This window comes from Nocardia sp. NPDC059229, assembly GCF_042754165.1.
In the GTDB taxonomy this organism is placed as follows: Bacteria; Actinomycetota; Actinomycetes; order Mycobacteriales; family Mycobacteriaceae; genus Nocardia.
Genome location: NZ_JBHZAK010000010.1, coordinates 56,834 through 112,602 on the forward strand (window position 1 = coordinate 56,834; position 55,769 = coordinate 112,602).

Below are 55,769 nucleotides of genomic sequence, written 5' to 3' on the forward strand. Positions count from 1 at the left end.
CATCGGGGTCGCGGGTGCGCCGAGCGGTGATCAGGACGAGAAGTTCGCGCAGGCGGGCGTCGCCGCGCTCGGTAACTGACCGGCGATCGCGGACCCGGAATCGGTCACCGGGGGGCCGGATCGGGCGCGCCGACACTCGGCACGATTCCGAACCGGTCGGGAGGGAGTACTAACCTTCTCCCGGTGACCGAGTCCGCTGACGGATTGCTGCCCGACCCGAGGGGGGTCGGGTCTGAGGAGATTCCAAGCGCGGAGCGGCGGAGCGACGCCGACCGGCTGCGTCTGTTCTCCTTCGCCACCGCCGAGAAACGGGCCGATTACCTGTGGGTGTTGCGGGCCTTCGACACCGCCCGCGCCGCCTACGTGGTGCTGTTGCACGCCTCCGACGTCGCCGACTCGCTCGATCGTTGCCCGGGCGCGCCCGCGCTGACCGCCACCGAGGTGGGTCCGCTGCTGGAGCAGTTGCACCAGTGGGGTGTGCTGGAACGCAGTTACGACGGGACCCGGGCGGCGACGCTGGCCGAGTATCGGAACCGGCATTTCGTCTATCAGTTCTCACAGGCGGGTTATCAGGCATATCGGGCGGTTTCGGATGTGCTGGAGGCACGGCTCGACGAGGCCGCGCTCTCGCGGCTGGTGCTGCCGGAGCTGCTGGCGGATCTGCACACCCTCGCCGAGGCCAACAAGAGCGCGGACGCGCCGCGCGTCTACCGGGTACTGAACCGGCTGGACCGGGCGCTGTCGGATCTGGCCGAGCGAGCGGCGCACTTCTATCTCACGCTCGGCGATCTGGTGCGGACCACCGAGGCCACCCCCGAAGCCTTCCTCGCGCACAAGGACGCGCTGCTGGCGCACATGCGCGAATTCTCCATGGACCTGGCACGTTTCGCACCGCGGCTGGCCGCCGCCATTCGCGAGGTGGAGCACACCGGGGTCGAGGATCTCATCGAACGCGCGGCCCGCTGCGACGAGCGGGTGCTGCTGAATACCGCTGAGCGCCAAGCGGATTGGCGGGCGCGCTGGCAGGGGCTGCGGGCCTGGTTCATCAGTGACGACGAGGGCGGGCTCACCGAATGCGAGCGGCTGCGCGAAGCGACCATGAGCGCCATCGCGGCGGTGCTCTCGCTGCTGCGACGAGTCACCGAGACCCGCAAGGGCGGAGTCAGCCGGGAATCGGCGCTGCGACACCTCGCCGGGTGGTTCACCGCCGCCCCGACCGCCGAGGCCGCGCACGCGCTGTACGACGCCGTCTTCGGATTGGGCCGTCCCCGCCATCTGGCCATGCAGCACCCGGACGCCGATGTGATTCCGGCCATCCGATCCTGGTGGGACGCACCACCTTTGGAGATCGCCCGCACCCTCGCCGAGACCGGGCGGCCGCCGACGCCGGGTGCGCCCGCCCGGCTGCAGCGCAATGACGCGGGGATTCGCCGCCTGCGCCAGGTACAGCTCGATGCCCAGCGCGCCCGCGCCGAGGCCGCACGCTCACTGGCCGCCGCCGACCTCTACGACCGGGAGCTCGACGAGGGCGAGACCGAGGTGCTGCTCAAGCTGCTCGACGCCGCGTCCACCGCGTGGGTGCCGGTGAGCGGGCGGGTACCGGGCACCTCCGGTTCCGACAACGGCGTGACACTCACCGTGTCCGAGCACGAGGGGTCCACGCTCGTCCGTACGTCCAAGGGCGTGCTGCACCTCAACAACCGGCGACTCGAGGTTCGCGAGACCGCTGCCCTGCGCGGTCGCAAATCCCCTGCTGCGCAGTCGAATCGGCCGGATCCGTCGGTCACGCCCGCAGGCGGGGCGGTCGGCGGCGGGGAGGTGGGCTGATGCACGCGCGAAGTATCGATTCGCTCGCGCTGGACAGTTATCAGCGTGCGGCGCGGGTGATTCTGGCCAATCACCTGGTGACCCGCACGTATCCGGATCGCATTGCGCTGCCGCTGCTGCGGCGGTGGGCGACGGAGCTGCGGGAGGATCTGGCCGAGCTGTTCGGGTATCGGCTGGAGGTCACCGAGACCACGGCGCGGCTGTTCCCGGTGCTGGATCGGCTCGACGCCGGGCGGCCCGCGCGGACTACCGGTGACCGGCTGTTCGATCGCCGCCGCTACGCCTATCTCGCCTTGGCCCTGGCCGCGCTGGGCCGGGCCGGGGATCAGATCACGTTGTCGGAGTTGGCCGATCAAGTGGCCGCCTACACCGAACGGGTGGAGGGCCTCGAGCTCGCGCCGGATCGGGCCGCGGATCGGGATGCGTTCGTCGACGCGGTCGGCTGGCTGGCGGCGCGCGGCGCGGTCACCCTGGCCGACGGCGATGCCGGGGGCTGGGCCAGCGACCCGGAGGCCGGTGAGGCGCTCTACGACATCGACCGATCGGTGGTCTTCGCGCTGTTCCGGCCGCCGCGGGCGCTGCAGCATCTCCAGAGCGTCACCGGACTGCTCGGCGAGGAGGCGGGCGGATCCGATACCCGTTCCCCCGCACTGGCGTTGGCGGCACGCGAGGTCCGGCGGGCCCTGGTCGAGCAGCCGGTGGTCTACGCCGACGAGCTCGACGAGCCGCAGCGCTCGCTGCTGGGGCAGGAGAAGCTGGTCGGCGAGGTCGAGTACCTCACCGGGCTGCGGGCCGAGCGGCGCGCGGAAGGCGTTGCGCTGATCGACAGTTCGGGGCGGCTGTCGGATGTGCGGTTCCCGGGCACGGGCACGCTCGCGCAGGTGGCGCTGCTGCTGGCGGGTGAGATCGCGGATCTGGTGCTGGACATCGACAATCCGGTCGAACGCCGGCCGCGGCCGGACCGTCCGCTGCTGGATCTGATGGAGCAACTCGACACCGCCATTCCGTCGAATACCGTGTTCGCACCGCTCGCGGATCCGATCGATGTCTTCGGGCCGCACGAGGATTCGGACGTGGAAGCGGCCGAGCCCGAGGTCCCCGAGTTCCCGTTCCTCGAGTCGTCGTGGATCCGTGACACCGTGCAGATGCTGACCGACCGGTACGGCAACACCTTCGCCGCGCAGTGGCAGGCCGATGTACCGGGCCTGACCGCCGAGGCGGTCTCGCTGCTGGAGCGGCTGCGGCTGGTGGAGCTGGTCGACGGCGGCCTGCTCATCCGGCCCGCGCTGGCCCGGTACCGGGGCGCGATCGTCACCGTCCGCACCCGCGCGGAGACCGAATTGTTCATCTCCCCCACACAACTCGGCGCGAATGCCGTGCCTGCGGTTAGCTCGACAGCGCCCGCGGACAGCTCGACAGAGAAGGGATCCGGGAACTGATGGCCGACCACATTCACGGTGGAGTGCGCTTCGTCCCCACCCGGGCGGGCATCATCAACCTGTGGGACTACCGCGACCAGGAGTTCTGCTTCGCCGACGGGCGGCTGGTGCTGCGCGGGCCCAACGGCTCGGGCAAGACCAAGGCCCTCGAGGTGCTGTTCCCGTTCGTGCTGGACGGGCGGATCGAGCCACGGCGGCTCAATCCGTTCGCGGGTGAAGAGCGCACCATGAAGTCGAACCTGCTGTACCGCAAGCAGGAATCGGCCTACTCGTACGTGTGGATGGAGTTCGCGCGCGGCAGCTGGACCGGGCCGGAGACCGTCACCATCGGCATCGGCATGCGCGCCACCCGCTCCAACGACAAGGTGACCCGCTGGTACTTCGTCGCCGACGGCCGGGTGGGCGTGGACTTCTCGCTGCTGGGCCCCGACGACCGGCCGCTGACCCGCAAGCAGCTGGCCGAGCAGATCGGCTCCGACGCCATCGTGGACCGGCCGGTCGAGTACCGGGCGGCCATCGACGCCCGCATGTTCGGGCTCGGGCAGCAGCGCTACGACCAGCTCATCAATCTGATCCTGACGCTGCGCCGCCCGCAGCTCGCCAAGAACCTGGACCCGCGCGGCCTCTCGCAGGCGCTCACCGATGGTCTGCGTCCGCTGGACGAGCAGCTGATCCTGGACGCCGCCCGCTCCTTCAGCGATATGGAGGAGGTCGGGCGCACCCTCGAGGGCCTGGTCCAGGCCGACACCGCGACCCGCGATTTCGTCAACGTCTACCGCAAATACCTTGCCGTGCAGGCGAAGACGGACATCGACCAGGTGCGGGTGCGCCTGGACGCGGTCACCCACTCCAGCACCGCCCTGCACGCGGCCGCCGCCCTGCGCAAGCGCCGCGACACCGAGCGCGCGGCCGCCGAGACCCGCGCCGAGGACGCCGACCGCGCCTACGAGCAGGCCCTCGCCGACCGGGAAACCCTCCAGCGTTCCAGCGCTTACGAGGGCAAGCAGCAGCTCGACGATCTCGCCGGCGCCGTCCGCCGGCTGGAAACCTCCGCCGCCGTGCACAGCGACAAGGCCCTCAAGTCCCGTCAGACCGTGGACCAGCGGCTGGAGGAATCCGAACGCGCCCAGGCCGCCGTCACCAACGCCGCCTCCGCACTGTTCCGCGGTGAGGACGAACTCCGCACCGCCGCAGAGGAAGCCGGCATCGGCTGGTCGGCCCTGCCCGAATCGGCCCGCGCCGAGCACCTCACCACCACCGTCCGCTCCCATGCCGAGGAGCGCGACGCCGACGTCCGCGCCGTCCGCCGCGCGCTGACCCTGGTCGACCAGGCCGTCACCGAACGCACCCGGGCCGAACGCGCCGCACAGCGCGCGGTCGAGCTGCGCGAATCCGCCGCCGCCGAGCTGGCCGAGGCCGAAGCCGGAGTGGCCCTGGCCCGGTCGAACACCGCTGTGTCCCTGCGCGACTGGTGGGACACGCACCGCGACGTCTACGCGCCGATTCGCACGGGACTGTTCGAGGCACTGGACCACGCGCTCGGACAGGTCGGCACCGAGCACGCCCCGCGCCCGGCCAGCGGCGGCAAGAAGGCCGCGATGCGGGCCGGGTCTCGCACCGGCGGCGACTCGGCGGCCCAGGACGGGACCGGAAAGGCGGGCGGAAAGCGCTCGGCGACAGGACCGGATGGCGGCGCAGCCGTCGACACGGCTGCGACCGGCCGGGGACCGGTCGACGTGTTCGACGACGGCTCGGTTCCGGCCACACCGGCCGAAGTGCTCGCCGAACGCACCGAGCCGCTGACCGAGGAGATCCGGGCGCGGCGGCAGGAGGCGCGGGCGCGGGCGGCCCAGGCGACCGCACGGGCGGGCGAACTGCGCGCCGAGCGGGAGCGGGTCGCGGCCGAACGCGAGGACGCGCCACCGGCTTTCGCCGCGCGCACCGATGCGCGACCCGATCGGGCCGGCGCGCCGCTGTGGCGATTGGTGCGTTTCGCCGACGGCGTCGGTGCGCACGAGGCAGCTGGGATCGAGGCTGCGCTACAGGCCGCCAACCTGCTCGACGCCTGGGTGTGCGCGGATGCCGAACTGCCGGACCATGCTTCGGACCAGTTCCTCACGCCGCTGCCGCAGCAGTTGCGCCCCACCGGCCGCACGCTCGCCGATGTGCTTGTCGTCGAGGATGATTCGGACACGCTGACCGTGCCGCGCCAGATCGTCTCCGGCATTCTGGCGTCCATCGCACTGCACGAGGTCGCCGGGTCGGTCACGGCCGCCGGCGCGAATGGCAAGGGGCGCACTGTCACCGGGGCCGAGGCACAGCCGGTCGGCGCGGAGGGGCAGCTCACCATCGCCACCGACGGCCGGTTCCGGCAGGGGGTGCAGGTCGGCCGGCACGTCAAGGCCGACGCCGAGTTCATCGGCACCACCGCCCGCGCGCGCCGGCGCGAGTTGCGGCTGGCTGAGCTGGCCGCTGCCATCGAAACGGCTGTGGGCGAGGCCGATACCGCCGAAGCCGACGAACAGGCCGCCACCGCGGAACTGGGGCGGATTTCGGCGGCAGCCAAGGCGCTGCCGCGGACCACGGCGGTCACCGCCGCGCTGCGGAGCGTCGCCGAGGCGGCGGGCATGCTGCGCTCACGCTCGGAGGCGGCGGGCCAGGCCGAGCGGGATCTGGATCAGGCCGTGGCGGAATACACCAACGCGGACAAGAAGGTTCGGGCCATCGCGGCCGATCATCGCGCGCCGCGCGATCCTGCCGAGCTGGATGCGCTGGCGGCCGCTGTCCGCCATTTCGAGAACGCCGGGACGGCGCTGCTGCGCTTGCGCGGCGATCATCAGCGCGAGCACGAGCGGGCCCGGGAGGCCGGGGACCGGCTCGAGGAAGCCAAGGACCTGGCCGAGGCATTCGCGGAAGAGGCCGAGGCCGCACGGGCCGGGTACGAGGAGCAGCTGCGCAAACTGGAGACCCTGCGTGAGGCGCTCGGCGCCGGCGCCGCGGATATCGATCGCGAGCTGGACGCGGCACGGGAGAAGATCGAGGCGGCGCGCGCGGAGCAGAAGGCCGCCCGCAAGGCCGCGGCCGACGCCATCGAGGCCGTGGGCACCGCCGAGGGCGCGCATCGCGCCGCCCACGACACACTGGGCACCGCGCTCACCGAATTGCTCGCCGACGTCCGTCATCTGGCCCCGTACGCGCGCCCGGATCTGCTGAGCCTGCTGGGCGCGCCCGCCGACAGCCGCTGGCCCAGCAGCGATGCCGCGTGGTCGACGCCGGAACAGCTGCTGTACCGGATCGAGAACGGCGATCCGGAGCAGGAGCCCACGGTGCTGCCCGCCGAGGTGTCCGCCCTGTTCGAGAACCTCACCTCCGCAACCGCTTCGGTGCGCGCGGGCGAGGCGGCCCGCAAGTCGACCCGCAGCGCGGTCACCACCGCCCTGCAGGAGTTCGACGCCGCGCTGACCGCGGCCCGCCAGGACTACCGCCTGCACTGGGACGCCGCCGACGGCCTCACCGTGGTGCAGGTGCACGACGACCACGGCCTGTCCGCGCTGGCCGATTTCGCCGAGCGCATCGGCGCGGCCCGCCGCGATCAGGAGCTGCTGCTCACCGACGCCGAGCGCCGCATCCTGGAGGACGCGCTGCTGACCGGGCTGGCCCAGCAGATCCACGAACGCACCTGCGACGCCCGCGATCTCATCTCCCGCATGGGCGCGGAGATGAGGCAGCGCCGGATGTCCTCCGGCAACACCATCGGCGTGCACTGGGTGCTGGCGGACAATCTCGCCGAGCCGGCCCGCGCGGTCTGCAAGCTCCTGGACCGCGACTCCGCCGAGCTCACCCCCGAGGACCTGTCCACCATCCGCGCCTATTTCGCCGCGGAGATCCGCACCGCGCGCGCCGCCCACCCGGAGCGCTCGTTCCCCGAGATCCTCGCGGCCACCCTCGATTACCGCACCTGGCGCGTCTTCTCGTTCACCATCGTCACCGCCGACGGCGCCGAGGACCGCCTCACGGTCGCCCGGCACAGCGCCCTCTCCGGCGGCGAACAGTCGGTGTCCCTGCACCTTCCGCTCTTCGCCGCCGCCCACGTCATGCTCGATTCGGCCGACCCCCAGGCCCCCCGCCTGCTGGCCCTGGACGAGGCCTTCGCCGGTGTCGACGACAACGGCCGCAGCGAACTCCTCGGCCTGTCCGTCCAATTCGACCTCGACCTCTTCATGACCGGCTACGACCTCTGGATCACCTACCCCCACGTCCCCGCCTGCGCCCACTACGATCTGGCCCACTCCGCCGCCGAGAACACCGTCAGCGCAACCCTGCTGGTCTGGGACTCCGACGATCTCCTGGCCGAACACGACGGCACCGACCTCACCACCGCCCTCGGCTCCCCCAACCGCCGCCGCCTCCCCCACGGCCCGGAGGGCGCGATCCCGATGGACGAGGAACTCGAGACGATCAGCTGACCCCCGAGCTTCGCGCCGAATCTCCCACCGTCCGCCCGTCTTTCGATCCTTCGCCCACGCAGCTTCGCCCATACGGGTCGCCGTTCCTGCGCGATGCCACCGGGTCCTATATGGTGATGCCCGAACTCCGGTCGGCAACCCCTCTGGACAGCCGATCGGACGACGTCTTCGTACTGCCCTGACTCCCACTCAATTCCGCGTGTCGCAGCGCGGCGCGCCGTAAGGATTGGACCATCGGCAAATCAACAGTTTCGCGGTTGGGCGTGTATCGACTAGAAATGTTCTCCGTGCCTACCGGAATCACCTGTCATCCATCGGGACTCCCTGGACGGGGGACCAATTGACGATCGAACATCCGCGCGAGGACGAGGTCACCCAGCTGGCGCAACGGGTCGAGAAGGCCCGGGGACGGCTGGCATACCAATACGATCCCGCTCTCACCGATGCGCTGTCGGAGACCGAGCTCGTCGCCGAGCGCGACCTGGCCGAGCGCATCCGCGAGCAGGAGCGGGCGCAGCGCTGGAAACAGGCCGAGGCCGCGGCATCAGCGGCCGATCGGGCCCGACAGACCACCATTGAGATTGAGAAGGCCGACATTCGCGACTTGCTGCTGGCGCGCAAGGCGATCGCTGCTCAGCGGCGGGAATCGAGCCCGCACGCCAAACTGGCGTCCCTGTACAAGCATCGGGCGTGGAGTCAGCGCGCGCTAGCCGGTGTGGTCGCGGCCGGCATGCTCTGGTCCGCGGTCAACGTGCAGCACAACATCGCCCCGGGCGGGGCGAGCGATCCGCTGTACTGGTTCAGCTACCTGCTCGAAGGCATGATCAGCGTCTGCCTCGTGATCATCATGATCGGCACCAACAAGGTGGCCGAGTGGGGTGTGATCGACAGCCGCCGGCAGGTCGTGGTGGCCGAGTTCGCGCTGCTGGGCCTGACCGTCATGCTCAACACCTACCCGTATCTGAAGAACGGCAGCTGGTATGAAGTGGCCGTGCACGCCATCGCACCGGTGATGATCGGTGTGGCGCTGCTGATCCACAATGCCGCGGCCGGTCGGTACGGTCTGGCCATCGTGCGTGCCACGGACCAGATCCGGGATCTGCCGGACCCGGGCGAACAAATCCGCCGCTCCATGCCCACCGTCGTCTCCTGGCCCGGCCGCCCTTCCCCCTCGGCGGTGCCGACTCCCACCCCGGCCCTTCCCGCGGCTCCCGCTGAGCCCGAGAAGACCGTCGATGCCGAAGCCCAGGTGGTCGAGCCCCGACCTGCCCGGGCCGAAAGCCAGTCGGACACCGCGAAACCCGCCGACAAGGAGCGCCGCTCCGCCACCGGCAAGAGCCGCAAGACCGAAGAAGAGGACGACCGTTCCCCGCTCGCCGATCTCACCGATCCGGTCCCGCCGCTGAATGTCTATGACACCGGCCAGTTCCGGATCGCCGAGACCCTCGAACAGGAACTCGCCGAACTGCAGGCCGCCCGCCGCCGCGCCCGCGCCGCGTCGCGCTCCCGCAACGGCAGCTCCCTCGACGACTGACCCTCCGCGCCGAATCGGCCGCCGCTGCACCAGCTTCGGCCGATCCGCCCGCCAGCACCCCGGTGACCCGCAGCCAGCGGCACCGGGGTGGCGTCATTTTCCCGCCGGTGACGCGACGCGCGCGGTGATCGTGCCGTCGCTGGTATCGGCGTCCGGGCTGGTGAACACGACCCGGACGCTCAGTGGCGCAATCGGTCTCGCGGTTGATCGCCGGGCGCGAGCGACCGGTCGGATCGCCGGGTCTGGTACCGAACCGACTCAGTGAGCGCCCGGGCGGGCGGTATCGGCGGGTACCACTACGGCAGAGCGCGGCTGGGCCGGGGTGCCTGCGTGCTGGAGGTAGCCGAGCCAGCCGGTGCCGACGAAGACGGCCAGCAGTACCGCGGTGGGCAGTTCGAAAATCAGCCAGCTGGTAGCGAATACGACATCTGGGGCAGGTTGGGCGGGGCGCCGGGTGACGCGAACGGGTGGGCGCTGGTGCTGGAGTGTGCCGTGATTCGTACGGTACTGCCCGCCCTGCCTGCCCACCATGCCTCCGTTGCTAGAAAAGTACCGAACCCAGGATGCCGAACCCGCGGCACGCGCACAGCGGTGAACGAAGGGACATCGCGATATCCGATCGGGCCTGGGTAGGTCATCCAGGTGGGGTGGCGCGCACTCGCATCAGGCAGTATGCCGAACAGCACGGGAATTGTGGGCGTATTGACCGGACCTACCGGTGCGTCAACCGGTGTGTTGCTGGTCAACTCGCCGAGGGCTCCGCGCACACGCCGGAGAAATCACGCCGGACGACATGATTGCGATCGACAAAACTGCCCAGTGCGTGATCGGGGTGCATGCCCAGGTACTGGCTGCGGGTGCGCGTGCTCCAGCGTCGCGCCGCCTCGGACCGGGTCTTGCAGAAGTTCACCATGTAGCCGCCCTCGTAGACCCGCACCAGGGTGTACCCGCCCGGATACTCCTTGACCGCACCCACCTCGAGGAATTCCACCCCGATCCCGGAATCGGGGCGGCTCAGCCGATTCCGGTGCGTGTGGCCGCTGTGGTGCAGGAACACCCCGGGCGCGGTGGCGTAGAGGGCGTGCAGCGCGGCCGCGTTGAACCTATCCAGCACGAAGCCGGGCCCGCCCGGATTGCTCACCGCCGCATGCCTGGTCACCGGGTGGTGACCGAAGATCAGTGTCGGCCGGTCGGGTTCGCCGCGCAGCAGTTCGCGCAGGTGGTCCAGCTGTGCCGGGTCGAGGGTGCCGCCGGCGCCGCGCGCCCGGGTGGTGTCGAGCCCGATGAGCCGCAGGCCGCCCACGAAGTATTCGACGAGCCGGTCCCGGGCATGGAACACCTGACCCCAGTGGTCGGTCTCCTCCGGTGGCCGGACATCGTGATTTCCCCTGCACACGAAGTAATCCCGGCCCAGATGGCCCCACTGGTCCAGACTGTCCCGGACTCCACGCGACTGCTCGGCCGTTCCCGAATCGGTCAGATCGCCCGCGACCACCAGATGGTCCGCCCCGCGATCCGGCAGGCGCAGATCCTCCAGCATGGCCTGCAGCATGAACTCCGGATACTCGTCGGTGCTGTGCCGCAGTCCTTCGAAGAATCCCGCGAACAGCCCACTGGCCGGTTCGCCGTAGTGCAGGTCGTTGGCCAGGGCGAGGGTCCGCAGCAGTCGCCCCGGCGGCGGCGTCAAGGTGGTGAAAATGCCGGTGGATTCAGGTGTTCCCGACCGTCGCGTCACCAGCGTCCGGGCGGGCACCGCGCGCTGCCCGTCGGAGTACGCCTCGAATCGATAGGCGCGCCCCGGTTCCAGATCCCGGACCTCGGCATAGTGGTACGCCGTTCGCATACCCTCGAAGACCAGGACACGGGGTACACCGCGCCCGTCGGCGGGAGCGATGCGCAGCTCGGTGTCGGCGGGCGCGGGCCGCAGCCGCCCCGCCCGGTTCCGCGTCCGGGTCGTCCAGGTGATGACGGCCGAATGATCGGTCACCGTCACGACTTCCAGATCCGAGGCCACCACGGCCTCGCGCTGCGCCCGCCGCGCCTGGGCGGCGAACACCGGGCGCGGCGTGCGCACGGCGACAGCCGCCGCCCCGCTCGCCGCATTGGCCAGCCACATGGTCCGAAGTCGCGGTTCCAGCATCACATCTCCGTCCGCCGTGATCCCTCAGCCGCGACGGTACGGTCGCCAGTTGAACCGCCAGGTGCCCGGACATGACCGATCAGCTTCCGGCTCCGGACATTCAGGTCATCTCCGGGCGGCCGGGCCTCAGAACGGCTTGGTCGGCAGGTACTTTCCGTCCAGCGTGATGACCGCGCGCTCGCCGCCCTCCGGATCGGCGACCTTCTTGACGTCGAGCTTGAAGTTGATGGCGGAGATGATGCCGTCCCCGAACTGCTCGTGCACCAGGGCCTTCAGCGTGGTGCCGTAGACCTGCAGCATCTCGTAGAAGCGGTAGATGGTCGGATCGGTCGGCACGCCACCGGGAATCGAGCCGCGCAGCGGGATGGTCTGCAGCAGCCGGGCGGCATCGTCGTCGAGCTCGAGCAGTTCGGCCACCGCGAGCGCGGACTTCTCCGGCAGCGGGTGCTGGCCCAGCACCGCGGCGGTGACGAAGGCGACCGACAGTCCGGCCGCGTCGGCGATCTGCTGCCAGGTCAGGTCCTTGGCGATCTTGGCGGCGACGGCGGCATCGGCCAGCGCCTCGCGGGCCGTCGGATCGAACTGTGCGTGCACCATGGCGGTGCCTCCTTTCGGGAAACCGTTTCGCGGACGCGAAATCGGAGGTCGGATTTCGGAGAGAACGGGGAATCAGGCGGCGAGAGTGCTGAACTCGCCCCCGGCACCGAGCGCCTCGACGCGGCCGGTGCCGATGTCGTACACCCAGCCGTGCAGGGTGAGGGTCCGCCGGGACAGTGCCCGGGCCACCGCGGGATGGGTGGCGAGGTTGGCCAGCTGTGCCACCACATTGTGGCGAACCAGCGCGGATACCGCTGCGGCACCGGTGATGTCGGGGTCGACCAGCGCCCGGGCGGCGTCGGCGTGCCCCAGCCACCCCGCGACCGCGGGCAGCGTCGACAGGTCCTGCCCCTCGGACAGCGCGGCCATGGCGCCGCAGGCGGAGTGCCCGCACACCACGATGTCGGTGACGCCGAGGACACCCACCGCGTACTCGATGCTCGCCACCACACCATCCGCCGCACCCGGGGTATGCGGCGGCACCAGATTGCCGGCGGTGCGGATGACGAAGAGTTCCCCGGCCTCGGCGGAGGTGATCAGTTCGGGCACCACGCGAGCATCGGAGCACCCGACGAACAGCGCGCCCGGCCGGTGATCACCGGCGAGGCGGGCGAACAGCCCGGCCTTGGCGGGGAAGACATCGCGCTGGAACCGCCCGAGACCGGCTGCGAGATTCGGCATGGGAACTCCTCTCCGAGGGTCGACGACCCCTGTGGGCCGACCTGATCCACCTTGCCTGAGCTGTAGCTATAGTGTCCAAGACTTGATATCGATGTGAATGATTACCACAATCTATAGCTACCGGGTGACGCCCGATCCACATCCATGCCGCCGTCCCCGCGAATTCCAGAGAAGAAAACCCGAGGGCACAACGAAGTTGGTTGTCGCACAGTCGAAAGCTGGCGGGAGGGCATCGATCTCACCCGTCGGCGACAGCGCGCCCACGACCCGTGGGACGAGGGATCAGCGGTCGCTGGCGTCGGGAAGGCGGGGCGGGCAGGCGAAGCCCGGGAGGGTGGCCAGTTCGAAGTGCCACCATTCGTTGTCGTACATGCGGCACAGACCCCAGCGGTTGCCGTTCGCCTCGAGCCAGGCTGCGCCCTCACGCGGTCCGACGTCGATGGCCTGGCCCGTGACGTGGGTGGATTCGCTGGGCGGCAGCACCCAGCGGCGCGCGGCGTCGGGGCTGCCGTAGGTGCGAATTCCGTCCTCCCACAGGGCTTCCTGCTCGGCGGGGGTGCGGTAGCCGGAGACGATCCACAGCGGCACGCCCTGACCCTGCGCCTCGGCGAGCGCGAATTTGTAGGCCAGCGCCAGCCACGGGTCCAGGCCATCGGTTTCGCTCGCGACCGGGGTGGCGAGCGGGCCGCTGCTCACGGCGGGCGCGGGTGCCGCGTGCGCGAGGGGCAGTGCGCCGCAGAGCATTCCGGCCCCGGCGACCAGCGCGAGGACCGCGTAGCGGCCGCCGCGACGCCGGGCGGAAGGCACCGGATCGGGATGGTACCGAGTTTCGATCCGGTGAGCCCTGCGCATTCGCATGCCTCCTGGCGTCAGACGCGTTCCTTGGACCGCTCGCGCACGCGCAGGGCGATCGGCTTCGAGGTCTCGGCGAAGAAGTCGTTGCCCTTGTCGTCGACGACGATGAAGGCGGGGAAGTCCTCGACCTCGATCTTCCACACGGCTTCCATGCCGAGCTCAGGGTATTCGAGGACCTCCACGGACTTGATGCAGTCCAGCGCGAGTCGCGCGGCGGGACCGCCGATCGACCCGAGGTAGAAGCCGCCGTGCTCCTTGCACGCCTTGGTGACCTGCGCGGAGCGGTTGCCCTTGGCCAGCATCACGTGCGAGCCGCCCGCCGCCTGGAACTGGTCGACATAGGAGTCCATGCGACCGGCGGTGGTGGGACCGAAGGAACCCGAGGCGTAGCCGTCGGGGGTCTTGGCGGGACCGGCGTAGTAGACGGCCATGTCGCGCATGTACTGCGGCATCGGCTCGCCCGCGTCGAGGCGCTCCTTGATCTTGGCGTGCGCGATGTCGCGCGCCACCACCAGCGGGCCGGTCAGCGAGAGCCGGGTCTTCACCGGGTACTTCGACAGCTCGTTACGGATCTCCGACATCGGCCGGTTCAGATCGATCTTGACGACATCGCCGCCGAGGATGGCGTCGGTCTGCTCCGGAAGGTACTGCGCCGGTTCACGTTCCAGCTGCTCGAGGAACACGCCCTCGGGGGTGATCTTGGCCAGCGCCTGGCGGTCGGCCGAGCAGGACACCGCGATGGCGACCGGGCAGGAGGCGCCGTGGCGCGGCAGGCGGATCACGCGCACGTCGTGGCAGAAGTACTTGCCGCCGAACTGCGCACCGATACCGAAGGACTGGGTCAGCTTGAAGACCTGTTCCTCCAGCTCGAGGTCGCGGAAGCCGTGCGCGGCCATCGAACCCTCGGTCGGCATGTTGTCCAGGTAGTGCGCCGAGGCGTACTTGGCCGTCTTCAGGGCGAATTCGGCGGAGGTGCCGCCGATCACGACCGCCAGGTGGTACGGCGGGCAGGCCGCGGTCCCCAGCGAGCGGATCTTCTCGTCCAGGAACTCCAGCATGCGATCCGGGTTCAGGATCGCCTTCGTCTCCTGGTAGAGGAACGACTTGTTGGCCGAGCCACCGCCCTTGGCCATGTACAGGAACTTGTAGGACGGGTGCGCGGGATCGCCTGCCTGCGAGTACAACTCGACCTGCGCGGGCAGGTTGTTGCCGGTGTTCTTCTCGTCCCACATGGTGATCGGGGCAAGCTGCGAGTAGCGCAGGTTCAGCTTGGTGTACGCGTCGAACACACCGCGCGAAATCCATTCCGCGTCATCGGCTCCGGTGAGCACGCCCTCGGACTTCTTGCCCATCACGATGGCGGTGCCGGTGTCCTGGCACATGGGCAGGATGCCGCCCGCGGAGATATTGACGTTCTTGAGCAGATCCAGCGCCACGAACCGGTCGTTGCCGCTGGACTCCGGGTCGTCGATGATCTTGCGCAGCTGCGCCAGATGCGCCGGCCGCAGGTAGTGGCTGATGTCGTGCATCGCCTCCGCGGTGAGCATGCGCAGCACCTCGGGCTCCACCTGCAGGAAGGTCCGCCCGCCCGCCTCGAACGTGCTCACGCCCTCGGTGGTGAGCAGCCGGTACGGCGTCTCGTCCGTACCGATGGGCAGCAGATCCGAGTACAGGAAATCAGGCGCGGTCACGAATCGGACTCCTCGAGCAGGGCTGGGGGCTGGTCAGCCGACGGTTCAAGCAGAGTGACTGTACCGACCCGCGCGTACGCGCCGATGACCAGGCCCGGCCATGTTCGCTCGTTTGCAAGCGCGTTCGATGCTGCGCACGACGCGGCGACGGGCACCATGGGTCGTGGTCGAGGACACCGCAATCCGCGACAGGATGCCGCGAACAGGTACATGTTGCACCTTCAACCGAGCAGGTGTTACCTGTGCATGATGCGCTTGTCGGCGGCGGGGAGGATTTAGCATGACAACGGAACCCGGGAGTGGAACTGTGGCCGAACCCCGCTGGCTCGATGACGTCGAGATGCGAGCCTGGCTGGGATTCGTGTTCACCCGCGACCTCATCGCCGCCGCGGTCGGGCGGGACTCCCTACGCGAATCCAATCTGACCTACGTGGAATACACCGTGCTGGCCCGGCTCGCCGACGCCCCGGACCACCGGCGCAGTTTCGCCGAACTCGCGGCCGTGCTCGAGTGGTCGCAGAGCCGGCTCTCGCATCAGATCACCCGGATGGAGAAGCGCGGCCTGGTCGCCCGCGAATCCATTCCCGACGACGCCCGCCGCACCGCCGCGGTCCTCACCGAAAAAGGCGCGCAGGTGCTCGATTCCGCCGCACCCTCGCATGTCGAGAGTGTGCGGCGTCACATGGTGGATGTGCTCGATCGTGGCCAGCTCACGGCGCTGGCAGATATCTACGACACACTGCTGACCCATCACCGCAGACCGGAAACCCGCGACGAGCACACCTGACGCGAATTCCCAGCCCACCAGCGTTTGGTTTGGCACCCATCGGGTACTGGGTAAGACTAGGCTCGGCACCGGCTTCCGACGGCGGTCGGCACCGAGCACACGGCCGGTTATCGGTCGTAGAAGTGAGCACCCGACCTGGCCTTAGCGAAAGGGGCAGGAGTTTTCATGTCCGACGTGTCCATCGGTCTCTCGGCGGATTCGCTGCCCGCGGGTTCCGTCGACAACCTGCTTCCGCAGCTCGTCGAGCACCTGCGGCAGAACCGCACCGAACTGCGCGAGGAGTGGGCCCGTCGCATCACCGATGCCCAGCTGCTCACCGCCATGACGCCCGAGGAAATCTTCTCCGAGGCCACCTCCGTCTACGACAACTACGTCGAGGTGCTCGAGACCGGTAGCGTCGAGGCGCTGCAGGCCTACGCGCGCGACCTGTCCGAACGCATCATCCCCAGAGGAGTCGAGACCGACGAGGTCGTCGGCATCGTGCTCCTGCTGCGAGACGTGCTGGCGCGCAGCCTCTTCGAGAAGTACCAGTCCGACTTCGAGCTGCTGAAGCTGGTGCTCGACGCCTACGAACCGGCCGCGAACCGCATCGCCAACACCGTGGCCGTGTCCTTCGTGCAGGAGCGCGAGCGCGTCATCCGCCAGCAGCAGGAGGCGATTCGCGAGCTGTCCACGCCCGTTCTCCAGGTGCGTGAGCAGCTGCTGATCCTCCCCATCATCGGCGTGCTGGACTCGCAGCGCGCGCGTCAGCTCACCGAGCAGCTGCTGCGCGCCATTCGCGCCAACCGCGCCAAGGTCGTCGTCATCGATATCACCGGTGTGCCCGCGATCGACTCCACGGTCGCCAACCACCTGGTGCAGACGGTCGACGCGTCCGGCCTCATGGGCGCCAATGTCATCATTACCGGCCTGTCGTCGGAGATCGCGCTTACCCTGGTGACCATCGGCCTGGATCTGTCGAAGATGAATGCCGTCGGTGACCTCCAGGGTGGCATCGAGGAGGCGGAGCGGTTGCTCGGCTATGAGGTGTCGCGCGTCACCGATCGCGACGGACGGTAGTCAGGGCGGGTCAGATGCCGGTACCCATTCTGAAGCAAGGCACCTATCTCATTGCGTCGGTGCAGTCAGCACTCACCGACGCGGATACCGAACGCCTGCAAGACGATCTGATGACCTACGTCAGCAGATACCGAGCCCAGGGCATCATCGTCGATGTCACCGCAATCGACGTAATGGACTCCTTTGCCGCCAGATCGCTGCGTACCATCGCCCATATGACCAAGCTGCGGGGGGCGGAAACGGTCATCGTGGGCCTACAGCCCGAAGTCGCTTTCGCCATGGTGCAATTGGGGCTCACCTTCGAGGACATGCACACCGCGCTGGACCTCGAGGAGGGCCTGTCCTGGCTCAACAAGAAGATCAGGAGCCGAGGCCAACGAGACGGTCGTGATCGTGGCCGCTGACGACGTGGTGATCGCGGTGAACGTGTCGAACGACATCGTGACCGCTCGGCAAGCGGGGCTGGAGTTGGCTGCCAAACTCGGCTTCTCGCTCTCCGATCGCACCATGATCGCGACCGCCATTTCCGAAGTGGCGCGCAATATCACGAGCTACGCGGGCACCGGGGAGATCCGGCTGGCCGTGCAGGATCGGGACGGCCGGCGCTCGATGGTGGTGCAGGCCAAGGACAATGGTCCCGGCATTCCCGACATTCCGCGCGCGATGGAGGACGGCTTCTCCACCGGACGCGGTCTGGGACTGGGTCTTCCGGGCGCCAAGCGACTGATGGACGGCATGGTCATCAATTCCAGGCCGGGACACGGCACCCTCGTCGAAATGTGGAAGTGGGTGCCCACCGGTGCGTGAGGACGGTTTCATCGGCGCGGTCGAATGGGCCGTCGCCGGTCGCGCACTGCCCGGGCAACGGGTTTCGGGCGACCGATCGGTCGTGCTCGACGCGGGTGGGGGCTCGGTGCTCTTCGCCGTACTGGATGGTCTCGGCCACGGTGCGGCGGCGGCCGACGCGTCCGATCGGGCGGCGCAGGTGCTGGCCGAGAACCGCGCCGAGCCACTGGATGTGCTGTTGCTGCTGTGCCATCGCGCCATGTCCGACACCCGCGGCGCGGCGGTCTCGCTGGCGCTGTTCGACTCTCGCGACCGCGTGCACTGGCTGGGTGTCGGCAATGTCGAATCCCGCATCGTCGCAGCGGCTCCCGGCAAACCGGCCATCCGCGCCACGGCCCTGCTCTCGGGCGGCATCGTCGGCTACCTGCTGCCGCCGAACCTGCAGCCGCAGACCGTGGCCGTGCGCCCCGGCGACCTGCTGCTCATGTCCACCGACGGCATCACCAGCCACTTCTCCGACACCGTCGACCTGTCCAAGCCGACCGCGGAGATCACTGCCGAGATCCTGGCCCGCCACGCCAAGGACACCGACGACGCGCTCGTGCTCGCGGCCCGTCATCGCGGGCAATCCCATCCCTCCCAACCCATTCCGAGTGTGAAGCCATGAGCGAGAACCCGGCATGAGCGGTCGAGGCCCGGAGGCGGAAGCTTGCGTAACCACACAGGGCCTGCGCTCATGTCCATGGAGCCGAGCGTGAGTACGGTACTGGCCGCGTTTCGCGAGGCGTACGCCGCCGCGCTCCGGCTGCACCTGCGCGCCCCCAATCAGAACACCCTGGCCGAGGGCTACGAGCTCGGGCGGCGGGCGCTGGTGGAGGGCGTGAGCATCCTCGACCTCACCGAGCACCACTTCCGGCTGCTCGAACTCGAGGGCCTCGGGCCCGCGCCCGACGGCACCGACCGCACCGAGGCGGCGCTGGAGTTCCTGCTGCAGACCATGGCGGCGCTGGACGTCGCCACCCGCGGCTTCCTGGACGGGACCAGGCGCTACGAGCAACAGCGTTCGCGCGCCGACGATCTCGCGGGCCGCGACGCCTTCCGCACGGCGTTGGTGGAGTCGCTGCAGGACGGGTTCTTCGTCGTCGACGCCCAGGGCACGCTGGTCGAGGTCAATTCGGCGTTCGGCGCGCTCACCGGCTATGGGCCCGACGGGATTCCGTATCCGCTCCCCCACCCGTGGACCGTGCCCGAGGCGCCGCGCTACCCGGATCTGGGCACCGATGCGGCCCGCTTCGTGATGCCCATCCGCCACCGCGACGGGCGGCAGCTGTGGCTCGCGGTGTCGACGTCCTCACTGGTGAAACCCGAGAACGGGGAACGGATTTTCGTCGGCACACTGCGCGATGTGACCGCCGAGCACGACGCCCAGGCCCGCGACCAGGCCGTCTCCCGGCTGGCCACGGCGGTCGGTGCGGCCACCAGTGTGGTCGAGGTGCTCACCGTCGGCCTGGAGGAGCTGCGTCGGGCTATCGGCGCGGAGGCCGCGGTGGTCTCGGTCTGGCCCAACCATCACACCGGCCCGGAACTGTATGTCTCCGAGGACAATCCGTACACCGGCGCGGGTCTGGCCCCGCACGACACCCAGCCCATCCGCCGACGTGGGGATGCCGAGCCGGCCGAGGGCGGCGAATCCCGGCGCGTCCTGGACGCCCGGGCCCGCGCCCTGCTCGACCGCGCCCGATTGCAGCCCGGCCGCACCATGTTCGCCATCCCCGAGGGGGCGTCGAGTTCGGAGGGCATCGTGGCGCCGCTCGGCGAGAGCGGCGACTCGGCGCTGTGGCTGCGCTTCGCCGCGCCACGGGTGATCACACCCGGTGACTGGGCGCTGTTCTCGCTGCTGGTGGGGCATCTGAGCCTGGCCGTGCAGCGGGCGCGCAACTTCGACCAGGCCCGTTCCACCTCGCTCACCCTGCAGCGCGCCATGCTCGGCCCGATCGAACTGCCGCCGCGCTTCTCGGTGCACTACGAGCCCGCCCTGCCCCCGCTGGAGATCGGCGGCGACTGGTACGACGTGGTGCGGCTCGAGGACGGCACCATCGGCGTCGTGGTCGGCGACTGCGTCGGCCGTGGTCTCTCGGCGGCGGTGGTGATGGGCCAATTGCGCACGGCCGCACGGGCTCTGCTGCTGCGCGGCGCGGGGCCAGCCCAGCTGCTGGCCGAACTGGACACGGTGGCCTCCCGCATTCCGGGGGCCATGTGCACCACCGTGTGCGCGGCCATCCTGGACCCGGTGCGCGGGCTGGTGCGCTACTCCAATGCCGGGCACATGCCCCCGGTGCTGGCCGAGCCCGCCAAGCGCGGCCGGCTGCTGGAGGGCGGTCGCGCAGTCCCGTTGGCCACCTTCGATATTCCACGCCGCCCGGAGGCCACGACGGCCATGGCCCCGGGCTCCACCCTGGTCCTGTTCACCGACGGCCTGGTCGAGCAGCGCGGGGTCGACATCGATGACCGCTTCGTCGAACTCGCCGACGAATTGTCGCGCGTGGCCGGGCAATTGCCGCGCGAGGTGGCCGATTCGGTGCTGTCGCGGCTGCGGCCCGCCGCCGGCTACGACGATGACGTGGCCATGGTCGTCTACCGGCAGCCGCCCGGGCCGCTGCGCCTGGACGTGCCCGCCGAAGCCCGTGAGCTGTCCGGCATCCGGCGCGCGCTGCGTTCGTGGCTCACCGCCGCCGCGGTGCCGCACGACACGGCGGTCGATCTGGTCGCGGCGGCGAACGAAGCCTGTAGCAACAGCATCGAGCACGCGTACCTGGGCGGCGAGCCCGGCCGGGTGCGGCTCAGCGCGGACTGCGGCGTGGACACCCTCACCATCGAGGTGTCCGATACCGGTGTGTGGCGGCCGCTGCCCGCGGATCCCGGTCACCGGGGCCGCGGCATCGCCATGATGCGTGCGCTCACCGATGAGCTCGACATCGACAATTCCGGTCCGGGCACCCGGGTGCGGATGTCGGTGCGACTAATGGCCGTTTCATTTTCGGCGGCCGGGCGCATGTGAATCTGGGCCCGCCGGCACAAATTCGGCGGGCGGTTTCGGAGGACTCCGAAAGAGAGCGGTAGCTGCGGTTTTCGCTATAACGCCCGCTACCGAACCAGTACCGATGTGGTAGACGATGCAGCACGAACGGACGGATCATGGCAGATTTAACAAACGTGACCAATACTTCCGGAGACGGCTATCCCTTCGCCGAAACGATGACCACCTCGGTCACCCCGCACGCTGAGGCCACCGTGCTCACCGTGACCGGCGAAGTCGATCTGGCGACCGCCCCCGCCCTCGAGAGCGCGATCGACGCGGCCCTCGCGGGCAAGCCCGCCGCACTGGTGATCGACCTGTCCGCGGTCAGCTTCCTGGCCTCGGCGGGCATGGCGGTGCTGGTAGGTGTCCACAAGCGCGCCGGGGGCACCCGCCTCGTGGTGGTGGCCGACGGGCCCGCCACCAGCCGCCAGTTGAAGATGACCAGCCTGGACCAGGTGTTCTCGCTGCATTCCACCCTGGACGAAGCGCTCAGCGCGCTGCGCTGAGGGTATGGCCCGCACACCGCTGCGGGCCGCCCGTGAACGACGAAGCCGAGTCCGGTTCATTCCGGACTCGGCTTCGCGGCGTTCACGGCTCGGTCAGAGGAGCTCGCGCAGCTGCTCGATCAGCTTCACGCGCTCGGCCGCGGTGCCGGCCATCGGGACCACGTTCAGCACGGTCACACCGGCCTCGCGGAAGGCCGCGATCCGCTCCTTCACGAATCCGGCCGAACCGATCAGGTTGATGTCGCGGACCAGATCGTCCGGAACCACCTTGGCGGCCTCTTCCTTGCGGCCCGCCAGGTACAGCTCCTGGATCCGGTCGGCCTCGGCGCCGTAGCCGTACTTGGTGGCCAGCGCGTGGTAGAAGTTCTTGCCCTTGGCGCCCATGCCGCCGATGTAGAGGGCCAGGTGCGGCTTGACCCCGTCGCGCCAGCTGTCGACATTGTCGCCGATGGCCAGCGCGGGGCCGGCGAACACCTCGAGGTCGCCCAGCGCCGGATCACGCTTGGCCAGACCGGCTTTCAGCGAGTCGCCCCATACCAGGCCGGCCTTCTCGGGCAGGAAGAAGATGGGCTGCCAGCCCTCGGCGATCTCGGCGGCCAGCTCCACGTTCTTCGGGCCCAGCGCGGCCAGCAGCACCGGAATGTTCTCGCGCACAGGGTGATTGATGAGCTTGAGCGGCTTGCCCAGGCCGGTGCCCTGCCCCTCGGGCAGCGGGATGTTGTAGTACTTGCCGCTGTGCTCGAGGCGTTCGCGCTTCCAGACCTTGCGGCAGATCTCGAGCACCTCGCGGGTGCGCCCGATCGGCGCGTCGTAGTTCACGCCGTGGAAGCCCTCGATGACCTGCGGGCCGGAGGCGCCCAGGCCCAGGATGAAGCGGCCGTCCGAGACGTAGTCCAGGCCCGCCGCGGTCATGGCGGTCAGCGTGGGCGTGCGGGTGTAGAGCTGCAGGATGCCCGAGGCCAGCTGTACCCGGTCGGTCTTCGCGGCCAGGTATCCGAGCGCGCTCACCGCGTCGAACGAATACGCCTCGGGCACGAACACGATGTCGAGGCCCGCCCGTTCGAGGTCGGCGACCTCGGCGGCGGTCTCCTTGAAGCCGTCGGTGTAATTGATCGACAGTCCGATACGCATGTCCGGGACCTTACTCACCGGTCGGCACACCGACAGCGGGCGGGTTGCCGCACACGGCCCCGCGACCGGTACGGTAGGCGGCGAAATCACCTGAATTCGCCGTACTGCCAAGGGAGGCCACCCCTCATGACTCAGGACACCACCACCTTCGGTGATTCGACACTGCGGGGGTACCTGGGTGAACTGGCCGCCAAGGTGCCCGCCCCCGGCGGCGGCGCGGTCGCGGCGCTGCACGCGGCCCAGGGCGCGGCCCTGGTCGCCATGGTCGCGCGGTACACCACCCGGGCCAAGGATGCCGACAATCGCCCGGTCATCGACCGCATCATCACGGCCGCGGACGTGGCCCGCGAGCGCTCCCTGGCCCTGGCCGACGCCGACGCCGCCGCCTTCACCGCGGTCGGCGCGGCCTACAAGCTGCCCAAGGAGTCCGAGGCCGAGCAGGCCGCCCGCGGCGAGGCCATCACCGCCGCGCTGCTGCAGGCTGCCCGGGTGCCCGCCGCCGTGGTCGCCGAGGCCGACGAAATCGTCTCCCTGGCAACGGAACTGCTGCCCATCGGCAACCCCAACGTGGTGACCGACATCGGCGCGGCGGCCGACTGCGCCCGGTCCGCGGCGGCCAGCTCGCAGCTGAACATCGCCATCAATGTGACATCGCTGGACGGCACGGCCGCCGCCGAGTTCGCGCCGGTGCTGAAGCAGATCGAGGAGGTCATCGCCCGCGCCGATGCCCTGCACAACGATGTGGTCGCGGCCATCACCCGCTGACCGCGCAATTTAGCCTGCACTGTGCCCCGTTCCGTTATGGAACGGGGCACAGTCAGTTTCCGGCCCTCTACCTGGTGATACGAACTTCGCATAACCCCCACGCCGGGACAATGGTTACGAACCGGGTACATTTCCAGATGGGACTGATGACCAAGTCATAGTCTGAGAAACCCTGCCCCACACCCTCTCGAAGGGATGGAAGAATGCGGAAACCGATTCGCTCCCTGTTCGTCGCAAGCTTCGTCGCCGCGGCGGCCGCGTTCGGAACCGGAGCCGCGGGTGCGGCCCTCGAAACGCCCAATCTCCCAGCCGTCCAAGCCATTACGCCGGCCTCAGGTCAGGTGGTGGGCATCGCCGCCCCCGTGACCGTCCAGTTCGCCGACGCGGTCACCGATCGCGCCGCCGCCGAACGCTCCGTCGACGTCCGCGCGCAGGACTCCCTCGCCGGCCACTTCACCTGGATCGACGACCGGCAGCTGATGTGGCAGCCGGCGAACTTGCTGCCCGCCCGCTCGCCGATCACGGTCCTCGCTGGACGCGAGCAGGCCAAGTTCCAGACCAATGGCGGCACCACCGCCGATGCGGACATGTCGGCGCACACGTTCACGGTCTGGGTGGACGGCGTCGCCCACACCATGCCCGCGTCCATGGGTAAGCCGGGGCGCGAAACGCCGGTCGGAACCTTCCCGGTGCTGTCCCGCGAGCGCTCGGTCACCTTCGACTCCCGGACCATCGGCATCCCGCTCAACGATCCGGAGGGCTACCTGCTCACCGGCGAGTTCGCCGAGCGCCTGACCTGGGGTGGCGTCTACGTCCACTCCGCACCCTGGTCCGTGGATTCCCAGGGCAACTCCAACGTCAGCCACGGCTGCATCAACCTCGCCCCCGCCGACGCCGAGTGGTACTTCGACAACGTCTCCGTCGGCGACCCCGTCACCACGCACTGGTGACCATTACCGGTCTGGACAAGATCAGGGAGCTCCCAGCCTGGGGAATCGGACGGATTCCCGCGCTGAGAGCTCCCTGATTCGCTGTTGTCAGCGGCCGTTCTCGGCGGCCTGGACCACGTGGCGCATGAGGAGTGCGGTGGTGACGGGGCCGACGCCGCCGGGGACGGGGCTCAGGGCGGCGGCCTTGCCGGTGACCGAGGCCGCGTTCACGTCGCCGGTGATGTTGCCGTTCTCGTCCTCGTTCGTGCCGACATCGATGACGACCGCACCCTCGCGCACGTGGTCGGCGGTGATGAGGCCCGCGCGGCCGACCGCGGCGACGACGACGTCGGCGGCCGAGGTCACAGCGGGCAGGTCGGTCGTGCGGGAGTGGGCGATGGTGACGGTCGCGTTCTCGGCGAGCAGCAGCTGAAGCAGGGGCTTGCCGACCACATTGGAGCGGCCGACGACCGCGACATGCCGACCCGCGAGCGGGATCTCGTGGAACTTGGCCAGTTCCACGACCGCCTCCGAGGTGGCGGGCGGGAAGCCGGGCAGACCCGCGGCGAGCAGGCCCAGTGAAAGCGGGCTGACGCCGTCCACATCCTTCTCGGCGGCGATGGCGGAGCTGACGTCGTCGAGGCCGACACCCTTGGGCAGCGGGGTCTGCAGCATGATGGCGTCCACCGACGGGTTCTGCGACAGCTCGGCGAGCTTGGCGCGGATCTGCTCGGCGGTGGCGTCGACACCGAGATCGACGTTCTCGCAAGCGATTCCATTGCGTTCGGCGGCACGGTTGAGGGACTTCACGTACCAGGCACTGGCCGGGTCGTCGTTCGGGATCACGAGGGCCAGCCGGGGGGCGGCGCCCTGCTCGGTGAGGGCGGCGGCGCGCTGCTTGGTGTCGGCGTTGATGGCGGCGGCGAGTTCCTTGCCGATGAGCGAAGTCGTATCCACGGGTGCACAGCTTATCCCGAGTCCCGCCGCGCCCTCCCCGCGCGCACCGGAGGCCGGGCGGCCGATGCCTTCCGGGGGCGACATATGACGCGGCACGCTTCGCGCGCGTTCCCACCATGCATTCGGGCAAAACGGCGAAATCAGTTCGGCAAATACCCGACAACCCGGGTGGGCAGTCGTATCGTGTCTCCATTCGATAAGAGCCAATAGCCAGCTAATTCCATGGATAGCCAGCAAACAGCAATGCGTGACACCCCCGAAAGGTCGACAGCAGTGCAGATCGCCAGGCGTTTTCCCATCATGCTCGCGGCGGCGGCCGCCGTCCTCACCATCCTCGGCAGCGGCGCCGCGCACGCGAACCCCGCAGCGCTGTACAACTCCGCGCAGGACAATTTCACCGCCGGCAATGAGGCGGCCGGGCTGGCCGACCTGCGCCAATTGCTCAGTGAATCACCGGATGACGCGCAGGCGCTGGCGCTGCAGGCGATCTGGTCGGACTACACCGGCGACATCATCACCCGCGAGGTGGCGCTGAACCGCCTCAACGGCATCGACGGACGGCTCGCGGACGGCACCCGGACGCTGTTCCAGGCCATCGGCGCCGCAGTGGGCACGCTGCCCAATCCGATTCCGGCGATCGCGGGACCGCAGACCGGCATCGCGGTGCTCGGCTACGGCCTGCTCCCCGACGGGTCCATGCGGCCCGAACTGGTGAACCGGATGCAGGCGGCCTGGCTGCAGGCGATCGCCTCGCCCCTGTCGCCGATCCTGGTGACCGGCGGCAATCCGCAGAACGGGATCACCGAGGCGGCGGCCATGCAGGGCTGGCTGATCGGGCACGGCATTCCCGCCGGCCGCATCGTGGCCGACCACCGCGCCGGGTCGACCGTACAGAACGCGCTGTTCGGCGCGCAGATGCTGAGGGACGCGGGCGCGACCAGCGCCATTGTGGTGACCTCCCCCAACCACATTCGCCGCGCCGTGGCCGACTTCATCGTCGCCGGAATGCCGGTCATCGGCGCGACCACCTCCCTCGAACAGCTCGTCTCGCAGCTGCCGCCGCCCGCGCGCAGCAGCCAGCGCGGCATCTACCTCGACACCACCCGCACCTTGCGGCTCCCCGCCGAACGCTGATCCCCACGCACGGACCCGCTCGAACGGGGCGGCCGTCCGGGCGTGCACAATGACGTGGTGACTCCTTCCGCCACCGAAACGCTGGTCGCACAGCTCCGCGCGGCCGGCTGCGTGTTCGCGGAGGACGAGGCCGCGCTGCTGCTGGATGCGGCCACCGACGCCGACCACCTGGAATCGCTTGTCGCGCAGCGCATCGACGGGTTCCCGCTGGAACATCTGCTGGGGTGGGCGGAGTTCCGCGGCCTCCGGGTCACCGTCGCGCCGCGCGTTTTCGTCCCACGACAACGCACGAGCTTTCTGGTCGAACAGGCTATTGCCCTGGGCCGCAGCATGATCCGGCCACCCGTGTCGGCTGGTATCGCACACGACAGCATGGCCACTACTGCCACTGACGCTGCCGCCAGGACCACCATCGCTGCTGCCCGTACCGCTGCCGGTGAGCATCAGCCCGTCCGGCCACGAACCCTGACGGACCCGGCCGAGACCGTCGTCGCTCACGCGGATTCGACACTGGTCGCGCTCGATATGTGTTGCGGCTGCGGGGCTCTGGGATTGGCATTCGCGAAAGAAATGGCGGAGGAAGGTATTCGGGTCGAGCTGACTGCGGCCGATATCGAGCCTGCGGCGGTAGCTTGTGCGCGGGAGAATCTCGGCGTGGTGGGGGCGCGGGTCGTGGAGGGCGATCTCTTCGACCCTGTGCCCGCGGACCTGCGCGGGCGCGTGGACATTCTGCTGGCGAATACGCCTTATGTGCCGTCGGAGGACATTGCGTGGATGCCGCCCGAGGCGCGCGATCACGAGCCTCGGCGGGCGCTCGACGGCGGCGCGGACGGGTTGGACGTGCTGCGGCGGATTGCCGCCGTGGCGGGCGAATGGCTCTGTGCCGGTGGGCATCTGCTCGTGGAGGAGAGCGCGGAGCAGGCTCCGGTCGCCGCCGGGATCATGCGGGAGTACGGGCTGTCGGCTCGGATCGTGGAGTGTGAGGACAGGGGGGCGACCGTGGTGATCGGTACGCGCGCATGAGTATTCGCGGTGTGCTGTTCGATGTCGATGACACGCTCATCGACTATTCCGCGACGGTGCGGATCGGATTCCTGCGGCATCTCGCGGCGGAACAGCTCCTGGATCGTGTCGAGTCGCCGGAGGCGGCGTTGGCGCTGTGGCGGGCGATCGAGGAGGAAGAGTATCTGCGGTTCCTGGCCGGTGAGCACACCTTCAAGGGACAGCAGCGGGTGCGGACCGAGCGATTTCTCGCGCACCTGGGCATGACGGACGACGATCCGGTCGCATGGTTCGCCCGCTATGCGGTACACCGGGATTCCGCGTGGTCGGCGTTCCCGGATGCCGCGCCGGTACTGGAGCGGTTCGCCGGGCGGAGGTCGCTCGGCGTGGTGTCGAACGCCTCCCAGCCGTACCAGATCGGGAAGCTGCGCACGGTCGGGCTGCTGCACCACTTCGGGGACGCCATCCTGTGCTCGGACGAATTCGGTGCGGCCAAGCCCGATCCGGCGATCTTCCGCGCGGGATGCGAGATGCTCGGGCTGCCGCCGGAGCAGGTGGCGTACGTCGGCGATAGGTACGACTGGGACGCACTGGGCGCCAGAAATGCCGGGCTGCGGGCCTATTGGCTGGTCCGCAGCGGGCCGTGGGTCGCCCCGGACGACGGGATCACGGTCATTCGCTCACTGACGGAACTGGATTCGCCGGCCGGGTGAATCTCTCAGCCCGCCTCGAGCGATTTCCGGATCTCGGCCTGGATCTCGAGCTGCGCCCGGGCCGCGGTCAGGCCCGCGTTCACGTCGGCGGCGGTGCGCTGGGTGGCGGCCGAAACATACTGTGCCACCGCCGCTTCGATGGATTCCACCGCCGTGGTGGCGGTCGCCAGCTGGTCGCCGCGGGTGGCGGCGGGCAGGGCGGCCATGGCGACCAGGCGGTCGTCCCAGGCCAGGGCAGCCTGCTCGAGTTCGGCGCGCAGCACGATGGTGGTGGCGTCGTCGAGGGCATCGGCGGTGTGCAGGGCCGTCATGGCGTCGCGCAGGCGGCGGTGCAGGCGCGGTTCCGGGTCGTGCGAGCCCGCCCAGGAGGCGGGGGCGCGGGTGGGGGCGCCGGGGACGACCTGGTTGGCGGCCGCGATCGCGGTCTTCTGGCGGGAGGACACCAGCATCACGCCACCCACGGCGGCCCCGATCGCAATCAGCACGATCAGCACGACAATCAACATGGTCGGCTCACTTTCGTCGGTCGGTCAGCGATGAGTGGTGGGGCGCGGCGGCGCGACGGTCGAGTGGCTCGGTCCGGTCGGATGCGCCGGGGTGTGATGGCCGTGCACCTTGCTGTACACCAGGATCACCGTGAGGATGATCGCGAGCACCGCCAGGATCGCGGCGATGATCTTCACCTTGCTCCACGGGCGGTCGCCGGACACCTGGCCGGTGAGGCCGTTGATGTACACCTGGTAGGTCTTGTCCATGTAGACGACCGTCAGCAGCCAGATCGGCAGCAGCAGATGCTTGTACGCCAGCCAGTTCCAGTTCGTGTTGAGCTGGTGGATGCGCTGATGGTCACCGCCGATATCGCCGCGCACGGTGGATTCGATCGCCGACTCCATCCGCTGCTGCGCTTCCGGGAGCGACTGCTCGGCATCATTGTCGTAGGTGCGGCACAGGTGCCCGGCCACGAATTCCGGTGAATAGGCGCGCGCCTGCTCCACCGGCCACGGTTCCAGCGCCCGAATCCGGTTGCGGTTCATATTGTCATTGGCCAGCACCGGCAGATCCGCGAATTCATTGGCGACCTCACCGGCCACCGGATACCACCGGGTCCGGGTCTCGTAGATCGGATCCCCGTCCGAATCCGTCCCGACCCGCACCTGATAGTCGTCGCCGCGCTCGCCCTGATACCAGCTCTGGGTATCGGCGTCGTAGGTGAAATACGCGGTATACAGGCTGGAGAACGCCCCGATCCGCCGATACTTCCGGAAGTTCGACGGCGCGAACCACCGCCCCGACACCCATTTCTCGACCAGCTCCCGAGCCTGCTTCTCCCCCACCAGGAACGGCACCACACCGTCGACCGGCAGCCGGGCGGGCGCATTGTGCACATCATCGCGCTGAATGGGCGTGGCACAGTACGGGCACCGAGTAGCGGTGAGGCTCCCATTGAACCCGGTTGTCCCACCACAGTTCTGGCACTTCACCTCCCACTCCCCCGTCACCTGCGGCCCCGCCGCGTGCGCCTGCAACTCCCGCAACGCCGCGATCGCAGGCCCCAACTCCCGAGCCTGAACCGCCACATCCGGCGCCGTCACCGGAGACCGATTCCCGCAACTGGGACACAGCAGATCCTGCCCCACCGGATCGAACACCAACTGCGCCCCACACGAGGAACACGGATACGTCCGAGTCAACTCCGTCTGATGCAACATCGCCCGATCCGGCACCCCCGCCTCCGGCTGCGCTACAGGACTTTCCGCCCCGACCGCCCCGCCGTCTGCGCCCCCCGGAACAATCACCGGCGCCACGATCACAGGCTGCGGCATCGCGCCCACCGGCGCCTGCCCCGGATTCCCCGCCCCGAACCCACCCGGCAGCGGCGGCGGCCCCGCCGTCACCCCTGCACCCGGAAGCGGCGGCGGCGCAACGGTTCCCGGCCCGGCAGCAGCCGACGGCCATCTCCCCTGCTGCTCGCCCGGACCACCGGGCAGTGGCGGCGGCCCGCCAAGCCCACCTGCCCCTGGCGAAGGCGGCGCAGCAACTCCTGATCCAGCGGCGGCAATCGGCGGCGGCATGGGGGCCGACGTTCGTGCCGGAGCCCCGGACCCCGGAAGTGGCGGCGGCGCAACGGTTCCCGGTCCAGCAGCAGCGACCGGCGGCGGACCGAACTTCTGCGGCGGGGCGGCCTGCAGCCGGGGCGGGACTCCGCCGGGCCCACCGGCAGCGGACGGAAGTCCCGGCGGCGCAGCGGGGGCTGACAACGGCCCCCATTGCTGCCCGGCTCCGACACCTGGCAGTGGCGGCGGGGCCGCTCCGCGCTGTGGCATGGGTGGGACACCGCCCTCACCCGGCGCGGAGGTCGGCAGCGGAGGCGGACCGGCCGGAGCTTGCCTGAAATTCTGGGGCGGGGCGGATTGCGGCATGGGAGGGACTCCACCTTGTCCGCCGTCGGCAGGTGGAAATTGTGGCGGCACAGGCGATCCTGCGCTGGGACCGCCGGGGAACGGGGGTTGCGCGGGAGGGGGGCCGCCTTGGCCCTGGTCGTGGGCCGGTCGCGGCGGCGTCCATGGTTGGGGGTCTGCCGCGTGTGGGGTGGCAGAGTCGCTACCCGGGAGCGGCGGCGGGCTAGACGGGTGTGGGGGCTGGTTGTCGTTCATCTGGGCTCACTCGGTGCGGCGGACTCGAGGGTCGCGCATTGCGGTGGAAGGGCTTTCGGGACGCACCGAGTTGTCGGGCGTTGGTTCCGGCGGCGCGGGTACGGCGGCGGACCCGTCGGCAGCCGAGGGTGCCGACGGGTGCGGCCGGGCCGGGCCGGCCGGGCTGGGCGTGGAGGCTGCTACTGCGGGGGCAGCGGCGGCGGGGTGCCCGGGAGCGGGGGCGGGGTGGCGAAGAGGGGCTGCAGGGCGGGGACGGAGCTGGCGGGTTGCCAGCCGGGCATGCCCTCGGTCCAGACGTTGGTGTCGCGGGTCAGCTGACCGGACGAGACGTACTGGCGTAGTTGGTCGATGGGGAAGGGGCCCGCGGCCTGGCCGGCGTTGTCGAAGTGGAACTGCTGCTGGCCGGGAAGCGGCGGCGGGGCCGCCTGCTGGGGCGCGGCGGGCTGCGCGTAGCCACCCTGCTGAGGCTGGGCGTAACCGGGTTGCTGGGGCTGGGCGATGCTGCCCTGCATGGCGCCGGCCATCTGGCCGCCGAGGACCACGCCCATACCGGCCTGCATGGCGGCTCCCATTCCGCCGCCGGGGTTCTGGGCGGCGGCGAGCATGGCGTCGGCGGCCTGCATCTGCTGGTAGCGGTTGAGGTCGACATTGTTCATGAAACCGCCGGCTTCGACGCCGCGCGCCACGCCGCGGGTCATGGCCTGCTGGATCTCCTCCGGCAGGGAGATCGTCATGGTGACGCCCTCGACCCCGATACCGAAGCCGGACAGGCGCTGACCGACGAATTCGCGCAGCTTGTCGGACAATTCGACCTGGCGGCCCTGCAGATCGATGGCGCCGAGGCCGCTGGCCAGCACCATGTCGGAGAAGGCCAGGGCGACATTGGCGCGCAGCTGCTCGCTGAGCACATCGGCGTCGACCTCGGCATTGGTGCCGATCATCTGGCGCAGGAACACCTCGATGTCGGTGACGCGGACGTTCGCGGTGCCGTTGGCGCGGATCTGCACCATGCGGAAGTCGGGGTCGCGCACGGTGACCGGTTGCGGTGTGCCCCAGCGCATATCGGTGACGGCGCGGGTGTTCACGTAGTACACCTCGGACCGGAACGGCGAGTTGAAGCCGTGCCGCCAGGCCTGCAGGGTGGACATGATCGGCATGTTCTCGGTGGTCAGCTGGTAGTGGCCGGGACCGAACTTGTCGGCCAGCTGCCCGCGGTAGACGAAGACCGCCTGCTGCCCCTCCCGGACGATCAGCTCCGCGCCGTTCTTGATCTCGTTCTCGTAGCGGGGAAACCGCCACGCCAGCGTGGTGCGAGTGTCATCCAACCATTCGATGACGTCGACGAATTCGCCGCGGATCATATCGAACAGGCCCATTGAGTTCTCTTTCCTCCCTCGGGCGCTGCGCCCGACCCCGGCCGAGTATGGCACAGGGTCGCAGGCGCGCGCGGTCACCGTCGTGTGGCTATCGAGCCAACCACAGGCAGTGTTAATCATTCATGAACGACCATGGCCCGCGCGAGCTTTCCCGCGCGGGCCATATCAATCCGCTACCAGATCTCCGTCGCGCCCAGAGCTCATCGCGCTATCCCGCCACCGAGCCAACGATCCTGCCTGAGGACTGGATCCGGCCGGCCCGGATCAGGCGGGAGAGTCGAGTTCCCCGGCCACCACACCCGCGGTGAAGGCATCCCACTCGCTGGGGGCGAACACAAGCGCTGGGCCGGTCGGGTTCTTGGAGTCACGGATCCCAACCATGCCCGAATCGAGGAACGCGACCTCCACACATTGGGAACCGGTTTCGCTGCGGCTGCTCTTGAACCAGCGTGCCCCGGACAGGTCACCGTTCACGATCGAACTCCCTTGCTATCTGGCGGACCAGGTCTCGCGTTCGCACTTCATCCAGCGTTTCGGCCCGAATGGCGTCGGCCAACTCACTGTATCGCTGGACATCCTCGAGCCTCTCCACGTACAGATCGCTGGTCAGCCGACCCTCGACGTAGACGACCGGTGGCTCGACCTGGTTGTTCCTGGCGGCGGTGCCGAAGTCCAACAGCACGAACGGGCCGTGCTGGAAACCCCAGGTGTACCCGGCCGCATATGGTTGGACCCGCAGGGTCACGTTCGATCTGGTGCTCAGGTCGGCGAGATGCTTGAGCTGTGCGGCCATCACACGCTTGCCACCCACGACCCGGCGCAGCGCCGCTTCGTTCAGCAACACCTCGACCGCCAGCGGATTGGCTTTGCGGGTCACGATCACCTGGCGCTTCAACCGAATATCGATGCGCCGCTGGATGTCTTCATCGTTCCCGAAGCCCGGGAAGGCGCGGAACACCGCACGCGCGTAGTCGGAAGTTTGCAGCAGTCCGGGTATCTGTTCCTGGTAGGTGACCAGACGGCGGGCGGAACGCTCCATGCCGACATACATGTTGAACGCATCACTGAAAAGCCCGCCGAGGGAGAAGATCCCGTCCTCGTCCTTGGCAGTCGCCGCGCGGAACGCCAGACCGACCGCCTGCTCGGTCTCGTCGGCATCCACCTCGTAGAGCATGCACAGCTCCCGCACGTCCTGCCGTCGCGGCTTGACCGTGCGACCGGCCTCGAGTCGTTGTAATGCGTTGAAGCTGAGCTGAACCTGGACCGCAGCCTGTTCGAGGGTCAGCCCGGTCGCCTGACGCCGTTCCCGCAGAAACCTACCCAGTTGCCGCCGCAACAGGGTCGGCGACACATCCTCTGCCATCGATGCTCCCCCTGAAAAGTGAATACATACGCCAACAGAATCTGAATGCTGCATCGCGGTGGATCCGCATCCCGCCTTGGGATTTCAGACTACCTAATCTGAATATTCAGATTCCACGTTTTCAGAAACGTCCTCGGTGGTGTGCTTGGGCTCCAACAACGGCACACAGGTAGGTGACAATGTCCAGCATCAACCCGTGGTCTGTGCAGGCGATCATCGACCGCATCGAACGAGAGAAGCGACAAGCCGCCGACCCCGAGCCTCCATCGAACGAGAGCGCCACGGCCGGGTATTCGGTGCGCGGGCTGTGGTCGTGCTACTCCGATTCCGGCGAACTGACTGCCGCACAAGCACATATCGCGATGCAACTGCATCTCCAATGCGGAGTCGACACCTGTGCGATGCGTTGGCGGGCGCGCACCGCCCTGGTCGCATCCGGGCGCATGGTCCTCGACCCCCGTGCGGTGCGAACACCGCCGACCGCGCACAGATCCCTGTTCACCCTGCTACGGGCCGCCGTATTCGGCTACAGTACACTGCTTTTCGGCGGTCGCCATGCCCTGCGATGATCCGGACCTGATCGAGATCCAGGTCATCCAGGACGTCCTCGACACCATCGAAACCCGTCTGCGCGACCGCGAACGCCACGGTTGGCGCCTGACCGTGCCCCGCTCCCGCGTCTACGCAACCCTGCTGCACGCGGTCATCGTCAGCGCCCGCGAATCCCACCGCCTCCCAGCCACACTCGACCGCGCCGCCATTCTCGACACCATCCTCGACGGCACCGAACCCGCGAGCCACGATGCCGCCGGCCGACCGATCGACGACGTCATCGCCCGCCACACCGTGCCCGCGAACTGAAGCCCCGGACACCGACGAGCGACTTCGGCACTCTCGATGACGGCAGACCGCGGCGAAGCACTAATCAGGATGGCGCAATCGGACTTACCGCCGGGCGAGTTGATGCATGCGTTCATCCGCACTAGCGGTGGCGGTCTGCGACAAGGGATCTCGTCACTCGATCTCGCATGCCGTTACCTGCAAGGTAATTGCCGCCTGACCGGTCACCGCCGAGGATCGTCGGTATGATTCGAATCGGCGTATTACTGCCCAGCCGCGAGACTGCCATGACCGGTGCTCACGATGCCGCGGGCCTGGTGAAGCTGGCGGTAGCTGCCGAAAACGCAGGATTCGATTCCGTATGGATCGGAGACTCGCCATTGGCGCGGACCCGTGTCGATCCGCTGCCGCTGCTTGCCGCGGTCGCCGCGACGACGTCCCGTGTGCAGTTCGGTACGGCCGCGTGGACCGCGACCCTGCGCCACCCCCTGCTCGGTGCGCACACTGCCGCGACCGTGGATCAGCTCAGCGAAGACAGGCTCGTACTCGGTGTCGGCGCTGGATTCCCGCTGCCCGAGAGCCGAGACGAATTCTCGGCCCTCGGGATCTCGTTCGACGAGCGGGTAGGGAGATTGGATGAGACGGTGGCGATTTGGCGCGCAAGCTGGTCCGGTGCCGACCGTTTCGACGGCCGTTACTGGAAGTTAGACGACTTGTCGGCTGCGTTGCCTGCGGCAAGCGCTGCGGGGCCGCCGGTGTGGTTGGCGACACCCCTCACGTGTTGCGTCGAGTGGCCCGGACCTACGACGGCTGGCTGCCGTTCTTGCCCAGTGCGGACGCGTACGCTCGAGCGTGGGCTGCCATCCGTGATCTGACGGACCGTCCGATCGCGCCCGGTATGTACGCGACGATCAACCTCGATCCGGACCCAGCGAAGGCGCGCGCTGAGCTCGACGGGTACGTGCGCCGTTACTATCGGCGCTCACTCGACGAAATGGCAACGGTCCAAGCCTATTTCGGTGGTTCACCCGAGGAATGCGTCGACTGGCTGGGCCGCTACCTCGAGGCGGGCGCCGAGCATCTGGTCCTGCGCATCGGCTCGCTCGATACCCGACGTCAACTCGAAACGCTGGCAGAGGCGCTGCCCGCACTGCGGGCGATCTCGGTAACACGTTCGTCGGGTTGGCGGACCCGAAACCCTCGTTGAATCCGGTTTCAAGATCGTCCTTGTCCAGGGCGACGTAGACAGTATCGAGGGCCGAGCGGAACCAGGTGAGAACCTCGGGGTTCTCCGGCATCCACAGTGCGGCAACAGCAACCAGGGCTTCAGCGCTCACGGACTTGTGTTCCATCTGGTTATCTCTGCCTGTCGCCACGGAGCCGTTGCCAGAGCCAAGTCGAAGCAGCTGTGCGGGCACCTCACTGCGAGGGAGGACGGTCCCAGCTGTAGGCATCCGGCATGTTGTGCCTGCCGCCGGAATTCTGGTTCTGGATCACCGCATTGGCGGTATACGACGAGCCATCGGTGAACACCACGACGCATTTCAGATGCGCGGTCTCTTCACGCATCGTGTCGTGGACATGCGGTGTGCACGACACCGACTGCACCGGCCGGTGGTCCTTGGCGGTGATGTTCTCCTTCATGGCGTTCTGCAGGGCGACATAGGCATCGTTGTCCGGCCCACACCCGGCCACGAGCGCCAGCAAGGCGAGGATCACGACCGGCCCGGCCCGCCGAGGGAAGGTCATAGCACCCATCCCACCACCGCGGTCCGCGGACGGCACGGTTTCGATCGCATCGACCAGCGAACGACCTCATCAGCGAGGGCACACTCGAAGGACTCGAATCCGCCCCGCGCCAGAGGACGACTCGGCGGCCGGCCAGGTCGGTCTCCGGGACCTTGTCCACGACGCGGGGCGTGCTGCGATCGGCGTCGCGTTTTATCCAGCCAGCTCGAGCCGGGCCACCGCGTTGTCGGTGAGCCGGCATACCTCATCGTCGCTCATCGCAAGCGCCGAGTACCCGACGCTGAGGTCGAGGCCACCGAGCCGCTCGTTGGCGATCACGAACAATGACGGGCCGAACATGTCGAGCGAAACGGCCCTGGTGACGTCCTCGAGCGTGTAGGCGCCGTAGCTGGCCTGAAGGCCGGACTCGCCTGTTGTGGTCACAGCAAGTCCGTCGAGGCGCCGGTTGTTCCGGAGCCCTGGGCCGGCTTCGTACCGATACACTTCCCATCCGGGAAACTTCATGATCGAGGCGGACTCGTGGTCCTTGGCCAGCGCGGCGATCAGCTTGAACGAGGCGTCACGGGCGGTTGCCCAGAAGTCGTCGGTTATCGGGTGCTCGGTACGCAGGATGTCGACGTAGCAACCGAAGGTCTCGTGCGCCTGCCCGAGTCTACTGAGGCGACGAAGGTCGACCGTGGTCAACACGGTCATGGCATCGAGCTGGTACCGCTCGCGCATGGCAAGCAGGAAGGCTGCCGTTACCGCACCGTGAGGCGTCGTTCTGTTGGCTTTGATGGCATCCATGAGCGTTGCCGTCACGACGGGCTCGAGGTGACGTGCCAGTACTCGCGTTTCTTTCTTCCGGTCGGGTACCGCCTGCTTGGGCAGCCGAATGGCCGGCGTATAGGTGGTCTTCTTGCCACTGCCGGACTTGTTGGGCAGGCCGGCCTCGATCGGCGGGGACAGGGTGGTGTGGAGCGGGTATTCCAGTTGCGCCGCGGCTGGATCGGCGAGGAATTCGAGAAGCTGGCGAGCGAACATGTTGGCGGACTGGGCGTCGAGCACCGCGTGATCGGCGCAAATGACGATGTGGTTGAGGTCGGCGTCGGGCGACTGCCGCACCAGCGTTATCCGCACACGCGGATGGTTGCCCTTCGGGATCGGTGTGCGGATGTCAGAGGCGAAAACCGTGCGCCAAGCGTCTGGGTCGGTGTCGTCGAGCACCTTCAACGGGATCTCCGTTGTGCCCTCGGTGTCGAACCAGGGCTGGCGATAGGCGAAGAACGGCATGTGCCGCCAGACCAGCTTGCCGTAGCGGATATGAGCGCGAAGGATAGGGTGCTGGGTCTGTAGCCAGGCGAGCGCGCGCTTCACCAGCGCCGGATCGAGGTGGCCGCGCACATGCAGCACCTGCATGGTGATCAGCCCGCCATGGACATGCAAATGGCTGAGCAGTTGTTCCTTTTCGCCCAGCGGGCGTGTTTCGCCCAAGCTTTCCTCCCACGTTTTCGAATACCATTCCAGGTCGCGATGAAATTGGCTAGCATGCCGACTACATAAGGGGCTCGAGTGATGAACGATATCGAACGACCGATAGTCGAGTATATCTCCGCCATGGTGGCCGAAACCGGCGGTGCGCCGGTCGATCGCGAGACCCCTTTGCTCGAGGCAGGCCTGCTGGACTCGATCAGTTTGGTAAAGCTGGTGTATTTCCTCGAGGAGCGATTCAAGATCAGCATCCCGGACACGGAGATACGGCCGGAGCTGTTCGAATCGCCTGCGAACATAGCGGCCTATGTTTCGCAGCGAGCGGCTCAGCCCGCCTAGAGCTCGCGCAGCCGCGCGCGGAGCACCTTGCCGGCCGCGCTCCGCGGCAGTGCGTCGATGAACGCGATCTCGTCCGGGACCTTCTGAACCGACAGCCTTTCCCGGGCATAGCGGATCAACTCATCGGCCGACACCTCCGCCCCTTTGACGACAAACGCGATCAGCCGATTGCCGTTGCGCGAGTCAGGGAGACCCGCCACTGCGGCTTCGGCGACAGCAGGCAAGGCCATGAGCGTCTCCTCCACCTCGATGGGGTCGATCTTGTAGCCGGATACCTCGATCAGCAGCTTGCTGCGTCCACGGATGAAGATGCGACCTTCTTCATCGAGCGAGGCAAGATCGCCGGTCCTGAACCAGCCCTCATCGAACGCCTCGGCATTGGCCACGGCATCGCCGAGATAGCCCTGCATGAGCGAGGACGATCTGATTTCCATCTCGCCAACGGATGGGCCGAATTCGGTGTCGAACGGGACGATGCGGACGCTGGCGTCGCCCGCGGGCTTGCCCACCGATGCCCAGCTCGCGTCGAGATCGGCGGAGTTGTTGTGCGAGAACATGCTCGCTTCGGTCGAGCCGTAATCCTGACGAAGTGGGGTACCAAGGCGCTCGCGCACCGCTTCGAAGATCGGCCGTTTCAGTGCGACGCCGCCCGAGAAGGCCAGGCGCATCCTGAGGTCGAAATTGCCGGTCTGACCGGTGACGATTTCGTACATTGCCGGAACGGCGCCCATGACGGTGACGTGCTCGCGGACCATGGTGTCGAGCAGCTTCTTGCGCGAAAGCGCCAGCGGCAGGCGATCGCTCCAATAGAGCGTCGTTGCACCGCCGGCGACGGTTTGCGTAGCGCCCAGTAAGAAGCCCAACGAGAAGTTGCCCGGCAGAATGTCCACGACGATATCGTCGGGCTGAATTTCCCAGGCTGTGCTGGCCCGTTCACCATCAGCGACGAGCTCGGCATGGGTGTGCGGCACCACCTTGGGCAACCCGGTCGAGCCGGACGAGAAGAGGTAGAGCGCCGTTGTGTCGCCTCCCAGCTTCGGCAGCTGGGCGGTTGCGCTTCCTTCCGGAAGGGCGCTCGTCAAGAGCAAGGGAATGCCGGGGGCTGCATCTGCGATCAGCGTCTCGGCAACAGCGGCAAGACCGGGAGTCGAGATGACTGCGCTGGGTCCGGTCTTTTGCGCGAGTGCGGCAAGTTCGGCTCGCGTGGCCGTCTCGCCCAGAGGCATCGCGATGGCGCCGATGGCGAACAGCGCGTGGGCGGTCACGAAAAGATCGGGCGAGTTCGGAATCAGCAGGGCAACGGGATCACCGCGCCCGATGCCACGGTCGATGAAGCCGGCGGCGAGCCGGCCGATCCGCTCGACCAAAGCCGCGTAGGGCGTAAATGCCTCGCCCTGCCGCAATCCGCTGGTGCTCGGTGCCCGCGCTGTCAGCGCTAGCAGATTGTCGTAGATCATCTCTACTCCGCGGGGTCCGCCCCCCTGCCCGTAAGGATAGAAGTGGGATGCGCCATCTACAAGCCGTCAGCGATCATGCCAGCAAGTCAGGTGGAACACGCCGGGATCGAACATCAAAGCTTCTGTCAGTTTCAGACCGAGCCTTTATCGTGGTCGCCATTTGAAAAGCCGGATGCCCCCGCCAAAAGGGCTAGCGAGACAAGGAGGCTCAGTTCAAGTCCAGGCGATGGCCACTCAATTCGAGCCTGCCACAATCGATTTCCGTGTCCGCGACGAGTTCTTCTCCGGTGACGACACCGCGCTATCGATCGTCGAAGACCAAGGGTCCGAGTGCTCTCGAGCTCGGCGCCGGGAAGCAAACGAAGCAAACAGGCACTCAACTCGGCATGGCAGACCCTGCGGTCGGGCAACCAACGGCATGGAAATGCGCTGCGGCTGTACAGTAGTCGAGCCGAAATGACCCGGGTGTTTCGACTATCGGGGTAGTTCGGGCATGTCGAAATCCAGTGCGGTTGCGAGGTTTATCGTTCTGCGCGGAGTGATGCATTGCCGGGTCAGGCTTTGCAGATCAAGCCTGTCGTGGCGGGCTTGGAACAGGAACACTGCGGCGGGATGCTGTCGTAGCTGATCGGTGTCGAGTCCGTCGACCGTGTGGTGGGCGGCGGCGACAAGAGCGGGGAACGCTGACTGGACCTCGGCTGCCCATTCCTCGACCGCTGTCAGCCAGGCGTGGGTGGCGGCATCGGGTGTCGAGGAGAATCGTGCGGTTGCCTCGCTGAGTTCCGGCCAGGTGTAGTCGGCCCACGGTTTGGTTTTCAGGACTGGCAGCTGCCATTGGCGCCTGACTTGTAACCAGTGATCGGTATGCGCCGGCACCGAGTGAATCGTGAAGTCCGGCAGGCTGAGTGCGGTCAGGGTTCCGCCGTGGCAGGCCCCGGTGTCCAGGCCCAAGATCCGGTTGCCGCGAATCAGTGGCTCGTTGCCGGTTACGTGGTGTCCGAACACGATTGGCTTGGCATCGGTGTAGTGGTCGTGCCAGACGCTGCCCGGGAACAGAGCGCTGAGTTCGCGCTCACCGCGAGTGGAACCGCAAAGGACCTCCGCACGCTGGCCGGCGAGCGGCATGCCGGGCACCATACCGGCATGGACGACGCGGACATGGTCGTTTTCGAAGTAGTACGGAAGCGTCCGCATCCAATCGACCATGTCGGCATAACCATCGCCGGTCTGCAGTCGGGTGATTTCCTGGGCGTAGGAGAAGATCCCGCGGACGTGTTTGCGTTCGTGGTTGCCCATGACCACGACCGAGTTCGGGCGTTCACGAAAAAACTGACCACCTCGTGTGGTTTCGGGCCGCGGTCGACCAGGTCACCGACGCTGACGAGGAGGTCGTCTTCGGTGAGTTCAACCTTCTCGAGTAGCTCGAGTAGCTCATCGAAGCAGCCGTGGATGTCGCCGATGATGACGGTGCGCCGCATCCGGCCGACGGTAGCCGCGGATCGGTTCGGCGAGCAAAGGAATATCGCGGCTGTGAACCGCACGGCATTCGGCAGTAACGGATATCTCTGGGCCGCAGCCAGTCTCGCCGCCAGCCACCCCGAGCCGGCCTGTCCGGCCAGCGCGGTCAGCGGCATGAGCCGATGAACCTAATGCTCGTTGGCTGGCAATGCCTTCCACTGCGCAGTGATCTCCGAATCCGTCCACATCGGTAGGTGCCGGCCAGGGCGCACGGTATTGCGGTCATTGCCGGATGTGACTGTGTAAGTACGGCCGAGCCCGCCCGCATCCACGCCGAGGAAGTCCTCGTAAACAGCACCCAAGCCATGATCGTTGTCGTGACCGAGCCAGGAAAGTACAGCCTGCTTGTCGCGGGCGATCGGAGGGACACGTACCGGAGCAACCCAAGTCCCAGCCCGTTCCCCTCGGACGATCTTCTGGGCGACCTCGACGTTCAACGCGGGTCCATTGCCCACGTTCTTCAGGAGCCACCCAGATTCCTCGTCGTAGACGAAGACCAGGACCGGCATCCGCGCGCGCCGGTCGGAGGCTCTCGCGCTTCGGTAGTTCAACAAGAAGCTGACGAGCGCCAAGGCAAACGCGGCACTCGACAAGATTGCCGTGACCATTGGCCAGACACCGGCCTTCCATCGCAGAGGCTTAGGTCTTTGACTCTAGCTTCGGGCCGCGCCTTCAGATGCCCGATCCTCGGCATGAGCGAGCGCTGTGGGAGGCGGGAAGTGCTCTGCCCGTTGATCCTTCGGGGCTCGTGCCGACCGCTCAACGCGGGCAGCGGCTGGGCGTGAATTACTGGCCGAGCCCTGCGGCCATCGCGCTTGCAAGCTCCTGCTGTGAGCACATTAGGGGCGGGATCGGTTGTGGCATCGGCACGGCAGAAGCGGTATTCACAGATCAAGTTGGTTGCCACCCTTATCGTTGTCGGCCTGTACCTCAGGGCAATGACCAGGTTGGCAATCAGCGAGAACGTGAACGACAACATCGTGACTGGTTTCTACGCCCTGGCCCTGTTCGGTACCGCTTCTGTGATCCTTTTGGACGCGGCTGCGCCGACTGCCCCGCGGAAACGATTGACGATGCGCGGGAAAATCGCCGTGTTCATCGCCCTCGGCTTGGTCCTTGCCGGCAATAGCATCGTCTGGTCGATCACCAGCCCGGACACCGTGTGGGGTCAGGTGTACACGCAGACGGTCACGCTCGGCTCCCTGCTCTCTGTCGGATGGGGCCCGAAGCGTCGGTGGCGCTGATATACCCGCCCGCTATCTGCCAAGGTCGGCAACGGCGCATAACCAGCGACTCGAGATGACCTCAGGCCTTGGTCTTTCGATGAACACTCAGGCCACTCAAAACCGCGCGGCTCGCGGCAGAAGAGCACGCGTATGAACGGCCAACCCAACCGTTCTAAACGTGCACTACAGCTGAGGAATTGGCGCGAAACTGCTGTTCTACAGCGGATTGCGCGGGATTGCACCGGTCGTCCGAAACTCAGGCATGAGCGTACGTTGCTCGGGATTGGTGCCGAACGCGTATTGGCTTGCGATAGCTTGCCTCCCGCCGGGTGCCGTGCGGGAGTGGCTGGGAAGGGGTCTGCCCGGCTCTAAGTAGCGGTGCCCTCCTCGCACGGACACCACACACTGCGAGGCAGAAAGAGGGACGCCGGTGACCGTCATCATCGGGATGGATCCGCACAAACGTTCGGCCACCATCGAGATCATCGACTCGGCAGGCCACGTCCTGGCCGTTGGCAGATACGCCACCGACACCGTCGGCTATACCGAAATGCTAACCGCCGCACAGCAATTCACCGAACTCTTGTGGGCGGTAGAGGGATGCAACGGCATCGGCCGCCACCTCGCGCATCGCCTGGTCCACGATGGTGAATCCGTCCTGGACGTGCCCGCGAAACTCTCGGCGAAGGTGCGGGTCTTCGCTACTGGCAATGGCTGTAAACCGACCCGGTCGACCGCAGTGAGCTGTCGAGCTCGACGTCGCGCGCGGTCTCGGGGTTCGGCCAACCTAATCGCCGAGTAGTCGCCAACACTGTGCATCCGCTGCTCACGAAACTCAGCCGAGAGCCGGAGCGGCCAGGTCACCACTCGCTGGAGGCAACGAGCCGAACACCGGTCGTGGTTCGTGCTCGGCGGTGAGATCAGTCGGCGATAGGGCGCATCGCGCGATCCGGCAGGATCCCGGCCCGGACGAGTTCGTCGTAGATCCGCTGCTGCTCATCGTCGAGATTCGAGTACAGCATGTTGTACGCCAGTTCTTCCTCGGCGAGCACCGCGACCGGATCCCAGTCGTCACCGAGCGCCGCGAGGACGGCGCTGCGCCGTCGAACCTCGTCCAGCGTGAGGTCGTAGGCAAAATTGTGGTCGGCCATTTGGCATCTCCAACCAGGTTATTTCCAAAAATGAATTGACGACGATGCCCAACCACGCCGTCTCGGGCAATGACCTGCATCACGTTTCACGGTTGGACTTCGTCACATTTGATGCCCGTCCGCGGACTGGACCGCGGTGTAAATGCGTCCACGTAATCGCCACGACACGTCCGCCGCTGAAATCGGGCGTGGCGACGCCACACCGCCAACAGAGCGGAACCGCCAATGGCCGTCGGTGGCGCCCGGGTGCTGTTGCCGGCCGCCCTGATGCTATTTACTCCGCCGCGAAACCCCCGCACCGATCGAACCCTAACTGGGCCATACGACATCTGCGGCCGGTGACGAGCGCTCGATATTCGGCATTTCCGTGCACTGCTGGCGGGCCCAGTCGGGTGAGATGATCTCAGCCCGTTGATCTTCGGAGCGCTCGCGCTGGCCGGTTCGGCCAGCGCGGTGTGCGGCACGAGCGGATGATTGCGATCGATGGGCCTCGGCAGTAGCCGCGATTCAGTGGTGGAAGAGTCGAACGTCGGTGCGGGCGAGGGTGATGCGGTGTTCGCGGCAAGCATCGGCGATGACGTTTGATTGGAGAGCACCGCCCGGCTCGATGACGAGCTCAACCCCGTGGTCGGCAGCAACGTCGATGTTGTCCCGGAACGGGAGATACCCGTCGGAGACCAGTGAGACGCCCGCGAGCTGACGGGCCCAGCTGACCCGTTCGGCCTTTTCCAGGAACCTGTGGGATCGGGTGAGGCTCGAGACGAGCTCACGGGATTGTTCGGAAGTGAGAGTGCCTGCGGCGGTGGAGATCTGCCGATTCAACCGTTGCTGACGCGCCATCGTCGCAGGCAGTGGCATCTGTTGAACGGCGGGGTGTCGCCGCGTCCACCAGGTGCGTGCCTTACTTCCGGCGAGCAATGTGCAGTCGATTCGCGACTGCTGTCCGGCACCGACACCGATAGTCATGCCGTCCCGGACGTAAACGACGGAATTGGACTGGGTGTACCGGGCGGTCACCATGCCCAGCAGTGCATCGATCGTCGCGTTGCGGCTGATCGGGTCGCCGACAGCCACATGCAGCAGATCTTCGGTGATCGGCAAATGATCGCGGTCCTGTTCGAAGCTGACGCCGAAGACAGTTCGAACCTCCGACCTGGGTGGCTGGAATGCGGGATCGATCTCGAATACAACGAATCGCCCACCCTTCTTGCGGCCCAGTGCCGCTACGGTTCCAGGGGCATAACCCGGCGCGATGATGCCATCGGAGACGACGGAGGCCAACAGTTCGGCGAGTTCGTGATCAACCGGTTCGGACACCGCGATCATGTCGCCGTAGGACGAACGAGGATCGGCGTCGCGCGCCCGCACATAGGCCGCCGTGATCGGGCCGAGCGAGCTGTCGCCCAATCCCCAACTGTCACGCATGGTTTCATCGAGGTCTCCGGCGAGCGCGGCACCGGCCGGGGACACGTGCTTGAACGATGCCGCAGCCGCCTTGCCTGTGGCGCGACTGGCCTCGGCGACCAATTGCCAGGCGTTGAGCGCATCGAGGTAGTTGATCATCGACGCTGCACCGTGCACCACTCGAATATGGTCACCACCAGCCGATACCCGCGCGTTTTGATGTGGATTCATGCCGTAGCGCAAGTCCATTGCCATACCCCGTCTCTCGTCTCGAGATGGGGAGCACCCAGGCGTACGACACTCCGATACTGCGCTTCCTCGTGGTCGGCCCACGCAACGCCAGTCGCGATCGACCACACGCTAACCCATGACAGATCGAACATCCAGACGGAGCAAGACGCACAGGATTTCGGCATGTGTGCGCTCGCACGGCAGGCCCCGCAGCCGGTTCTAACCACACGACCAGCGGGGAGAAGAGCACGCTGCCATACGCGCACGAGCGGCCAACCCAAAACCGTTCTAAACGCGCACTACAGCTGAGGAATTGGCGCGAAACCACTGTTCTACAGCGGATTGGCGGGATTGCACCGGTCGTCCGAAACTCGGCATTTGCGTGCACTGCCGGCTGCCGTACGGCGCTCGGGCCGTTGGGCTTCCGACGCCGCACGCCGGCCGGTCGAACAGCGCGGGTGGCGGTATTTCCCGTACGTTCGCGCTGTATGGCGACACGGGTCTACCGGTGGGCTTCGGTTCGACCGTCTGCGGCTGCGGTGAGCCGGCGGGCCAGGGCGCGCACGGCGTCGTTGAGTGCGTCGGGGTGTTCGATGACGAACGGGCGGTTCAGGCCGGCCAGGACGGGGGGAATCCAGTCGAGTTGTTCGGCTCGGATTCTGACCCGGACCCACGGGTGGGTGTCAGGGGGTGGTGAGTCGATCTCGTGCACGGTCGCGATCGCCGCGGGGAGCAGTGGGCGGACCTGGGCGAGGGTGCCCTGAACTCGGATCGATACCTCGTACCGATAGGGCGCCGTGGCAAGTGCGGACAGCAGATGCGCGGTCGGCTCGAATCCCGCTGGCGGAGTGAACGTTCCGGGCAGTGTTGTCACCGCCGTGATGCGGTCGAGCCGGAACTGACGTAGTTCGTCACTGTTGCTGTCCATCCCCGTCAGGTACCACCGGCCGGAGTGGGCGACGAGCCCGTATGGGTGTACGGTCCGCTCACTGCGGCGCCCGTTCCGGTCGGTGTAACCGATCGCGACCGGTCGGCGCTCGCGGGTGGCCTCGGCGAGCCGGAGAAGGACCGCTGTCTCGACAGCAACCTCCGAGCGGGCGTCGGCGGTGAATTCGGCAGTGTTGATCAGTGCGTCCAGCCGGGCCGTCAGACGTGGGGGCAGAACGCGACGGAGTTTGGCCGTCACGCTGTCGGCCGCGTGGGCGGCTGTTGTCGATTGACCGACGCCGCGGCTGGTGAGGAGTCCGAGCAACACAGCCACCGCTTCGTCATCGGTCAGCATCAGCGGCGGCATTCGGTATCCCGGGGCGAGCCGGTATCCCCCGTAGCGGCCCCGCACCGATCGAACGGGGATCTCCAGGTCTGTGAGATGGGTGACGTATCGCCTGACGGTGCGTTCATCGACGCCCAGCCGTCCGGCGAGTTCGCCGACGGTATGGGTGCCGCCGGCCTGCAACAGCTCGAGGAGGGCCAGCACTCGGGCGGTGGGGCGCGTCATCAGGAAATTCTCGCATCTATACCGGGCGGAAACTGTCCGGTATCGGCTCTAACGTGGCCTGCGGGCGGCGCAACCTCCGCCCCAACCAACAACAGGAGTACGCAATGAATCTCGTCTCGATCCGTTTGATCACCGGCGACATCCAACGGCTGGTCGGCTTCTATCAGCACCTGACCGGTGTCGAAGCCACCTGGGCTACACCGGATTTCGCTGAGATCGTCACACCGGCCGGCACACTCGCGATCGGAAGCACCCGCACCGTCGCGTTGTTCGCGGCCGGCAGCGCGCGCCCAGCCGACAACCACACCGCGATCATCGAGTTCCTGGTCCCCGACGTCGATGCCGACTACCAGCGATTGCGGAACACGGTCGACGATTTCGTCAACGAGCCCACGACGATGCCGTGGGGGAATCGGTCATTGCTGCTTCGCGACCCCGACGGCAACCTGATCAACCTCTTCACCCCGGTCACCGCGCAGGCCGTCGCAAAATTTGCCCGCTGACATCCGCTCGTCGGCATGTGCATGCGGGCACCTGTGAAGTGCTCGGCCCATCGATCTTCCACAGGCCCGCGCTGGCCCGGCTCGGGCCGCGCACTATGCGGCATAGCGGTCGTGCGTTCAGTGATGGTGCTGAGCGATGGCCAGGATCCACTCCTTAGCCGTAATTGCTTGTGAGCAAAGGTGATTCGAAATTTGCGGAGGATGAAGTTCGATATGTCGGCGGGTCGGGATGGTCGGCCCAACCGACATATCGCAGCACGACCAGTGACACCAGGGGCGTGCGGTCAGCTGTCGGGCATGGCGGTTCGGCGCCGCTCGGCACGGCGGGCGAGCGTATCCACGATTCGATGCCATGCCGGTGACTCCCTGAGGATCAGGGAAAAGACCGGCGTCGGATTCTCTGGCCGGCTGCTGTTGCCTTCGTGTTCGATCTCCCATGTTTCCAGGTCGTTGATGAGCCGATCCACGCGCGGATCGTGCGGATCCCAGTCGACTGATTCATCACATGCGAGATACAGGCGCATCTTGTCGGGGTCGTCGAAGCCGGCGTTCTTGTCCCGTATCCACTGCGGCACCGCATGCGGGTCCGACGCCTGCATCAGGATCGACCAGTCGCGTTCGAGTCGGACGGTCCGTTCGCTGACTCCGAGACTGCGAAGCCGGTTCAGTATGGCGACCATCTCGGGGTGCAGGACAAGCTCTTCGCCGCTTGCCAATTCGGCGATGCGGCGGCGATGCTCGGTGAGCTGCTCGATCTTGGTCTGCAGTGCGGTGTCGATATCGGTGATGGCAGCTGCGAATTCGGTTGGTTGTGCGTGCAGCAGCGCGTCGATGCGGGCCAGCGGCACTCCGGCATCGGCAAGAGTCCTGATCCGGACGAGATCTACCGCCGCCTGCGCGCTGTAGCGGCGATAGCCGGAGGCATCGCGCTCAGGCTCGGGCAACAGGCCGGCCTGGTGGTAGTGGCGGACGGTGCGCACGGTCACGCGGGCGGTCGCCGCGAGCTGGCCGATCGTGAGCACCGTATGCCTCCGGTCTTCGGGAAACATGGCCAAGCCGAGTTTAGGCGCGAGCCACCCGGTCGACGACGTCGTGGATCGCCTGGACCACGACATCGGGGCGTGTGAAGCACAGCTGCTGGTGGCCGACATCGGAGACGACGCGATGTTCCCCGAACGACACCGTGCTCACCACGGCCGTGGCCATCCTCCTCATGCCCTCGTGTATCGCACGTATCGTCTGCTCCGGCATCGACGCCTGCGGGCCGGGGTCGGTGCCCTCGGCGGTGAGCGCGACCACCGGTACGTCGGGAATGTCCGGCCCGGCACGCAGTTCGTCGGCGAGGGAAACCAAGCTGCCCCGCTCGGCGATGCCGACCCGGAGCCATTCGTCGCTGACATGGGCTTCGATCAGCGGCTGCCGCATGTGTTGCGGGTAGTCCGCCACCAGTCCGGCGAACATCTCGTGCAGGGCTGGGCGCATCTGCCGGATCTGCTCGGGACCGGGCGCCGGCTGCCGGCCGGCAGCCGGGCTCGCCGCAGCGGGCATGAAATCCTCCCAGTCGCGGTGGAAGCCATCCAACCAGACCAGCCCGGCCACCTCCTGCGGGTACAACTGCGTGAACCGATGCGCGTAGGCGCCGCCGAGGGAGTGCGCGACCAGGACGTACGGGGCTGCGAGGTCCTGGGCGTGCAGCAACTCGTGTAGTTCCGTCACGACCGCGGCGGCGGTGCGCGGCAGCGGGACCGGATCGCTGTACCCGCTGCCGCCACGGTCGTACACCACCGCGGTGCAGAACTGCGAAACCCCTTGCTGCACAGCGAAATAGTCCAGACCGACCGCGCCCGCACCCGGCAGGAACACGACGGCCGGCCCGCCACTACCCAACCGATGCACGAAAACGCGGCGGCCGTCGACCTCCTGAAACTCCCCGATCGGCGGAGCGGGCCGAGCTGCGGAAGCGATGTTCTCCGTCATAAGGCAAGGGTGCAACCCCGACGCAGCGTCAGGGTCAAGCCTTCCCTGTCACCCTCGGGCTGTCGCGGAGTGGGAAACGAGTGCCAGATCTGCGAAGAGCACTGCGGCATAGGACGTTTGGTAGTGCCGCTGATCTGTGCCGATGATTTGTTCGTGGTGACGCACCGACCATTGTCCGAGCGTTTGCCGATGCCGGGGTACCTGTTCGTCACGACTCCGGACGCAGAACCGGCAACCTGCACCGGCCCCGCCGCTACAGCCGCCGAGATCGCTCGGATCCGCGGGGACCCGCCTGTGGTCGGCATGATGCTGCGTTCCACGGCCGAGATGGCCTCGTGCGATGGGCAGCCTTGCCAGAGGGGCGATTTGCGCGTTCGGACTGCGCGCCGCGTCACCCTCTGACCAGCGTCCGGGGGCGACTGCCCGCAAACTGATTTGTCCGCTCGTCGGAGACGCTCAGTTCCATTTCCGTGGTCCTGCCGACGGCGAACGAGCACCCGCTGATCTTGGTGGATGCTCGTTCGGATCGGGAAGCAGGCCGGCTTGTGCGTTCAGCGCGATTATTCGCGGGTTGCGGGGCCCTCGATCAACCCGTACTCGACAGCGGCGGAGGTGGTGAGTGTCCGTTGCTGTTCGAGGTCGCGACGGATCTGGTCTGTGTCGCGACCGGTGAGTTCCGCAAGTCGAGCGAGCAATGTGTCGAACATGGCTCGCGCGTGTTCGAGTCGCGGTTCGACACGACTGAGCCCGCCCTCCAGACGTACCGATGGCTCCCGCAACACGAACTGGGCACTTCGGTAGGCGTAGCGATGCTCGCATGATGCGAGCACTCCCAGCGCTGCACCGCCGAGCGTGCCGCTCACGTAGGCGCTCACGGGCGCGCGAAGCACGTCCAGCACATCGGTAACAGTGCTGGCGTCGAGCAGATCCGCTTCCAGCCCGTACATTTCGAGCCGGATCGGTCGGGCGCTCTCAGCGTCCAACGTCAGCAACCGAGCGCACAACTCGGTGGCAGCCGCCGCGTCCAAATGCCCACGCGCGATAACCGTCCGCTGCATGAGCAACGCTTCCGCCGGTCCGTCGGGGCGAGGATCGATCCACACCTGCGTCGAGGGCGGCGGGGCCGGAACAGGCTGCGGTTGTTCACGTTTCGCCGGGTAGTAGTTCGGAAACTCCGACGGCCAGGGCTGCCACTGAGAAGTGGGTGTGCTCGTCTCGATTCTCAAGGCTGTTCTCCGATCCGATTCGATTCAGCTCTCGTACTCGTCACTTGCAACGTGATGCGGCTGTCGACCGCAGCGGCGTACCGCTGCAGCGTCGAAGTCCGCACATCGACGTTCTCCGTCTCCAACCGCGCCACCGCCGACTGCGACGTACCCATACGGGCAGCAACTTCGGTCTGCGACAACCCCGCCGCCCGCCGCCGCTCCACCAGTTCAGCAATCAGCCGCGCACGATCCGCCGACATCCTGCGCAGCGCCATCTCCCGGAACCCGGGCAGCACCGGGAGAGGCTCCTCACCCGGCGACTGGCTCACCTCCTCGCTCATACCTACAACGATATCTCACATTAGATATAACGCCAGTTCCTGAACCGAAGTGCGTCAGCTGCACCAACAAGAAGGATCCGACGAAATCCACGATCAGCACCGCCGCGCCTTCCAACGCGGTCATCGGCGAGGGACGGGATTCGGTGCAGATGGACTCGGTGGTGCGCTGAGACTGGGATCGATCACTGCCATGGTCCGCCGCGGCGCGATACCGCGGCGTGTGGATTTCCCGGCGTCCTCGGAGTATCTTCCGTCACCGCGGTAGCAAACACCCACCGGCAGGTTCACTTCTAGTACCTTCGCGAGACTCCGCGGGGAGGACGCACGTTGCCGCCCATGATGATGCACGGCCTGCGGCAGTTGCGGACATTCCGCTGTCCTCGGATCGGCAGGGCCAGTTGACTTTCGCCTGCCCGCACTGGTCGGCTCGGTCTGCACGGAAGCGGCAATTGAGTGCATGCCGGGGAGCGGTTACTCCGGACGTCTATCGGCCCGGCGGGGCTGGTGTACGGGTTATCCGGCCCGTGTACGGATAGTGTTGCCGTCAGTGCTGGGCGGACTTGCCGGTGTACTCGCTCTGGCCGTGGTCGGGGAAATTCTTGCGGCACTTTGGGACACCCGCAATCTGTGGTGGACCGTGATCTCCTGGCGTGGCGGCATCTATCTGTTCGCGTCGGCCGGTGCGGCCAGCGCGACCAGCGGCAGGAGCGGATGTTGCCCCGCATAGCTGCGTCCGAAAGGATGAGCCGCAACGAATCTGATACCGAATGTAGACAGGTGAAGTGATGTCCGCCTCAGCAGAGCGTCAAGCGTCCGATTCCATCGCTGGGAGCCGAGGCACACGAGAATTGCCCAGCCCTAAGGTACTTCGGCTGATTATGAGCGCGTATCCGCCACTCTTGTTCGCTGGTGTGCGCGTCGCTCATATCGCGGACGACTGGACCTCTGTGCGTGCTACCCACAGAGTTCGTCCATGGAACTGGAACCCTAACCGGTCCGCATTCGGTGGCACCTTGTACTCGATGACAGATCCGTTCTTCGGGATCATGGCCCGCGGTCAGCTCGGGCGCGGCTATCGCGTTTGGACGAGCGCTGCAAGCATCGAGTTCATCGCGCCCGGCCGTGAGATGGTGACCGCCTCCATGTCGCTCCCATCTGATCATGTCGCGGTGATCCGTGACGCCACGAGCGATGGCGGAAAGTCGATCACAACTCACACCACCGACATCGTTTCCGATCAAGGTGTTCTAGTTGCCCGAGCCACCCAGCAGCTGTACGTACGTCGCGTCAACCAGTGACCACAATATGGCCCCACCATCTTCAATGCCGACCCACAACGTCCGGCACTCGACAGTAGCGGATGTTTCTGTGCCGCAGTCGGTCTCATCGTCGGCCGTGCCGTGCTGGCCGGTCTGATCAGCGCGGTGCGAGATGGGGATGTTGGTTGATCAGTTTGCGGCCGACGCGTGGCGTGCGACCGACATTGGCCGACGAGCATCTGCGACGGCAGTCACCACACAGGTGCCCAACCGGCCGACGCGATCGTAGAGCGTTGCGGTTCCCACCGCGATACCGTCGCCGGTGACCTGATCCTGAGCCTGAAGCCCGAGCTCGGGGCCTTCGGGCAACCGCGACAGCGTCAAGGTCATGTCGGTATTGATGTAGCCGATCCCCGCAGATCCCCAATGGCAGACGAAGTTCGTGGCGTCCCCCATAGCAGCTGCTCGCTGAAACGGGGAGATCGGTTCGCCCTCGACCAAGGGAATAAGATTCTGCCACAGCACTTTACGGTCTGCGTTCCGGCCTGCGGTCAAGTTGTCGGTCCACTCCGACTCGCCGCACTTGAGCAACGGCGGCTCACCATCCGGCGATGTCAGCTGAGCCTGCGGTGCGGGCAATGACGCCTGCGGCTGCCACATCTCACCCGGTGCCGCGGAAGCTGAAGCGAGGAAGACCGCACTCGCCCGCGCACGGAGCTCGCCCTGCTGCACGATGGAGGCATCGGCGACGATCACCCGCGTGCCCTCGCGGATGACGGCGCTGCTCACCGCGATCGGTTCGTTGAGTACCGGCCGCAGCATATCGACTGTCAGCCGCGCGGGTATGAAGCCCTCCGCAGGGCAATGCGTTTCAAGCTGACGCGCCAACAGTCCACACACCGCCGGCCCGTTCACCTGCTTCGAAGACCACTGACTGACCCCGAAGCCATGCGCTCGGTACCGCCCGTCTCGCGCCACGAAGAACGAAACCACCGCGATCGGCCCCCTCTGTTTCCGACTCGTCAAAACGCATCGATTAGAACACGTTTCATGGCCCCCCAGAAGATCATCCGGCTCTAGTCGAACGCACGAAATTCGGCAACATGGTGCGTTGGCCAGGGCGCCCTGCGCGCCTACCGAAGCGGTGTGGGACGTCGAACCGGCGACAACAGTGGGTCCGCTCGCCCCGCTTTCGGCCTTCCCGGCCAGGAAACGGCCCGGGCCGGTGCCGCGATTCTGCGGCACCGGCCCCGGCTGGATCGACTCGCCTACTTTGAGCCGATCCGGCTCGAATTGCTATTTGCGGCCGGTGAATTCGTCCATGGAGTGGTAGACGCCCACCGTGTTGAGGTAGAAGTCGCGGACCTTGAGCGGGAGGAGGCCGGAGATGGCGCGGTTGAGGCGGGAGGTCCAGGGTAGGACTACCAGGGCGGAGCCCTTCTTCATCTCGGTCCAGGAGGTGTCGACGACCTCCTCCTGGTCCAGGATCGGGGTGAACCAGAAGCCCTTGGCGCCGTCGAACATTCCGGTGTTGATGTAGGTCGGGCAGACCGTCGTGAACTTCACGTGCTCGTTGCCGGACTGCTCGAGCTCCAGGCGCACCGAGTCCGACCAGCCCAGCGCCGCCCACTTGGAGGCCGCGTAGACGCTCATGCGGGGGTTGGCCACGAGCCCGGCGGAGGAGGCGATGTTCAGGACACGGCCCTCGACACCCTTGTTCGCCACCATGGCGGGCAGGAATTCGAGCGTGATGTACATGGGCGCAAGCGAATTGATCGCCATGGTCTTGTCGATGTCGGCGCGGTTGCCGGTCTCCCAGAAGTAGCCGTTGCCGCGCACGATGCCCGCATTGTTGACCAGCACGTCGATTCCGCCGACCTCGGCGCGCACGGCAGCGCCCGCCTCGGCGATGGCGTCGCGGTCGGACACGTCCACCACGTAGTGGTGAATCCGGCTGCCGCCCAGCGCCGCCAGCTCGGCCGCGGTCTCCTTCAGCGCCTTCTCGTTGACGTCCCACAGCACCACATCGGCGGCATGCTCGGCCACCGCGCGCTGCGCGAACGACTTGCCCAGGCCCATGGCTGCCCCGGTGACCAGGACCTTCTTGCCCGCTACGGTCTTCATACCCCTCTGTACCCCTGTCGAATGAACTGCGGAATCACTTCTGCCGCAGTGTCTTCATGACGCCCAGGTAGAGCGTCATCGTCTTGGCCCACAGCTGTTCCGACATGCCCGGCAGCGGCGCGATGGGCAGCACCCGCTGCACCGCGATGGTCTGGGTGTCGATGTACTTCAGCAGGCCCTCGGGCCCGTGCCGGCGGCCGGTGCCGGAGATGCCGAGCCCGCCCGAGGGCGCGGCCACCGAGCCCCACGCGGCGATGAAGCCCTCGTTCACGTTCACCGATCCGGCGCGCACCCGCGCTGCGACGTCGCGGCCGTGGGCGGTATCGCGGCTCCACACACTGGCATTGAGGCCGTAGGCGGTGTCGTTGGCCTGGGCGACGGCTTCGTCGTCGCTGAACACGCGATAGACCGATACGACCGGTCCGAAGGTTTCCTCGCGGTAGACGGTCATGCCGTCACGCACGCCCGCGAGAATGGTGGGCTCGTAGAAGTAGGGGCCGAGGTCCGGCCGCGCCTTGCCACCGGCGAGGACCGTGGCGCCCTTGGCGACTGCGTCGTCGACGTGCTTGCTGACGGTGTCGATCTGGCGCGGGAAGGTCAGCGACCCGATCTCGTAGCTGTAGTCGAGGGTCTTGCCGAGGTCCAGTTTCTTTGTGTGGGATACGAATTCGGTGACGAACTGGTCGTACACCGTGTCGTGCACGTAGATTCGCTCGATCGATTCGCACAGCTGCCCGGCCGAGGCGAAGCAGGCCCGCACCGCGATCTTGGCAGCGGCCGAGACGTCGGCGTCCGCGAGCACCAGCAGCGGGTTCTTGCCGCCGAGCTCGAGCGAATACCCGATGAGCCGCTCCCCCGCCTGCTGGGCGATGGTGCGCCCGGTGGCGCTGGATCCGGTGTAGTCGACGTAGTCGGCGCGCGCGATGACCTCGGTGCCGACCACCGCGCCCCGCCCGAGCACCGCCTGCCACAGGCCCTTGGGCAGACCGGCGCGCTCGGCGATGTCGATGGCCCAGAGCAGGGTCAGCGCGGTCTGGTTGTCCGGCCGCCCGATGACGGCATTGCCGGCCAGCAGCGCGGGCAGCGCGTCGGAGGCGCCCAGCGCGAGCGGGTAGTTCCACGGCGAGATGACCGCGACCACGCCCTTGGGCCGGTTGCGCACCTCCACCTGGGTGAGGACCGGCATGACGCCGCGCGGCTTGCGGTGCGCCAGAATCGATTTGCCCTCGGCCGCGTAGTAGCGGGTGTTCACCGCGACGTCGGAGACCTCGTCGAAGGCGTGCACCCGGGACTTGCCGGTCTCGAGCTGGATGATGTCGAGGATGGTGTCCTGCTCGGCCAGCACCAGGTCGTGGATGCGGCCCAGCAGTGCGGCCCGCTCCCCGACCGGCACGGTCGCCCATTCCTGCTGCGCGGCGCGCGCGGTGGCGAAGGCCGCCTCGATATCGGTGACCGAGGACTGCGGCAGGTCGGTGATCTTGGCGCCGGTGGCGGGCGCGAACACCTCCACCGAGGGCGCACCGCCCGCGACGGCGTGGCCGAGCAGGCGCTGGACCAGGTCAAAAGGCAGCGCATCGGCGGCGGCGAGCTGCGGGGCAGTCGTCATTGGTCGCCCTCTCGAGGAGTCGGGTGCGGGTGGAACCCATTATTAACTGAACATCGGTGTTACACGAACACTGGTGTTAGATTAATGGACGTGACGCACACCATGTCAAGCCCTCCGGCGGGCAAGGGCACTCCGGCCCGCCGCGGCCGCCCGCCGCAGACGGAGAAACAGGCCGACCAGGTGCGCGCCCGCATCGTGCTGGCTACCGCCGAGGTGTTCGCCGAACAGGGTTCGCGCGGGCTGAGCGTGGCGCGGATCATCGAGAAGGCCGGGCTGGCGCGGCCCACCTTCTACCGCTATTTCGCCAATGCCGTCGAGCCGCTGCACGCGGTGCTCACGGTCTCCAACGAGGACCTGGTCGGCGGCATCCGGTCCGCACTGGAACGCAGCGAGCAAC

57 protein-coding genes and 1 pseudogene (2 of these 58 running past the window's edge) are annotated in these 55,769 nt (G+C 67.5%); 28 read left to right on the plus strand and 30 right to left on the minus strand.

Annotation, left to right across the window (positions count from 1 at the left end):
• The 5 genes from ACFXHE_RS22895 to ACFXHE_RS22915 all read left to right on the plus strand — a co-directional run.
• On the plus strand, nt 1–79 hold the end of the coding sequence (locus ACFXHE_RS22895) for a heme-binding protein (RefSeq protein WP_354832044.1). Its footprint begins 494 nt before the window's first position; 79 of the gene's 573 nt are visible here — the last part of the coding sequence; the start codon falls outside the window, past its left edge; its stop codon occupies nt 77–79.
• A gap of 197 nt (nt 80–276) precedes the next feature.
• Nucleotides 277–1,827: a TIGR02677 family protein gene (locus tag ACFXHE_RS22900; protein ID WP_379386408.1), complete on the plus strand. Its 1,551-nt coding sequence runs from the start codon at nt 277–279 to the stop codon at nt 1,825–1,827.
• The gene (locus tag ACFXHE_RS22905; RefSeq protein WP_379386017.1) at nt 1,827–3,266 is read left to right on the plus strand and encodes a TIGR02678 family protein; all 1,440 of its coding nucleotides are present in this window, start codon (nt 1,827–1,829) and stop codon (nt 3,264–3,266) included. The genes ACFXHE_RS22900 and ACFXHE_RS22905 overlap by 1 nt, the downstream gene beginning before the upstream one ends.
• Nucleotides 3,266–7,732 (plus strand): SbcC/MukB-like Walker B domain-containing protein, encoded by a 4,467-nt coding sequence (locus tag ACFXHE_RS22910; protein ID WP_379386019.1) that lies wholly within the window; start codon nt 3,266–3,268, stop codon nt 7,730–7,732. The genes ACFXHE_RS22905 and ACFXHE_RS22910 overlap by 1 nt, the downstream gene beginning before the upstream one ends.
• A gap of 340 nt (nt 7,733–8,072) precedes the next feature.
• Nucleotides 8,073–9,266 (plus strand): hypothetical protein, encoded by a 1,194-nt coding sequence (locus ACFXHE_RS22915; RefSeq protein ID WP_354832037.1) that lies wholly within the window; start codon nt 8,073–8,075, stop codon nt 9,264–9,266.
• A gap of 258 nt (nt 9,267–9,524) precedes the next feature.
• On the opposite strand, the gene ACFXHE_RS22920 is transcribed toward ACFXHE_RS22915, so the two are convergent.
• From ACFXHE_RS22920 to ACFXHE_RS22945, 6 genes are all read right to left on the minus strand, one after another.
• Nucleotides 9,525–9,797, minus strand: coding sequence for a hypothetical protein (locus ACFXHE_RS22920; protein WP_379386021.1), 273 nt, complete (start codon nt 9,795–9,797; stop codon nt 9,525–9,527).
• Nucleotides 9,798–10,008: 211 nt separating this feature from the next.
• Nucleotides 10,009–11,406, minus strand: coding sequence for a metallophosphoesterase family protein (locus ACFXHE_RS22925; RefSeq protein WP_379386023.1), 1,398 nt, complete (start codon nt 11,404–11,406; stop codon nt 10,009–10,011).
• A gap of 126 nt (nt 11,407–11,532) precedes the next feature.
• Complete coding sequence (gene cynS / locus ACFXHE_RS22930; protein ID WP_364618095.1) at nt 11,533–12,003, minus strand: cyanase; 471 nt, start codon at nt 12,001–12,003, stop codon at nt 11,533–11,535.
• Nucleotides 12,004–12,075: 72 nt separating this feature from the next.
• On the minus strand, nt 12,076–12,684 hold the full coding sequence (locus ACFXHE_RS22935) for a carbonic anhydrase (RefSeq protein WP_379386025.1): 609 nt from the start codon (nt 12,682–12,684) through the stop codon (nt 12,076–12,078).
• A gap of 282 nt (nt 12,685–12,966) precedes the next feature.
• On the minus strand, nt 12,967–13,428 hold the full coding sequence (locus ACFXHE_RS22940; protein WP_379386410.1) for a M15 family metallopeptidase: 462 nt from the start codon (nt 13,426–13,428) through the stop codon (nt 12,967–12,969).
• Between the two features lie 125 nt (nt 13,429–13,553).
• Nucleotides 13,554–15,230, minus strand: a complete 1,677-nt coding sequence (locus ACFXHE_RS22945) for a fumarate hydratase (RefSeq protein ID WP_379386027.1) — start codon at nt 15,228–15,230, stop codon at nt 13,554–13,556.
• A 280-nt stretch (nt 15,231–15,510) separates the two neighbouring features.
• Between ACFXHE_RS22945 and ACFXHE_RS22950 the strand changes: the two genes are divergently transcribed.
• From ACFXHE_RS22950 to ACFXHE_RS22980, 7 genes are all read left to right on the plus strand, one after another.
• On the plus strand, nt 15,511–16,017 hold the full coding sequence (locus tag ACFXHE_RS22950; protein WP_379386029.1) for a MarR family winged helix-turn-helix transcriptional regulator: 507 nt from the start codon (nt 15,511–15,513) through the stop codon (nt 16,015–16,017).
• A 165-nt stretch (nt 16,018–16,182) separates the two neighbouring features.
• Nucleotides 16,183–17,076 carry an STAS domain-containing protein gene (locus ACFXHE_RS22955; protein ID WP_354832015.1) on the plus strand — a complete coding sequence of 298 codons (894 nt, stop codon included), beginning with the start codon at nt 16,183–16,185 and terminating at the stop codon, nt 17,074–17,076.
• Nucleotides 17,077–17,090: 14 nt separating this feature from the next.
• A complete protein-coding gene (locus tag ACFXHE_RS22960) occupies nt 17,091–17,480 on the plus strand; it encodes an STAS domain-containing protein (protein WP_379386031.1) in 390 nt (129 codons plus the stop codon).
• Complete coding sequence (locus ACFXHE_RS22965) at nt 17,470–17,883, plus strand: ATP-binding protein (protein WP_356996859.1); 414 nt, start codon at nt 17,470–17,472, stop codon at nt 17,881–17,883. The genes ACFXHE_RS22960 and ACFXHE_RS22965 overlap by 11 nt, the downstream gene beginning before the upstream one ends.
• Complete coding sequence (locus ACFXHE_RS22970) at nt 17,876–18,529, plus strand: SpoIIE family protein phosphatase (RefSeq protein ID WP_354832009.1); 654 nt, start codon at nt 17,876–17,878, stop codon at nt 18,527–18,529. Before ACFXHE_RS22965 ends, ACFXHE_RS22970 begins: the two co-directional genes overlap by 8 nt.
• Nucleotides 18,530–18,616: 87 nt before the next feature.
• Nucleotides 18,617–20,920: a SpoIIE family protein phosphatase gene (locus ACFXHE_RS22975; protein WP_379386033.1), complete on the plus strand. Its 2,304-nt coding sequence runs from the start codon at nt 18,617–18,619 to the stop codon at nt 20,918–20,920.
• Between the two features lie 197 nt (nt 20,921–21,117).
• Nucleotides 21,118–21,447, plus strand: a complete 330-nt coding sequence (locus ACFXHE_RS22980) for an STAS domain-containing protein (RefSeq protein ID WP_364618178.1) — start codon at nt 21,118–21,120, stop codon at nt 21,445–21,447.
• Between the two features lie 93 nt (nt 21,448–21,540).
• Here the strand turns inward: ACFXHE_RS22980 and ACFXHE_RS22985 are convergent, their stop codons facing one another.
• The gene (locus ACFXHE_RS22985; protein ID WP_379386035.1) at nt 21,541–22,578 is read right to left on the minus strand and encodes an LLM class F420-dependent oxidoreductase; all 1,038 of its coding nucleotides are present in this window, start codon (nt 22,576–22,578) and stop codon (nt 21,541–21,543) included.
• A 126-nt stretch (nt 22,579–22,704) separates the two neighbouring features.
• On the opposite strand from ACFXHE_RS22985, the gene ACFXHE_RS22990 reads away from it, so the two are divergent.
• Nucleotides 22,705–23,343, plus strand: a complete 639-nt coding sequence (locus tag ACFXHE_RS22990; RefSeq protein ID WP_379386037.1) for a cyclodeaminase/cyclohydrolase family protein — start codon at nt 22,705–22,707, stop codon at nt 23,341–23,343.
• A gap of 203 nt (nt 23,344–23,546) precedes the next feature.
• Complete coding sequence (locus ACFXHE_RS22995; RefSeq protein WP_379386039.1) at nt 23,547–24,293, plus strand: L,D-transpeptidase family protein; 747 nt, start codon at nt 23,547–23,549, stop codon at nt 24,291–24,293.
• A gap of 87 nt (nt 24,294–24,380) precedes the next feature.
• On the opposite strand, the gene ACFXHE_RS23000 is transcribed toward ACFXHE_RS22995, so the two are convergent.
• A complete protein-coding gene (locus ACFXHE_RS23000; protein WP_379386041.1) occupies nt 24,381–25,229 on the minus strand; it encodes a bifunctional 5,10-methylenetetrahydrofolate dehydrogenase/5,10-methenyltetrahydrofolate cyclohydrolase in 849 nt (282 codons plus the stop codon).
• A 273-nt stretch (nt 25,230–25,502) separates the two neighbouring features.
• Between ACFXHE_RS23000 and ACFXHE_RS23005 the strand changes: the two genes are divergently transcribed.
• From ACFXHE_RS23005 to ACFXHE_RS23015, 3 genes are read left to right on the plus strand one after another with little or no spacing between them, the layout of a single operon-like run.
• On the plus strand, nt 25,503–26,363 hold the full coding sequence (locus ACFXHE_RS23005; protein WP_379386043.1) for a YdcF family protein: 861 nt from the start codon (nt 25,503–25,505) through the stop codon (nt 26,361–26,363).
• A 57-nt stretch (nt 26,364–26,420) separates the two neighbouring features.
• Complete coding sequence (locus tag ACFXHE_RS23010) at nt 26,421–27,386, plus strand: methyltransferase (protein ID WP_379386045.1); 966 nt, start codon at nt 26,421–26,423, stop codon at nt 27,384–27,386.
• A complete protein-coding gene (locus ACFXHE_RS23015; protein ID WP_379386047.1) occupies nt 27,383–28,078 on the plus strand; it encodes an HAD family hydrolase in 696 nt (231 codons plus the stop codon). Before ACFXHE_RS23010 ends, ACFXHE_RS23015 begins: the two co-directional genes overlap by 4 nt.
• Before the next feature lie 5 nt (nt 28,079–28,083).
• Here the strand turns inward: ACFXHE_RS23015 and ACFXHE_RS23020 are convergent, their stop codons facing one another.
• From ACFXHE_RS23020 to ACFXHE_RS23045, 6 genes are all read right to left on the minus strand, one after another.
• Nucleotides 28,084–28,584 (minus strand): hypothetical protein, encoded by a 501-nt coding sequence (locus tag ACFXHE_RS23020; RefSeq protein ID WP_379386049.1) that lies wholly within the window; start codon nt 28,582–28,584, stop codon nt 28,084–28,086.
• A gap of 24 nt (nt 28,585–28,608) precedes the next feature.
• Nucleotides 28,609–29,634: a hypothetical protein gene (locus ACFXHE_RS23025; RefSeq protein WP_379386051.1), complete on the minus strand. Its 1,026-nt coding sequence runs from the start codon at nt 29,632–29,634 to the stop codon at nt 28,609–28,611.
• A 335-nt stretch (nt 29,635–29,969) separates the two neighbouring features.
• Entirely contained in the window at nt 29,970–30,413 is a 444-nt protein-coding gene (locus ACFXHE_RS23030) for a hypothetical protein (protein ID WP_379386053.1), read from the minus strand.
• Nucleotides 30,414–30,911: 498 nt separating this feature from the next.
• On the minus strand, nt 30,912–32,108 hold the full coding sequence (locus ACFXHE_RS23035; protein WP_379386054.1) for an SPFH domain-containing protein: 1,197 nt from the start codon (nt 32,106–32,108) through the stop codon (nt 30,912–30,914).
• A 264-nt stretch (nt 32,109–32,372) separates the two neighbouring features.
• Nucleotides 32,373–32,582 (minus strand): DUF397 domain-containing protein, encoded by a 210-nt coding sequence (locus ACFXHE_RS23040; protein ID WP_379386056.1) that lies wholly within the window; start codon nt 32,580–32,582, stop codon nt 32,373–32,375.
• A complete protein-coding gene (locus tag ACFXHE_RS23045; protein ID WP_379386058.1) occupies nt 32,572–33,459 on the minus strand; it encodes a helix-turn-helix domain-containing protein in 888 nt (295 codons plus the stop codon). The genes ACFXHE_RS23040 and ACFXHE_RS23045 overlap by 11 nt, the downstream gene beginning before the upstream one ends.
• A gap of 191 nt (nt 33,460–33,650) precedes the next feature.
• Between ACFXHE_RS23045 and ACFXHE_RS23050 the strand changes: the two genes are divergently transcribed.
• From ACFXHE_RS23050 to ACFXHE_RS23065, 4 genes are all read left to right on the plus strand, one after another.
• On the plus strand, nt 33,651–34,040 hold the full coding sequence (locus ACFXHE_RS23050) for a hypothetical protein (RefSeq protein WP_379386060.1): 390 nt from the start codon (nt 33,651–33,653) through the stop codon (nt 34,038–34,040).
• Nucleotides 34,027–34,332: a hypothetical protein gene (locus ACFXHE_RS23055; protein ID WP_379386062.1), complete on the plus strand. Its 306-nt coding sequence runs from the start codon at nt 34,027–34,029 to the stop codon at nt 34,330–34,332. The genes ACFXHE_RS23050 and ACFXHE_RS23055 overlap by 14 nt, the downstream gene beginning before the upstream one ends.
• Nucleotides 34,333–34,556: 224 nt before the next feature.
• The gene (locus ACFXHE_RS23060) at nt 34,557–35,186 is read left to right on the plus strand and encodes an LLM class flavin-dependent oxidoreductase (protein ID WP_379386064.1); all 630 of its coding nucleotides are present in this window, start codon (nt 34,557–34,559) and stop codon (nt 35,184–35,186) included.
• Nucleotides 35,187–35,209: 23 nt separating this feature from the next.
• Nucleotides 35,210–35,518: a hypothetical protein gene (locus ACFXHE_RS23065; RefSeq protein ID WP_379386066.1), complete on the plus strand. Its 309-nt coding sequence runs from the start codon at nt 35,210–35,212 to the stop codon at nt 35,516–35,518.
• A gap of 212 nt (nt 35,519–35,730) precedes the next feature.
• Here ACFXHE_RS23065 and ACFXHE_RS23070 read toward each other — a convergent pair whose 3' ends face one another.
• Nucleotides 35,731–36,060 (minus strand): hypothetical protein, encoded by a 330-nt coding sequence (locus ACFXHE_RS23070; protein WP_379386068.1) that lies wholly within the window; start codon nt 36,058–36,060, stop codon nt 35,731–35,733.
• Between the two features lie 192 nt (nt 36,061–36,252).
• Nucleotides 36,253–37,533: a hypothetical protein gene (locus ACFXHE_RS23075; RefSeq protein ID WP_379386070.1), complete on the minus strand. Its 1,281-nt coding sequence runs from the start codon at nt 37,531–37,533 to the stop codon at nt 36,253–36,255.
• Between the two features lie 81 nt (nt 37,534–37,614).
• On the opposite strand from ACFXHE_RS23075, the gene ACFXHE_RS23080 reads away from it, so the two are divergent.
• Complete coding sequence (locus tag ACFXHE_RS23080) at nt 37,615–37,869, plus strand: acyl carrier protein (protein WP_379386071.1); 255 nt, start codon at nt 37,615–37,617, stop codon at nt 37,867–37,869.
• On the opposite strand, the gene ACFXHE_RS23085 is transcribed toward ACFXHE_RS23080, so the two are convergent.
• The 3 genes and pseudogenes from ACFXHE_RS23085 to ACFXHE_RS23095 all read right to left on the minus strand — a co-directional run.
• Nucleotides 37,866–39,326 (minus strand): class I adenylate-forming enzyme family protein, encoded by a 1,461-nt coding sequence (locus tag ACFXHE_RS23085; protein ID WP_379386073.1) that lies wholly within the window; start codon nt 39,324–39,326, stop codon nt 37,866–37,868. The two genes, ACFXHE_RS23080 and ACFXHE_RS23085, sit on opposite strands and share 4 nt — an antisense overlap.
• Nucleotides 39,327–39,800: 474 nt before the next feature.
• Entirely contained in the window at nt 39,801–40,622 is an 822-nt protein-coding gene (locus ACFXHE_RS23090; protein ID WP_379386430.1) for a serine/threonine protein phosphatase, read from the minus strand.
• A gap of 83 nt (nt 40,623–40,705) precedes the next feature.
• Nucleotides 40,706–40,804 (minus strand): annotated as a pseudogene (locus ACFXHE_RS23095) (metallophosphoesterase); the annotation flags it as partial.
• Between ACFXHE_RS23095 and ACFXHE_RS23100 the strand changes: the two are divergent.
• Nucleotides 40,776–40,970 carry a hypothetical protein gene (locus ACFXHE_RS23100; RefSeq protein ID WP_379386432.1) on the plus strand — a complete coding sequence of 65 codons (195 nt, stop codon included), beginning with the start codon at nt 40,776–40,778 and terminating at the stop codon, nt 40,968–40,970. The pseudogene ACFXHE_RS23095 and the gene ACFXHE_RS23100 overlap by 29 nt on opposite strands.
• 2 nt (nt 40,971–40,972) lie before the next feature.
• On the opposite strand, the gene ACFXHE_RS23105 is transcribed toward ACFXHE_RS23100, so the two are convergent.
• A complete protein-coding gene (locus tag ACFXHE_RS23105) occupies nt 40,973–41,452 on the minus strand; it encodes a hypothetical protein (protein ID WP_379386075.1) in 480 nt (159 codons plus the stop codon).
• Nucleotides 41,453–41,701: 249 nt separating this feature from the next.
• Between ACFXHE_RS23105 and ACFXHE_RS23110 the strand changes: the two genes are divergently transcribed.
• Together ACFXHE_RS23110 and ACFXHE_RS23115 are read left to right on the plus strand one after the other, a co-directional pair.
• A complete protein-coding gene (locus tag ACFXHE_RS23110; RefSeq protein ID WP_379386077.1) occupies nt 41,702–42,088 on the plus strand; it encodes a hypothetical protein in 387 nt (128 codons plus the stop codon).
• A gap of 412 nt (nt 42,089–42,500) precedes the next feature.
• A complete protein-coding gene (locus tag ACFXHE_RS23115) occupies nt 42,501–42,872 on the plus strand; it encodes a transposase (RefSeq protein ID WP_379386079.1) in 372 nt (123 codons plus the stop codon).
• Between the two features lie 118 nt (nt 42,873–42,990).
• Here ACFXHE_RS23115 and ACFXHE_RS23120 read toward each other — a convergent pair whose 3' ends face one another.
• From ACFXHE_RS23120 to ACFXHE_RS23130, 3 genes are all read right to left on the minus strand, one after another.
• Nucleotides 42,991–43,221 carry a DUF6400 family protein gene (locus ACFXHE_RS23120; protein WP_379386081.1) on the minus strand — a complete coding sequence of 77 codons (231 nt, stop codon included), beginning with the start codon at nt 43,219–43,221 and terminating at the stop codon, nt 42,991–42,993.
• 507 nt (nt 43,222–43,728) lie between these two features.
• Nucleotides 43,729–44,874 carry a phosphoribosylaminoimidazolecarboxamide formyltransferase gene (locus ACFXHE_RS23125; RefSeq protein WP_379386083.1) on the minus strand — a complete coding sequence of 382 codons (1,146 nt, stop codon included), beginning with the start codon at nt 44,872–44,874 and terminating at the stop codon, nt 43,729–43,731.
• A gap of 484 nt (nt 44,875–45,358) precedes the next feature.
• A complete protein-coding gene (locus ACFXHE_RS23130) occupies nt 45,359–46,354 on the minus strand; it encodes a helix-turn-helix transcriptional regulator (RefSeq protein WP_379386085.1) in 996 nt (331 codons plus the stop codon).
• Nucleotides 46,355–46,458: 104 nt separating this feature from the next.
• On the opposite strand from ACFXHE_RS23130, the gene ACFXHE_RS23135 reads away from it, so the two are divergent.
• Nucleotides 46,459–46,857, plus strand: a complete 399-nt coding sequence (locus tag ACFXHE_RS23135; protein WP_379386087.1) for a VOC family protein — start codon at nt 46,459–46,461, stop codon at nt 46,855–46,857.
• A gap of 284 nt (nt 46,858–47,141) precedes the next feature.
• Here the strand turns inward: ACFXHE_RS23135 and ACFXHE_RS23140 are convergent, their stop codons facing one another.
• The 4 genes from ACFXHE_RS23140 to ACFXHE_RS23155 all read right to left on the minus strand — a co-directional run bounded on the left by ACFXHE_RS23140 (nt 47,142) and on the right by ACFXHE_RS23155 (nt 50,383).
• Complete coding sequence (locus ACFXHE_RS23140) at nt 47,142–47,879, minus strand: MerR family transcriptional regulator (protein WP_379386089.1); 738 nt, start codon at nt 47,877–47,879, stop codon at nt 47,142–47,144.
• 40 nt (nt 47,880–47,919) lie between these two features.
• Complete coding sequence (locus tag ACFXHE_RS23145) at nt 47,920–48,834, minus strand: alpha/beta fold hydrolase (protein WP_379386091.1); 915 nt, start codon at nt 48,832–48,834, stop codon at nt 47,920–47,922.
• Nucleotides 48,835–49,394: 560 nt separating this feature from the next.
• Nucleotides 49,395–50,060 carry an ATP-dependent Clp protease proteolytic subunit gene (locus ACFXHE_RS23150; protein WP_379386093.1) on the minus strand — a complete coding sequence of 222 codons (666 nt, stop codon included), beginning with the start codon at nt 50,058–50,060 and terminating at the stop codon, nt 49,395–49,397.
• Nucleotides 50,057–50,383, minus strand: coding sequence for a helix-turn-helix domain-containing protein (locus ACFXHE_RS23155; RefSeq protein WP_379386095.1), 327 nt, complete (start codon nt 50,381–50,383; stop codon nt 50,057–50,059). Before ACFXHE_RS23155 ends, ACFXHE_RS23150 begins: the two co-directional genes overlap by 4 nt.
• Nucleotides 50,384–51,261: 878 nt before the next feature.
• On the opposite strand from ACFXHE_RS23155, the gene ACFXHE_RS23160 reads away from it, so the two are divergent.
• Nucleotides 51,262–51,681, plus strand: coding sequence for a DUF4442 domain-containing protein (locus ACFXHE_RS23160; RefSeq protein WP_379386097.1), 420 nt, complete (start codon nt 51,262–51,264; stop codon nt 51,679–51,681).
• 150 nt (nt 51,682–51,831) lie between these two features.
• On the opposite strand, the gene ACFXHE_RS23165 is transcribed toward ACFXHE_RS23160, so the two are convergent.
• The 3 genes from ACFXHE_RS23165 to ACFXHE_RS23175 all read right to left on the minus strand — a co-directional run bounded on the left by ACFXHE_RS23165 (nt 51,832) and on the right by ACFXHE_RS23175 (nt 55,372).
• Nucleotides 51,832–52,635: a thioesterase family protein gene (locus ACFXHE_RS23165; RefSeq protein ID WP_379386099.1), complete on the minus strand. Its 804-nt coding sequence runs from the start codon at nt 52,633–52,635 to the stop codon at nt 51,832–51,834.
• Between the two features lie 303 nt (nt 52,636–52,938).
• Nucleotides 52,939–53,766, minus strand: a complete 828-nt coding sequence (locus ACFXHE_RS23170; protein ID WP_379386100.1) for an SDR family oxidoreductase — start codon at nt 53,764–53,766, stop codon at nt 52,939–52,941.
• Nucleotides 53,767–53,800: 34 nt separating this feature from the next.
• On the minus strand, nt 53,801–55,372 hold the full coding sequence (locus ACFXHE_RS23175) for a succinic semialdehyde dehydrogenase (RefSeq protein ID WP_379386102.1): 1,572 nt from the start codon (nt 55,370–55,372) through the stop codon (nt 53,801–53,803).
• 90 nt (nt 55,373–55,462) lie between these two features.
• Between ACFXHE_RS23175 and ACFXHE_RS23180 the strand changes: the two genes are divergently transcribed.
• Nucleotides 55,463–55,769: the start of a TetR/AcrR family transcriptional regulator gene (locus ACFXHE_RS23180; protein ID WP_379386104.1), read on the plus strand. Its footprint extends 401 nt past the window's final position; 307 of the gene's 708 nt are visible here — the first part of the coding sequence; its start codon is at nt 55,463–55,465; its stop codon lies beyond the right edge, outside the window.

Bases quoted from the DNA above. Each gene is read 5' to 3' on its own strand.
- ACFXHE_RS23155 (WP_379386095.1), bottom strand. From the start codon at position 50,383: ATGAGCGAGGAGGTGAGCCAGTCGCCGGGTGAGGAGCCTCTCCCGGTG.
- ACFXHE_RS23020 (WP_379386049.1), bottom strand. From the start codon at position 28,584: ATGTTGATTGTCGTGCTGATCGTGCTGATTGCGATCGGGGCCGCCGTG.
- ACFXHE_RS23050 (WP_379386060.1), top strand. From the start codon at position 33,651: ATGTCCAGCATCAACCCGTGGTCTGTGCAGGCGATCATCGACCGCATC.
- ACFXHE_RS23120 (WP_379386081.1), bottom strand. From the start codon at position 43,221: ATGGCCGACCACAATTTTGCCTACGACCTCACGCTGGACGAGGTTCGA.
- ACFXHE_RS22995 (WP_379386039.1), top strand. From the start codon at position 23,547: ATGCGGAAACCGATTCGCTCCCTGTTCGTCGCAAGCTTCGTCGCCGCG.
- ACFXHE_RS22905 (WP_379386017.1), top strand. From the start codon at position 1,827: ATGCACGCGCGAAGTATCGATTCGCTCGCGCTGGACAGTTATCAGCGT.
- ACFXHE_RS23175 (WP_379386102.1), bottom strand. From the start codon at position 55,372: ATGACGACTGCCCCGCAGCTCGCCGCCGCCGATGCGCTGCCTTTTGAC.
- ACFXHE_RS23035 (WP_379386054.1), bottom strand. From the start codon at position 32,108: ATGGGCCTGTTCGATATGATCCGCGGCGAATTCGTCGACGTCATCGAA.
- ACFXHE_RS22935 (WP_379386025.1), bottom strand. From the start codon at position 12,684: ATGCCGAATCTCGCAGCCGGTCTCGGGCGGTTCCAGCGCGATGTCTTC.
- ACFXHE_RS22985 (WP_379386035.1), bottom strand. From the start codon at position 22,578: ATGCGTATCGGACTGTCGATCAATTACACCGACGGCTTCAAGGAGACC.
- ACFXHE_RS22910 (WP_379386019.1), top strand. From the start codon at position 3,266: ATGGCCGACCACATTCACGGTGGAGTGCGCTTCGTCCCCACCCGGGCG.
- ACFXHE_RS23170 (WP_379386100.1), bottom strand. From the start codon at position 53,766: ATGAAGACCGTAGCGGGCAAGAAGGTCCTGGTCACCGGGGCAGCCATG.
- ACFXHE_RS22990 (WP_379386037.1), top strand. From the start codon at position 22,705: ATGACTCAGGACACCACCACCTTCGGTGATTCGACACTGCGGGGGTAC.
- ACFXHE_RS23125 (WP_379386083.1), bottom strand. From the start codon at position 44,874: ATGGACTTGCGCTACGGCATGAATCCACATCAAAACGCGCGGGTATCG.
- ACFXHE_RS23085 (WP_379386073.1), bottom strand. From the start codon at position 39,326: ATGATCTACGACAATCTGCTAGCGCTGACAGCGCGGGCACCGAGCACC.
- ACFXHE_RS23135 (WP_379386087.1), top strand. From the start codon at position 46,459: ATGAATCTCGTCTCGATCCGTTTGATCACCGGCGACATCCAACGGCTG.
- ACFXHE_RS23080 (WP_379386071.1), top strand. From the start codon at position 37,615: ATGAACGATATCGAACGACCGATAGTCGAGTATATCTCCGCCATGGTG.
- ACFXHE_RS23145 (WP_379386091.1), bottom strand. From the start codon at position 48,834: ATGACGGAGAACATCGCTTCCGCAGCTCGGCCCGCTCCGCCGATCGGG.
- ACFXHE_RS23055 (WP_379386062.1), top strand. From the start codon at position 34,027: ATGCCCTGCGATGATCCGGACCTGATCGAGATCCAGGTCATCCAGGAC.
- ACFXHE_RS23130 (WP_379386085.1), bottom strand. From the start codon at position 46,354: ATGACGCGCCCCACCGCCCGAGTGCTGGCCCTCCTCGAGCTGTTGCAG.
- ACFXHE_RS23090 (WP_379386430.1), bottom strand. From the start codon at position 40,622: ATGGGCAACCACGAACGCAAACACGTCCGCGGGATCTTCTCCTACGCC.
- ACFXHE_RS23070 (WP_379386068.1), bottom strand. From the start codon at position 36,060: ATGACCTTCCCTCGGCGGGCCGGGCCGGTCGTGATCCTCGCCTTGCTG.
- cynS (WP_364618095.1), bottom strand. From the start codon at position 12,003: ATGGTGCACGCACAGTTCGATCCGACGGCCCGCGAGGCGCTGGCCGAT.
- ACFXHE_RS23100 (WP_379386432.1), top strand. From the start codon at position 40,776: ATGTCGCCGATGATGACGGTGCGCCGCATCCGGCCGACGGTAGCCGCG.
- ACFXHE_RS22925 (WP_379386023.1), bottom strand. From the start codon at position 11,406: ATGCTGGAACCGCGACTTCGGACCATGTGGCTGGCCAATGCGGCGAGC.
- ACFXHE_RS22960 (WP_379386031.1), top strand. From the start codon at position 17,091: ATGCCGGTACCCATTCTGAAGCAAGGCACCTATCTCATTGCGTCGGTG.
- ACFXHE_RS23160 (WP_379386097.1), top strand. From the start codon at position 51,262: ATGAGCGCGTATCCGCCACTCTTGTTCGCTGGTGTGCGCGTCGCTCAT.
- ACFXHE_RS22920 (WP_379386021.1), bottom strand. From the start codon at position 9,797: ATGGTGGGCAGGCAGGGCGGGCAGTACCGTACGAATCACGGCACACTC.
- ACFXHE_RS22955 (WP_354832015.1), top strand. From the start codon at position 16,183: ATGTCCGACGTGTCCATCGGTCTCTCGGCGGATTCGCTGCCCGCGGGT.
- ACFXHE_RS23065 (WP_379386066.1), top strand. From the start codon at position 35,210: ATGTACGCGACGATCAACCTCGATCCGGACCCAGCGAAGGCGCGCGCT.
- ACFXHE_RS23060 (WP_379386064.1), top strand. From the start codon at position 34,557: ATGATTCGAATCGGCGTATTACTGCCCAGCCGCGAGACTGCCATGACC.
- ACFXHE_RS22980 (WP_364618178.1), top strand. From the start codon at position 21,118: ATGACCACCTCGGTCACCCCGCACGCTGAGGCCACCGTGCTCACCGTG.
- ACFXHE_RS22940 (WP_379386410.1), bottom strand. From the start codon at position 13,428: ATGCTCTGCGGCGCACTGCCCCTCGCGCACGCGGCACCCGCGCCCGCC.
- ACFXHE_RS22950 (WP_379386029.1), top strand. From the start codon at position 15,511: ATGACAACGGAACCCGGGAGTGGAACTGTGGCCGAACCCCGCTGGCTC.
- ACFXHE_RS23015 (WP_379386047.1), top strand. From the start codon at position 27,383: ATGAGTATTCGCGGTGTGCTGTTCGATGTCGATGACACGCTCATCGAC.
- ACFXHE_RS23105 (WP_379386075.1), bottom strand. From the start codon at position 41,452: ATGGTCACGGCAATCTTGTCGAGTGCCGCGTTTGCCTTGGCGCTCGTC.